Raw genomic sequence first — 57,369 nt, 5'->3', positions numbered from 1 at the left:
GTCGATCACGGTCTGATCGACCAGGTGTGCCGGGAGCCCGACCCGGCACGCGGCCCCTCCCCACCTCACCCCTCTCCACCTCGGTGGGGAGGGGCCGCACGACACCGCACAACTCCACCCGGCGAAGTCCCGCTGGAACGCGGGAGGGGATTGTCGCGGGTGGAGTGCGGTGGCACTGTGGGCCGGTGGAGACGGATTCGTTCGACCGGGTGTTGCGGGCAGCGATCGCGCGCAGCGGGTTGGGCCTCGAACGGATCAGGTGCCACCTCGCCCAACGCGGGTGCCGGGTCAGCATCGCCACGCTGAGCCAGTGGCAGTCCGGCAAGCGGCGACCGGAGCGCCAGGAGTCGTTGCGGGCGCTGGTCGTCCTGGAGGACGTCCTGTCGATCCCGGCGGGCACGCTGACCGGAGTCGTGGGACCGCCGAGATTGCGCGGGCCGCAACGGCAGCGGCGGGTGTCGCCGGAAGCGGTGTGGCCGGGGGAGCCCCAGGTGCCGCCGCTGCTGGGGGAGGTCGACGACGAGGACGAGTTCCTGATGCGGCTGAGCCACCACGACGTCCTGCGGTTGGGTGCGGACGGGGCTGAGGTGTCCCTGGCCGTGCGCCTGGTGCTGCGGGCCGCGCGGTCCGGGGTGTCGCGGTTGCCGGTCGTGTCCGTGCTCGACGAGCCGCACCCGACGGGGCAGTGGGTGCGGCCGGTGCGGCACTGCTCGGTCGGGGAGGTGGCGTACCTGCCGGAGTTCGGGTCCATGGTGGCCTCGCTGAGGCTGGACCGGGAGCTGGCGCGGGGCGACGTGGTCATGGTCGAGTACGAGATCGTCTACCCGCCGGGCGCGCCCAGGAGCGTTCGCACGGAACGCAAGCTGCGGTTCCCGGTCCGCGAGTACTTCGTCGAGGTCGAGTTCCACCCGCGTGCCGTGCCCGACCGGTGCCACTGGCTGGTGGCGGACGGGGGGAGGGCGGCCCGGGGCGGTGGGTTGCGCCTGGACGGGACCACCGCCCAGTTCGCGGTGTCCGGTGCCGACCCCGGCATCTACGCGGTGCGCTGGGACTGGTGAGGGCACCCGTGCGCCACGGGTGCCCCCACGCCGGTCAGCCCTGGATGGTGGTCTGAATCCACTGCCGGTAGGTGTACACGTTCACGTGCCCGGAGGTCCCGGCGGAGGTGTTGCCGTAGGAGTGCACGCCGATCAGGCGGCCGTTCTGGAACACCGGGCCCCCGGAGTCGCCGGGGCCGGTGTAGCCGTTGCCCTGGGTGGCGTCGATGAAACTGCTGCTCCTGCCGGTGATGCGCATGGTGGCGACCTTGAGGTAGCGGGAGTCGCGGGCGGACTCGGTGCGCCCGAACCCGTACACCTGCTCGCTGCTGCCGACCGCGGGCGCGGTGGTGGTCAGGGCCGCGTAGGTCGTGCTCACCGGGCTGTTGATCTGGTACAGGATGAGGTCGGCCGACGGGTGCGACACCGAGCGCACGGCGGTGCGGGACTGACCGGCGTTGCGGTCGGTGCTGCCGATGAGGAACCGGTTGGCGCTGTTGGCGCAGTGCTTGGCGGTGATCACCCAGCGGGCGGCGACGATCGAGCCGGAGCAGTTCTGCGCCCCGTTGACCATGATCGCGACGGCCCACGGGCCGGTCTGGGCGTAGCCGCCGCCGATGATCGCGGGTTGGGCCGGAGCCGCGGCCGCGGGAACCGCGGCTCCGGTCAACGCGGCCAGGCCGAGCAGGGCCACGGCGATTTTCTTGACGAGCACGGATTCTCCTGGGAGTCAGGGGGAAACGCAGGGTGTGACTCGGGAAATCGACGCCCGGGACGGGCGTGCCGCCGACTGTAGGCACGTGTTGATGAATCACTCAAGAGTGTGAATCGGCAGTGCGTCACCCGCTGTGGCGCTGACCAGCGCACACCGTGGTGAAACCGTGAAAAGTAAAAGGATCGCGCCACTGCCGGGCACACCGTTCTGCGCCGTGGGATCGACGATCGGTCGCCCTGTGCTGTTGGTGATGAAATGCCGGTCCACTTGGTCGTCCGGATGTGCGATGTTTGCCCGCGGGGTCGGTGGTCATATATGAATGACGCCCCTGCCAGCGGAAAGTGAGTCCTTCATGGACAAGCAGCGTTTTCGGCGTCGCGCGGTGCTCGCGCTGGGTGCGGCCCTGATGCTGAGCGGCGCGGTGGTGGTGTCCACCGGGTCGGTGTCGGCGACCGAGTCGGCCCAGGCGCCCGCGGCGCCCGCGCCCGTGGCGGTGACCAAGCGGATCGCGGTGGTGCTGGTCGACTTCACCGACGACCGGATCGACTCCTCTGCCGCGTTCCGCGCGAAGGTGCGCGACATGTACTTCGGCGCGGACACGTCGCTGGCGCGCTACTACCGCGAGGCGAGCAACGGCGCCCTGGACTTCGCGCCGCTCGCCGGGCAACCGGAGGTGATCGGTCCGCTGGCCATCGGCGTGGCCGCGGGCTGCGACTCCGGTGCGATGAACAGCAAGACCAGGCAGGCCCTGTCCGCCAAGGGGATCAGCGGCTTCGACTCGCTGGCCATCTGGTTCCCCAACCGGCTCGCCAAGTGCGGCTGGGGCGGGCTCGGGCAGCAGCCGGGCCCCACCACCTGGATGCCCGACAACGCGACCGGCACGCCGCCCAGCGGGGTGGTCCACGAACTCGGCCACAACCTCGGCTTCCGCCACCTGAGCGCCAAGACCTGCACCGCGGGCACGCTGTCGGACTGCGTCGACGCGGACTACCGCGGTTCCTCGCCGATGGGCGGCGGTGGGTACCGGAGCGGCCTGTCCGCACCCGAGTTGCTCCACATGGGCTGGTTGCCCGCGGCGCAGCTCATCACCGCGCCCGCCTCCGGCACCTACACCCTCGTGCCCCTGCACGCCCCCGACTCCACCCCCGGGACCCGCGTCCTGGAGATCCCGCGTTCCGGCACCGAGCGGATCACCGTGGCCTACCGCCGCAACGGCAACACCCTCGACACCGGTGTCGGCGAGGGCGTGCAACTGCACCTGACCACCCAGGGCGCCTACCACACCTCCACCCTCGTCGACCCGTCCGCGGCCACGACCGGCAAGGACGACACCGACCTCGATGTCGGCGCCCGCGTCACCGACGCCGCCAACGGCATCACCGTCGAGACCGTCTCGGCGAGCGCCACCAGCGCCACCGTCCGGATCACCACCAAGGGCGCCCCGCCCGCCGGGCGCACCCTCCTCGGCGCGGGCGGGCGCTGCCTCGACGTCAAGGACCAGGCCACCACCAACGGCACCCGGGCCGTCCTGTGGGACTGCCACGGCGGCGCCAACCAGCGGTGGACCACCGGCACCGACGGCACCCTGCGCTCGCTGGGCAAGTGCCTCGACGTCGAAGCCGGTGGCACCGCGGACGGCACCCGCGTCATCCTCTGGGACTGCCACGGCCGCGCGAACCAGCGGTGGACCGCCGACGCCGACGGCACCCTGCGTTCGCTGGGCAAGTGCCTCGACGCCAGGACCGCCGCGAACGGCGCGCTCCTGGTCGTCACGACCTGCGCGGGCAGCGCCACCCAGAAGTGGACCACCCGCTGAGCGGACACCGGCGACCCGACCGACCACCACGGCACGAAACGCCCTCGTCGGTCGGGCGTTGGCGCACACCTGGTCGTTCACCAGCGTTCACCGGCGGTGCCTGGACGCAACCTTTGGAAAGTCTCTAGCATCGCCTTGGCACGCTCGCGGATGTGTTGTGCGGCAAGGTTTTTGTCGAACTCGCGTTCCCGTGCACCGATCAGGCTGTGCGATTCGTGGAGGTCTCGTGGACCGGCGGGCTTTTCTGGGTGCGGCAATGGCGGCGGGAGCGTTGTCGGCGCTGCCGCCGAGCCTGGTCCGGGCGCTCGCCCGGGACGCGCCGACCGGTGGGCTGGACGTGGTCGAGCACGTCGTGGTCTTCATGCAGGAGAACCGGTCGTTCGACCACTACTTCGGCAGGCTCAGGGGTGTGCGCGGGTACTCCGACCGCAACGCGATCCAGCTCGGGGTCAACGGCCGGTCGGTGTACCACCAGCCGGACGGCTCAGGCGGTCACGTGTTGCCGTACGGGACGGACAACCACCACCTGCAAGGCACGCCGCACTCCTGGAGCGACGGGCACAGCGCCTGGAACCGGGGCAGGTACGACAACTGGGTGCCCGCGAAGGGCGTGCACACCATGTGCCACTACGACCGCGCCGACCTGCCCTTCTACTACCAGCTCGCCGACGCGTTCACCATCTGCGACGCCTACCACTGCTCGGCGATCAGCTCGACCAGCCCGAACCGCAGCTTCCACGTCACCGGCATGATCGGCGACGAGCCGGACGGGACCCGCGCGATCGGCAACGCCGCCTACGCCGAGGACACCCACGCGGGGTACTCCTGGACCACCTACGCGGAGCGGCTGGAGCGGGCCGGTGTCCCGTGGCAGGTGTTCCACGAGTGGGACAACTACCAGAACAACAACCTGGAGTTCTTCCGGACGTTCAAGGCCGTGGCGCGCAAGGCGCTGGCCAGGACGACCCACCGGAGCATGGACTCCTTCTACTCGGCGGTCCGGCAGGCGGGCAGCGGGGCCACGCGGAACGAACTGCTGGCCAACCTGGACCGGGGCGTGGCCACCCTCGGCGCGGCCGAGCGCAGCCTGTTCGACCGCGCCCTGCGGCGGGTGCGCGCGGGCGGCCTCACCGCGAGCTTCCGCGACGCGGTCGCCGCCGACCGCCTCCCCGCGGTGTCGTGGCTGATCGCCCCGGAGGACCAGTGCGAACACCCCTCCTCGGACGGGCCGAGCACCGGGTCGGAACTGGTGTGGCAGGTGCTGGACGCGCTGGCGTCGAACCGGCGGGTGTGGGACAAGACGGTGTTCCTGCTCAACTACGACGAGAACGACGGCTACTTCGACCACGTGCCACCCCCCGTCCCGCCCGCGTCGGCGACCGGCGAGCACGTCGACGGCGTGCCGATCGGGCTCGGACCACGCGTCCCCATGCTGGTGGTGTCCCCGTGGAGCCGCGGCGGCAACGTGTGCTCGGAACTGTTCGACCACACCTCGGTCCTGCGGTTCCTGGAGGTCGTCACCGGCGTCCGGGAGACCAACATCAGCCCGTGGCGGCGCGACCTGTGCGGGGACCTGACCTCCGCCCTGGACACGACGACGACGGCCCCGTACCCGGGCTTCACCCGCCCCGTGCCCACCGGCGGCACCGGCCCGGCGGTGCCCTCCCCGCCGGACCCGCAGGTGGCCCCGGTCCAGGAACCGGGGACGAAGCCCGCGCGGAAACTGCCCTACCAGCCCAACGCCAACCTCAGCCAGTCGAAGTCCACCGGTCGGGTCACCTTCAGCATGACCAACAGGGGCACCCGCACCACGCACTTCACCGTCTACGCCAACGCCCACCGGACAGACGGACCCTGGCACCACGACGTGACCCCGGGCGCGACGACCACCGACCCGTTCAACGCCGGGGCCTACGGCGGCGGCAAGTACGACCTGTCCTGCCACGGCCCCAACGGCTTCGCCCGGCGCGCCAAGGGCGACCTCAACACCGCGGGTGCCGCCACCGAGGTCACCGCCGACCTCAGCACCGCGAACGGCGGCACGATCACCCTGACCTTCGCCAACGGCGGCAGCACCCCGGTCACCTTCACCGTGCACGCCAACGCCTACCGCACCGACGGCCCCTGGACCTACACCGTCGCCCCGGGCGGGACGACCGCGGACACGTGGCGCGCGGGCCAGTACGGTCGGCGGTGGTACGACATGACCGTGCGGATCAACACCGACCCCGGCTTCGAGCGCACCTTCCGCGGCCACATCGAAAACGGTCAACACGGCGTGACCGGCTGAACCGGTCAGCCCGGGGGCCAGGGCAACCCGGGCCGGCCCGCCTGCGTCCACTCCAGACGTGAGCGACCGCCCTGGTCCACGACCCCGCGCTGCCGACGAGCTTCCCCCGATCTCCGGCCCCACCTTCTCCGCCCGCTACGTCCCCGGTGCCGGGAACGCGGTCGGCGGCGACTGGCACGCCGTCTTCCCCTGCCGGGGGATCGTGTCGGTGTGGTGATCGGCGACGTGGTGGGTCACGGGTTCGACGCCGCGGTGGTCGTGGGTCCGAGCAGGTGGCGGCGGTTGCCACCCCCACGGTGAGGTCGTTGGCCTCGCCGAACGGGTGGCCGTGGTGGTCGACAGTTCCTCCCACCGGCGGGCGACCTTCACTCGTCGTCGCCACGCCACACAATTTGGCCACCCGCCGCACCCGCGCGCAGCGAGGCGGCGATCTCCCTGGCGGCCTCGGCCAGCGCCGGGAAAGCGGCCACCACGTCACCCGGCCGCGCACCCACCCGCCCAGCCGCCCACGCGCTCGCGCAGCCCGGACCGCAGAAGTCCCCCGACGGGCTCCCGCCGAGCGGGCCGCCGCACTGCCCGCACCCGATGACCGAGTCGATCGCGGAGATGATGTCAGCCACGGCGGGTCCCCTGGGGTCGCCACCGCGCCGCGGCGGTCGCGAACAGGCGCGGTGGGCGCCACAGCCCTATCCCGGTCATGCCGCCTCCGTTCCGCAGGCTGCTGGTTGTCCACTCCATCATGAGCGCCCGGAGCGGTGTCCGCCGGTCGCCACCGGTGTGGCGGTGATCGCCACAGGCCGGTGTCAGGAGGGCTGTCGGCCCCACGGCGGTGGTTTCGCGCGGGTAAGCGGCACGTGGGTGCCGGGCGGTGATGGCACCCCGTGGTGTGATCGAACTGGTCGCGCTGCCGCGCCTGCCGCGTGGCGGTGCGGACGGCCGCTGCACCGCGGAGCTGTGGCCGCCGCACCGGCCGACACCCCGGGGCGGCGGCGTGGTGGTGGGTGGGCACGATCATGGTCAGGTCGGCGGGCGCGTAGCCGATCCGGTGGGTCGCGGCGAGGACGATCGCCTCGTTGCCCGCTGGGTCGTTGGCCGTGGTGGGCACCAGGGGGTGGAGGTGCGAGTGGTGTCGGGGTCGGCCACGACTGGTCAGCCCGCCTTGGCCGGGTGGGTGCCCCCGGGGAAGAAGTCGGGGAGTTCGATCTTGTCCGCGGGGGGTGCGGCGAAGCGGTCGAGCATCGCGAGCCGTCGACCCGGGGCGCTCGCGGCGGCTTTGACCGCGGTGTGCAGGACGCGAATCCCGGTTCGGGTGCGGGGGAAGGCGAGCCGAGGGGTCCCCGGGCCGAGGTCCTGGGCGCCCTCGACGTAGGGGCGCATGCGGTGTTCGTACCGCGCGAACGCCCGGGTGTGGTCGGGGGCGGTGGCGAGTTCGGCGGCCAGGACGTAGGCGCCGACCAGGGCGAGGCTGGTGCCCATCCCGCTCAGGGGGCTGGCGCAGTGGGCGGCGTCGCCGACGAGTCCGACCCGGCCCCGGCTCCAGGTGGGCAGGCGGACCTGGCCGATGGCGTCGAAGTGGTACGGGGCGTCGTCGAGGGCGTCGAGGATGCGCGGGGTGGCCCAGCCGACGTCGGCGAAGGTCCGGCGCAGCAGTTCGGTCTGCGCGCGCTGGTCCAGGTTCTCCAGGCCGCGCAGGTTGGTCATGAACGCCAGGAGGGCGCGGGTGGTGCCGAGGTTGTCCGGGCGGGTGATCACCTGGCGCTGCCCGGGGGCGTGGAACCACCGCCAGAAGTCGTTGTCCTCGTCGGTGCGGGGGATGGTCAGGAACGCCATGTAGAGGCCGAGGTGGCGGATGTCGGCCCGCGGCATGACCAGCGACCGGGTGCGCGAGGTCAGGCCCTCGGCGACCACCACGACGTCGAAGCTGCGCCGGGGCCCCTCCCGGAAGGTCACCTCGACCCGGTCGCCGCGGTCGTCGAGGTCGGTGATCGAGTCGCCGAACAGGTACTCGGTCCCGGGCGGGGTGGCCTCGTGGATCACCCGCGACAGCTCGCCGCGCAGGATCTCCAGTTCCGCGGTGGCCCCGCCGGTCTCGGAGGTGGCGCGCGGGAACACGGCGATGCTGCGACCGCCTGCGTCGAGGAACTCGGTGCCCTGCTCGCCGGTGGCCGAGGCGAACAGGGTGTCCTCGATCCCCATCCGGCGCACGACCTCGCGCGCCGCGCCGCGCACGTCGATGTTGTGCCCGGCCTCGCGCAGGCCGTCGAAGCGCTCCACCACGGTGGTGCGCCAGCCCGCGGCCCGGAGCCAGTAGGCCAGTGCGGGGCCTGCGATGCTCGCTCCGGAGATCAGGATGCTGGGTGCGGACATACGGGTGCGTCCTCCGATGGGGAAGGGTGGCTGGGCTGGTGCCGGGACCGGCACCCGGTGGCGGTGGCGACACGAAAACTGTACCATTTTATCTAGCTACTAGACGATATGAGGTATCCGGCTGATGAGCGACGTGGAGCTGCCCGAGCTGTCCGAGGTCACCCTGGCGATCCGCAACCTGATCAACACCGCGCGGGAGTTCTCCGCCCGCACCGCGCGCGAACTGGGTGTCAACGCCACCGACCTCGACGCGCTGGCCCTGTTGGAGCAGCACGGCCCGATGGGCCCCGCGCAGCTCGCGACCCGGCTGGGCCTGCGCACCGCCTCGGTCACCGTCGTCGTCGACCGCCTCGAACGGGCCGGGCACGTCCAGCGGGTGCCCGACCAGGCCGACCGCCGCCGCGTCACGGTCACCACCACGCCGTCGGCGCACCGGGCGAGCCTCGCCCTGCTGCGCCCCTCGATCCTCGCCGTCGACGAGGCCGGCCGAGCCCTGGACCCCGACGCGCAGCGGGTGGTCGTCGACTACCTCGACCGCGTCATCCAGACCATGCGGCCCGACACCCCCGACCAGCACCGGTGAGCGGCGGCCCGCCGTCTTTCGAAGGAGTGACCATGACACCGGACAACCACCTGGCCCACGACCTCGACGGCACGGGACCGCTGCTCGTCGCCGTCCACGGCATCACCGAGAACCGGGGCTCCTGGGACCCGGTCGACCTGCGGCGGCACTTCCGCGTGCTGCGCGTCGACCTGCGCGGTCACGGTGACTCACCGCGAATCCCGCCGTACGGGATCGACGAGTCGGTGGCGGACATCCACGGGTTGCTGGAATCGCTGGGGGAGGGGCAGACGCCGTTCGTCGTCGGCCACTCCCTCGGCGGGGTGATCGCGACCGCCTACGCGGCCCGCCACCCGACCCGCGGCGTGGTCAACGTCGACCAGTCGCTGCGGGTCGACCCGCTGCCCGCGGAGGTGGCCGCCACCGTGCGGGGGGAGGGCTTCGCGGACTTCGCCCGCACGCTGTTCGCCTCGCTGTACGGCGAGCTGGACCCCGCGCTGGTGGCCGACATCGAGCGCCGCCACACCCTCGACCGGGACGTGTTCACCGGGTTCTGGACCCCGCTGCTCGACTGGGACGCCGACGCGCTGGCGGCGTGGTCCCGACGCGTCACGACCCTGCCGCCCGACGTGCCGTACCTGTCGCTGCACGGGACAGACCCCGGTGCGGACTACGCCGACTGGCTCACCGACCGCATCCCCACGGCCGTGGTCGAGCAGGCACCCACCCGCACGCACTACCCGCACCTGGCGCGGCCCGACTGGTTCGTCTCCCGCGTCCACCGGTTCTTCGGCCTGCCCGACCACCTCCCGGCGGCGGAAGCCGACGCACCACGATGAACAGGCACCCCCGATCGTCGTCCTGGGCGGCCTGACCACCGCACGTGCACGGCATCGCCGCGCCCGTGTTCGACCTCGACCGGAACCGTCGCAGCGCGTGCCCGTCGCCGGGCTCGACCCGCTGGGCGGTCCGGCGGCTCCGGTCGAGGTCGAACACGACCGGTCTCCCGCTATTCGCCCGGTTCCGCCGGGCAGGCGAGGTCTCGCGCGGGGCGGTGCCCGGTGGTCAGGAACTCCGTCGCCGCGTCGTTGGCGCACCTGTTGCCGTCCCAGGGGTAGACCCCGTGCCCGCCCTGGTCGGCGGTGACCAGCGTGGCCCGCTGCCCGAACGCCCGCCGCAGTTCGCGGGCGCCGACCAGCGGCGTGCCCGGGTCGCGTTCGTTCTGCAGCAGCAGCACGTTCGACGGACCCCGGTCGCCGATGCGCACCGGCGGCTCGGTGCGCTCGTCCGGCCAGAAGGCGCACGGCCCGATGTTGGCCGTGGCCCCGCCCAGCATCGGGTACCTCACCCGGTCGACCGCGACGGCGCGCTGGTAGTCCCGGATCGAATCCGGCCAGCGGGAATCACCGCAGATCACGTACAGGCGGGCGGACATGAGGTTGTCGCGGTCGACCACCGGCGGCAGGGGCACCGGCCGGTCGGCCGCCAGCGCCTGCCAGGTCTTGGCCAGCGCGGGCAGGGCCGCGTCGCTGTAGAGGTATTCGAAGGTCAGCCCGCGGAACGCCAGTCCGTCGACGCCCTGGACCGGCTCCGCGTCCAGTCGCTCCGCCAGGTCGAAGAACTCGGCGGTCACCTGCTCCGGGGTGCTGCCCAGGCCGTGCTCGGGGTGCGCGGCGGCGTACGCGGCGAAGTCCGGGAACCGGTCCTGCAGGCCGCGGGCGAACCTCCGCATGGCCGTGGCGTCGTAGCCGCCCGCGCCCAGGTTGCTGTCGAGCACGATCCGGTCGCCGCGGTCCGGGAACATCGTCGCGTACGCGGCGCCGAGGTGGCTGCCGTAGGAGGCGCCGAGGAACGAGACCTTTCGCTCGCCCAGCGCCACCCGAATCCGCTCCATGTCGCGGGCGGTGTTCGCGGTGGTGGTGTGCGGCAGCATGTACGCGGTGGGGGAGGTGGCGCACTGCTCGGCGGTGGCGCGGGCGTACCCGGCCTCGCGGGTGACGTCGGCCGCGGTGTGCGCGTACCGCGCGAAAGCGCCTCTGGCCTGCTGCTCCGGGGTCAGCTCGCAGGTCACCGGCGTGCTGCGGCCCACGCCGCGCGGGTCGAACCCGATGATGTCGTAGGAGTCCAGCACCTCCTGGGGCAGCCCGGCCCCGGCCAGCGTGGCGGGGTAGCCGAGCCCTTCACCACCGGGGCCGCCCGGGTTGGTGAGCAGCACGCCGCGGCGCCGCGCCGGGTTCTCGCTCGCCAGCCGGGAGATCGCGATCTCGATCTTCCTGCCGCCGGGGTCGCGGTGGTCCAGCGGGACTTCGAGGGTCGAGCACCGGAGCCGGGGCGCGGCGACCCCCTCCGGGCACGCGCCCCACTCCAGGGTCCGCGCTGCCGCCGCTGACGCGGTCGGAACAGCGGTCGCCAGCACCGCGGTCGCGGCGAGGGCGACCGGCAGGGTCCTGCGCATTCCTGTCCTCCTGTCGACACTGTGCGAGGGCTGATCGGACGGGGCGGTGAGCACCGGTCCGGGAACGATCCTGTCCACTCGGCACCGGCGGCACATCGGTCCGGCGGCTCGGCCCACACTGGACCCGGGTCGAATGCCCGCATGCGACCACGGTCGGGGGTGCGCAGGCCCCAGGACCGGTGCACCGGTTGGGCGGTCTTGCGACAATGGCGGGGTGAGCACGGACATCGCACCCCGGCCGGGCAGGTGGTGGCGGGAGGCGTGGCGGCTGGCGGTGGCCGCGCTGCTGGGCATCGCCTTCTGGTTCTCCGTCGCCGCGCTGGTGCCGCCGGGGTGCGCGGCGGACACGTGTTCCTGGTTGGTCACCGGCGATCCGCTGCTCGCGCTCGCCTGCCTGGTGCTGCTGCCGTGGCGGCGGCGGTTCCCGATCGCCGTGGCCACGGCGGTCACGGTCGCCTCGGCCGCCTCGACGCTGGCCACCGGCGCCGCGCTGCTGGTCCTGTGCTCGCTCGCCACCCGCCGCCGCCCGGTCGAGATCGGCCCGGTGGTGCTCGCCTTCGTGGTCGCCTCGCAATTCGCCTCCGACCTCTACCCGATCGACGCCCCACCGGTTCCGACGTGGCTCGAACTCGTCTTCCCGGCGCTGACCGCGGGCACCGCGGTGGCCATCGGCGCGGCCATCGGCGCCCGGCGCGTGGAGGTGCGGTCCCTGCGCGACCGGGCCGAGGGCGCGGAACGGGAGCAGGCGGCGCGCGCCGCGCAGGCCCGGGCCCAGGAGCGCAACCGGATCGCCCGCGAGATGCACGACGTGCTCGCGCACCGGATCTCCCTGGTGGCCATGCAGGCCGGGGTGCTGGACCACCGCGACAACCTCACCGCCGAGGAGCACCGCATGCTGGTCCGCGGGATCGCGGACGGCTCCCGGCAGGCGTTGGAGGAACTGCGGGACGTGCTCGGCGTGCTCCGGGGCGACCCGGATCGCCCGGAAGCGCCGCAGCCCTCGTTCGACCGCGTTCCCGAACTGGTCGCCGCCGCCCGCGGCTCCGGGCTGGAGGTCACCCTCACCGACACCGTGACGGGCCAACCGCCCGAGGTCGTCGGGCGGACCTGCTACCGCGTCGTCCAAGAAGGACTGACCAACGCCGCCAAGCACGCCCCGGGGGCGCGGGTGCGCGTCACCCTGGGGGGAACGGCCGGGGGCGAACTGCGCGTCGACGTCCGCAACTCGGCCGCCACCGCGGCGGGCGCCCGGCCACCGTCCTCCGGCTTCGGCCAGCTCGGCCTCAGCGAACGCGTCGCCCTCGCGGGCGGCGCGCTGGAGCACCGGCCGACGCCCGGCGGCGGGTACCTGCTCACCGCGCGACTACCCTGGCCCGGGCAGGACCACCCCGGGGGAGGCTGAGTGGGCAGCGCGCGTGAGCCGACGCGGGTGGTCATCGTCGACGACGACCGGCTGGTGCGGATGGCGCTGCGCCTGGTCGTCGACGGCGAGCCGGACCTGACCGTGGTCGCGGAGGCGGCCGACGGGGAGTCCGCGCTCGCCGCGGTGGCCGAACAGCGACCGGACGTGGTGCTGATGGACGTGCGCATGCCCGGCCGCGACGGGCTCAGCACCACCCGGGAACTGCTCACCCGCCCGGGGCCGCCGAAGGTCCTCGTGCTGACCACCTTCGACTCCGACGACCTGGTCCTCGGCGCCCTGCGCGCCGGGGCGCTCGGGTTCGTGCTCAAGGACACCCCGCCCGCGCGGATCGTCGACGCGGTGCGCGCGGTCGCCGAGGGGAACCCCGTGCTGTCCCCGGCGGCCATGGCGCGGGTCATCGCCGCCGCGACCGGGTCGGGGTCCGCCGCCGCCCGCCGCTCGTCCCGCGAGGCCGCGCGGGCGAAGCTGTCCACCCTGACCGAACGGGAACTCGACACCGCGCGGGCCGTCGCCGACGGGCTGGGCAACCCGGAGATCGCCGAACGGCTGCACATCAGCGTCGCGACGGTGAAGGCGCACACCGGCAACCTGTTCGCCAAGCTGGCGGTCGAGAACCGGGTGCAGATCGCCCTCGTGGTGCGCGACGCGGAGGACTGAGCCGGGTGAGGTCCGGCGCGAGCGCGGCGGCGAGCATCGTCGCCGAGATCCAGGTGACGGCCACCGCCATCGAGGTGCGCCTGCCCCGGGCGTCGGCCGCCCACCCGGCGAGGACGGACCCGAACGGCATGCCCAGGGCGGTGGCGCTGCCGAGTCGAGGGTCCGCCGTCGAGGGCTGACGGTGACCGGGGCGGTCAGGCGTCGCGCAGCGCGAGTTCGCGGGAGACGGCTGCCGCGGCGTCGACCACCGCGGCCTCGACGGTCCTCAGCTCGCCCGGCGGGACCCGGGCGGCCAGCGCGGCGACGCTGATCGCCGCGCGCACCGAGCCCGAGGCGTCGCGGATGGGCGCCGCGACGCCGAGGATGTGGTCGTCGAGTTCACCCTGGGAGATCGCGACGCCGCGCTTGCGGATGTGGGCGAGCCGGGTGCGCAGGGCGGCGGGGTCGGTGAGGGTCTTCGCGGTGAACCGCTCCAGCGGGGCCTGGTCCAGGACCGCGGTGACCTCGCCGGGGTCGGCCCAGGCGAGCAGCACCTCGGCGGCGGCGCCCGCGTTGATCGGCAGCACGTGCCCGCGCTCGTAGGACAGCCGCACCGCGTGCCGGGCCTCGACCAGGTCGAGGCACACGACCGAGCGACCAGAACGCCTGGTCAGCAGCACGGTTTCGCCGACGCTCGCCGCCAGTGCCCGCATGGCCGGGAGGGCGACCTCGGACAACCCGATCCCGGTCCGGGCCAGCCGCGCCAGCTCGAAGATGCGCGGTCCCAGCCGGAACCCCCCGGCAGCCTCCTCCAGGAACCCGGTGCCGGTGAGGCTTTGCAGGTAGCGGTAGCCGGTGGAGCGCGCCACCCCCAGCCGCGCGGCGATCTCCGCGCCCGCCCAGACCGGCTTGTCCGCGCTGAACAGCAGCAGGATGTCCAGCGCCCGGTCGGCGGTGGAATTGCGCTCTCGGTAGCTGCCGCTCGCCGCGTCAGTGGGTCCGGCCATGGGCACACGGTAGCCAGTTCCGGTCTGTCCTGTAAATCAGGACGTGACTTACGAAAAACAGGACACCGCTCGTACTGTGGCGGCAGCGGACCGGACGAGCGGGAAGAGGTGGGGCCATGGCGCCGAACGCGACGGGCGACCGCGTCGACGTGGTGATCTGCGGTGCGGGCCCGGTGGGCCTGACCGCCGCCGCGCTGCTCGCGGCCCGCGGCGTCGGCGTGGTCGTGCTCGAACAGCGCGGCGGCACCAGCGACGAGCCGAAGGCCATCAGCATCGACGACGAGGCCCTGCGGGTGTACCAGCAGGCGGGGGTCGTCGACCGGGTCCTGCCGGTGATCGTGCCCGGCACCGGCACCCGCTACCACGGCCGCGACGGGCAGGTGCTGTTCCACGCCCGCGGGCCCCGGCCGTTCCGGCTCGCCTACCCGTTCAAGAACCCGTTCGCGCAACCGGACCTCGAACGCGCGCTGGCCGCCGCCGTGGCGGCGGCGCCGACGGCGGACCTGCGGTTCGACACCCGGGTCACCGGGTTCGACCAGCACCCCGACCGGGTGACCGTCCACGCGCGGACCGCGACCGCGCCGGTGGCGATCGACGCGGCGTACGTCCTCGGGTGCGACGGCGGGCGGTCGGTCACCCGGCTGTTGCAGGGCGTCGGCATGACCGGGCGCAGCCACGACGAGGTGTGGCTGGTCGTGGACACCCTCGACGACCCGCACACCGAGCGGTTCGCCATGCACCACGGCGACCCGGATCGCCCGCACGTGATCGTGCCCGGGCTCGGCGGGCGCTGCCGCTACGAGTTCCGGCTCTTCGACGGCGAGGGGACCCCGGACCGGGAGCCGCCGTTCGACCTCATCCGGCGACTGCTGTCCAGGTACCGGGTGATCACCGAGGACCAGGTCGAGCGGGCCGTCAACTACCGCTTCAACGCCGTGGTGGCCGACGAGTGGATGATCGGGCGCTCGTTCCTGCTCGGCGACGCCGCCCACATGATGCCGCCGTTCGCGGGCCAGGGCCTGAACTCCGGAATCCGGGACGCGGCCAACCTCACCTGGAAGATCGCCGACGTCCTGGCCGGGCGCCTCGACGCGGGGGTGCTGAGCAGCTACCACAGCGAACGCGGCCCGCACGCGCTGGCGACGGTGCGGCTGTCGGAACGGCTCGGCCGGGTCGTCATGACCACCTCGCGCCGGGTGGCGGCCCGGCGCGACGCCGTGGTCGCCCGCGCCGTGGCGACCGACGAGGGCCGCGCCCACCTGGAGGAGATGCGGTACCGGCCCGCGCTGCACTACACCGACGGGCTGGTGGTCCCGGGCGACCGGCCCGAGACCGTCGGCGTGCCGGTGGGGCAGCCGCTGGTGTTCGACACCGGCACCCACCGGGTACGCCGCCTCGACGACGCGCTCGGCACCGGGTGGGCCGTGCTCGGGGTCGGGACCGCCGAGGCGGACTGGGCCGCGGTCGAACCGGTCGTGCGCGGACTGGGCGCGGTGGCGGTGCGGGTGGTCCTCGGCGACGACATGCCCCGCACCGGTCACCGGGTGCTGATCGACGTCGACGGTGCCCTGGTGCGCGAACTCGCCGACCACGCGGGGCGCTTCGCGTTGCTGCGACCGGACCGCGTGGTGGCCGCCGCCTGGCCCGCGGGCAGCAGCGCCGAGACCTGCGCGCGCGTCCTGTCCTGGACGCCCGCCTCGAACCCCACCTCACCGGAAAGGGTGTTGAACCATGGATGAACCACAGCGGGTGGTGCTGGCCGAACGCGGCGCGGCCGGGAGCCTGACCCGGACCGCGGTGTCGCACGTCGGTTTCGCCGTCCCCGACGTGGCCGCGACCGCCGAGTTCTACCGGCGGGTGCTGGGCATGGTCGTGCACGACGAACTCCCGGCGGGCGGGCTGCGGCTGGGGTGGGGCAGCGGCCACCACGTCATCGAGCTGGTCGAGGGGGAGAAAGCCCTGCGGCACTACGGCTTCGAGGTGCGCGACCCCGACGGCGTCGACGGGATCGCCCGACGGCTGTCCGCCGCCGGGCACCCGACCACCGACCTCGACCCCGCTTACCTCGACGCCGGGATCGGTCCCGCGCGCGGCGTCGCGACGGTCGACCCGCACGGCACCGGGGTGCACTTCCACACCGCTGTCGAGCGCCAGGGCGAGGCCGCCGCGGACACCGGGCGGCGGCCGGTCAAGTACCAGCACATCACCCTGGCCACCGACGACGTCGAGGCCGTGGTGGCGTTCTTCGTCGACGTGGTCGGGTTCCGCATCTCCGACCAGCTCGACGACGGCCGCTTCGCCTGGCTGCGCAGCGACCGCGACCACCACACCCTGGCGGTGGTGAACACCGGGGCGGGCGGCGACATCGACCACTACTCCTACGACCTGGCCGAGTGGGAGGACTTCAAGACCTGGTGCGACCGGCTCACCGACGAGGGCGTGGACGTGACGTGGGGGCCCGGGCGGCACGGTCCGGGCAACAACCTGTTCGTGTTCTTCGACGACCCCGCGGGCAACCACATCGAGCTGTCGGCGGAGATGGAGAGGTTCCACGACGACCGCGCCACCTACGCGCCGCGGCGGTGGGAGCCGATCCCGCACACCGTGAACCTGTGGGGCGGTCAGCTCGCCTCGTGGCGCAAGACCAGTGGGAGCAGGTGACCGGTGGCGTACGCGAGCTACGAGCACCGCGGTGTCCGCCGCGTCGGTGAACTGCGGGGGTCGTCGCTGGTCCCCCTCGAAGGCGGCACCGAACTGGGCCTGGACACCGGTCCGGAGTGGTTGCGCGACGCGGTCCGCGACGAGCGCGCACAGGTGCCGGTCGACGAGGTGCGGCTGCTGCCGGTCGTGCCGAGGCCGTCGAAGGTCTTCTGCGTCGGCCTCAACTACCTCGGCCACGTGACCGAGACGAAGCGCGAACTGCCGACCTACCCCGTGCTGTTCCCGAAGTTCGACTCCAGCCTCATCGGCGCCCACGACGACATCGTGCTGCCGCCGGAATCGACCCAGGTGGACTACGAGGGCGAGCTGGCCGTGGTGATCGGGCGGGCGGGCAGGCGCATCACCGAGGCCGACGCCCCGCACCACGTGCTGGGCTACACCGTCGCCAACGACGTCACCATGCGCGACTTCCAGTACCGGGCGCACCAGTGGGTGCAGGGCAAGGCGTGGGACGCCTGCACCCCGATCGGCCCCTACCTGATCCCACCCGATGGGGTGAACCTCGCGGGGGCGGGCATCCGCACCGTCCTCAACGGCGAGAAGGTGCAGGAGTCCGACCTGTCGATGCTGATCTTCCCGGTGCCGCGGTTGATCGCCACGATCTCGACCTTCACCGCGCTGCGACCCGGTGACCTCATCCTCACCGGCACACCCGGCGGCGTCGGGTACCGCCGCGATCCGCAGGTCTTCCTCACCGCGGGCGACCGGATCAGCGTCGAGGTCGACGGCATCGGGACCCTGAACAACCTGGTTACCATGGAACAGACCGATCAGTCCACTCAGGAAGGTGGCGGCCAGTGACCGCGCGCCCGGCGGAACCACGCATCCGGCGGTCGCTGACCCTGCACCTGAAGGGTGACTGGGGGACGGCTAACCTGCACCGCGTCTGCGGTTGGATCTCCCAGGAACTCACCGACCGCTGCGGACCGCACACCCGCATCGCGATCTGGAACGGGCGCGGCTTCAGCGACTCGGTCCGCGCCGTCGGCCGGGGGGAGGTCGACATCGCGATGACCACCCCCGCGGCGTTCGCCACCGCGGCCCTGGACGCGCGCGGGGTCTACCGCGACGAATCCTTCCCCGAGCTGCGCGCGCTCGGCGTGGTGCCGCAGCGCGACCGGCTCGTCGTCGGCGTGCACAAGTCGATCGGCGCCACGACGTTCGCCGAGTTGCGGGAGCGCGAGCCGCGACTGACCGTCGCCACGTCGGTCGACGACGGCGTCAACCACGTCGGGCTGGCCGCGCACGCCCTGCTCGACCGCGCCGGGGTCGACGTGCGGGGGTGGGGCGGGGGGTTCCTGTCCGACGAGCGGCCGTTCGAGTCGTTCGAGCACGTGCTGGCCGGGCGCGCGAACGCCGTCGTGCACGAGGCGGTCATGCTGCCGCACTGGCAGCGGTTCGGACCGGACTTCGACTTCCTGGAGGTCGAACCCGAGGTGCTGGCGTCGCTGGAAGCCGACTTCGGCTGGCCCGCCGCCACCGTCGACGACGACTTCTTCCCCGGCCGCCGCGCGTTCCGCACCCTCGACTTCTCCGACTTCCTCGTGCTCACCCGCAGCGACCTCCCCGACGACGTGGCCCACGCCGTCGCCTGGGTCCTGGGCGAAACCCGCCACCTCATCGAACAGCAGTACCGGCACCTGCCGCCCGAGCGCAGCCCCATCACCTACCCGCTGCACCCGCCCACCATGGGCCGATCCCCGGTCCCGCTGCACCCCGGCGCCGCCCGCTACTACGACGCGCTGCCGGAAAACCGATGACCCCAACGATCCGCGAGACAAGGAGGTCGCCGTGAAGGTCGTCGAAGACGTCGTGGTCATGGAATCCGACCGGCCGCTGCGCAGCATCGACCGCGATGAGGAACTGCTGCTCGCCCCGCCGCACCCGGGCAAGGTGCCGATGAAGCTCGCGAGCGAGCACCCGCCGCTGACCGTGGTCCACCACCCGCAGCAGTACCGGGCGCAGCCGTTCGCCCCGCCGCGCGGCCTGTACGAGAACGACCAGATCCGCGTCGAGTGGCAGACCATGGACAACCGGCAACCGTTCTACCACCGCAACTGCGACGTCGACGAGATCTCCTACCAGATCGCGGGCGAGCGGACGCTGATGACCGAACTCGGCGTGGTCGAGCACCGGCCCGGCGACTTCTCCCGCATCCCGCGCGGCGTGGCGCACGACAACTACGGCCGCCAGGAGAGCCACCTGCTGTTCTACGTCCCCGCCCCGGTGGCGGAGAAGGCCACGGCCACGAGCAGCTCACAACCGGTGTCGCCACCGTTCCCCGGCTGGGAACCGGGGGAGGTCAACGAGGCCGTCACGCAGTGCATGGGCGCCCACGGGCACGACATCGCCGTGTTCCCCGTGGACGAACGGCGACTGCTCGACCGGGTCCACGACGAGGAAGACCGCCTTCGGGTGCTGCGCGTCGGCGACGGGACCGGAACGACCGTGCTGTACGAGGCGCCGCGGTTCCGCTTGGCGGTGGTCACCACGGCAACCGGTGGTGAGCGCCGCTACCGCCGCACCCTCGACGGCGACGAGGTCCAGTACCAGGTGCGCGGGCGGCGCACGCTGCTGACCCAGCGCGGGATCGTCGACCTCGAACCCGGCGACCTCGTCCGCATCCCCCTGGGCGTCGCCCACGCCGACGTGGACGACGAGGCGGGGCAGTACATCTCCCTGCTGTCGCACCGGGAACTGCCGCAGATCGCCGAGACCGCGCGCACCGCCGACCCCTGCACCCCCGAACGGCTCGCCGCCGCCCTGGCGAGGGGGGCTCGATGACCACCATGCTCGCCGCCCGCGCCCACCGCGACGCCGACACCATCGCGCTGGAACGGATTCCGGTGCCCGAACCCGGGCCGCTCGACGTCGTCGTCCGGGTCGCCGCCGCCGGACTGGCGCCCGGGATGATGCGGCTGCTGCGATCCGGTGCGTTCAAGCACCTGCCGACGACCCTCGGCCACGAAGCCGCCGGGACGGTCGCGGCCGTCGGCGCCGGGGTCACCGGGACCGCGGTCGGTGACCGGGTCCGCGTGCACCCCAACCTCAACTGCCGCGACTGCCCGTACTGCCGCACCGACCGCGACATGATGTGCGCCCAGCAGGCCATGATCGGCCACGCGGCGTTCGGCGACGCCCCGATGCCGCTGTACGACGAGTACCACGACGGGGGACTGGCCGAGTACCTGCGGGTCCCGCACTGGCTGGTCGACCCGCTGCCCGACCGCGTCAACTTCGACGTCGGCGCGAAGGTGCACGACCTGGCCAACGCGGTGCGGGCGCTGAAGTGCGCCGACCTGCCGCTGGGGTCGACCCTCGTCGTCACCGCGGCCACCGGCACCATGGGCACCGCCACCACCAAGCTCGCCGAGCACTTCGGCGTGTCCCGCCTCGTCCTGGTCGGGCGCGACGCCGAACGCCTGCACGCCGTCCGATCGCTGGCCGGTCGGGTGGCCACCGAGGTGATCGCGCTGGACGACCTCCCCGACTGGGCGGGCACCGGCGGGCTGACCCGGCGGCTGCGGGAGGTCACCCCCGCGGGCGCGCACGCGGTGCTCGACTTCATCCCCGACGGCCCGGCGACCGGTCAGGCCGTGGCCGCGCTCGCCACCGGCGGCACCCTGGTGCACATGGGCGCCAACCGCACCGCGCTGGCCCTGCCACCGGCCGCGCTGATGGTGAACTGCTGGCGGTTCGTGGGCACCCGCGCCTGCACCCGCACCGACGCCCGCGAGGTCCTGCGCCTGCTCGGCACCGGCGCCCTGGACGTCGACGAACTCATCACCCAGCGGTTCGCGCTGGCCGACGCGCCCACGGCGGTGGAGGCGATGCGGCGGCGCGAGCACCCCATGTGGATGACCGTCGTCCACCCCTGAGCGCCCCGACGAGCCCCGGAGGAACCATGCACATCACCCACTACGGGCACGCCTGCGTCCTGGTCGACGTCCCCGGTGCGACCGGGTCCGCGCGCGTGCTGATCGACCCGGGCACCTACTCCCGCGACTTCGAGGACCTGCGCGACCTCGACCTGGTCCTGATCACGCACGCCCACCCCGACCACCTCGACGCGGACCGGCTGCGGGTGCTGCTGGCCGACAACCCGGGCGCCCAGGTCGTCCACGGCCCCGGGGCCGCCACCGCCCTGGCCGAGCACGCCGGGCGCACCCACCTGGTGCACCCGGGTGAGTCCCGGACCCTGGCGGGGGTCGAGATCGTGGTGACCGGCGGGGAACACGCCCACGTCCACCCGGACCTCCCGGGCTCGGACAACAACGGCTACCTGCTCGCCGGTTCGCTGTTCCACCCCGGTGACGCCCTCGACCCGCCACCGGAGCCGGTGGACACCCTGCTGGTCCCGGCGGGCGGACCGTGGATGAAGCTCGGCGAGGGCGTCGACTACCTGCGCTCGGTCGCACCGCGCGTGGCCATCCCGATCCACCAGGCCGGTCTGGCCCCGGCGCACCAGCGGATGCACCACCACCTGCTGGGCAGCCTGGCCCCCGCGGGCACCGACGTCGTCGTGCTGGAACACGCCGTCCCGCACGCACCCTGACACGCGGAGGAACGACGTGGACGACATCAGGAACTCGGTGGTCCAGGCGAGTCGGGTCCTGGCCGCCGCCGGGCTCGGCGACATGGTGTGGGGCCACGCGTCGGTGCGCGACCCCGGGGGGCGGGGCGCGTGGATGAAGGCGTCCGGCTGGGGGTTCGAGGAGGTCGACGCCGAGAAGGTGGTCCTCGTGTCACCGGGGGGCGAGGTCCTGGACGGCACCGGGACCAGGCACCTCGAATCCCCCATCCACACCGAGGTCCTGGCGCGGCGCCCCGACGTGGGGAGCGTCGTCCACACGCACGCGCCCGCACTGGCGGCGTTCGCGTCCCTGGACTGCGAACTGCGCCCCATCTCCCACGACGCCGTTCCCTTCACCTGCCCGCAGTTGCCCCGGTTCACCGAGACCGGCGCCCTCATCGCCACCCCCGAGCTGGGCGGGTCGCTCGCCTCCCGGCTCGGCGGTGCCAACGCGATCCTGATCCCGAACCACGGCGCGGTCACCGTCGGCCCGGACGCCGCCACCGCCGTCATGCACGCCGTGCTGCTCGAACGCGCGTGCCGCACCCAGCTCCTCGCCGCCACCGCGGGCGGCCCGGCGACCTGGTCCGACGACGCCGAAACCCGCTTCAAGCGCGACCAGGTGTGGAACACCACCCAGCTCCACGCCGGGTGGGACTACCTGCTCAGGAAGGTCGACACCTGACCGGTCGCCCACCCCGGCCCGGGGCGCCGTGGCGAACGCCGCTCCGCCGGTGGGGGCGTCAGCCGGTCGGTTCCCCGGCGTCCTCGGTCGGCGGCGCGGGCGCCTGCTCGGCCGTCGCCGGGTCGGGCTCGACCGCCCCCGGGGCCGACTCGGCGGCCACCACCGGTGCCACCGCCGACCCGGTGTGGGCGTCGGCGGGGATGCCCAGCCGTTCGGACAGGTAGGCGGTGGTGAAGACGAGCGCGTCGCCGTCGAGCAGGTGCACCACCGGGCGGTGCCCGGCGGTGGCCGCGACGGTGGCCACCAGGGTGTCGGCACGGTCGCGGGCGGCGACGAGGCCGCCCTCGACCCGATCACCGGCCTGCTGGCCGTCGCAGGTCACCGTGACTGTCCATCCGTTCTCCGCGGTCGTGTAGTCGGCGTAGATGGGTTGCCGCACGTGACCTCCTCGATCTTCCTGGTCCGCTGCCCACCGGGGAGACAGGCCCGGCGGGCTCCGCTTACGGCGTTCCGACGCGGGTCACGCGGTGAAGACCCGATCGGAGCAACCCCGTGCCGGAGTCCGGGGACCGCTGCCTCATTCGGACGGTGGAACGGCACCGGAGTCGAAGGCGTCCCCGGCGGCCGTAGCCGTCCTGCTCGAGGAACGCGACCCCGACGGGGGATTCCGGTACGCCTCCGTTCTCCGAGGGTGGGCGGTCGGACCCTGGTCACTGTACCTAACGACTGTTAGGGTGAGCTGCCGTGCTGGCGCGGACGGACCTCCGCCTCTCACGGTGTGCGCACAACCGTGGCTGCGGACGCCGCAGCAACGCTCGGGATGTGCGTGATGAAGGTATGACGGCCTCCATCACCCTGGGCGGGGGCCCTGTTCGTCCTGTGCTGTGCAGAAATCGAGGAGTTCCCATGCAACGACGCATCTTCGCCAAGGCGGGCATCGCCGCCGCCGCGGTCGCGGTCGCGACCGCGGCCCTGGCAGGCCCCCAGGCCTTCGCGGGCGAGGGCCCCGGCGCCGCCGTGGTCGCCTTCGCCGGGCACGCCAAGGGGCCCGCCCCCACCGAGCAGTCCGTGGGCGCGCAGCGGGGTCCGTTCGCGACGGGCAAGCTGGTCGTCCCGGCGCAGGCGGGCCGCGGGTTCAACAAGGGCACGATCTACTACCCGGACGACACCTCGCAGGGCACCTTCGGCGCGGTCGCGGTCATCCCCGGCTTCCTCGAGGGCGAGTCGGCCATCTCCTGGCTCGGCCCGACGCTGGCCTCGCACGGGTTCGTCGTGCTGACCCTCGCGCCCAACGCCACCACCGACTACCCCGAGCCGCGCAGCGACCAGTTGCTCGCCGCCGTGGACTGGCTCGCCAACCAATCCCCGGTCAAGGACCGCGTCGACCCCGCCCGCCTCGCCGTCGCGGGCCACTCGATGGGTGGCGGCGGAACCCTCATCGCCGCCTCCAAGAACCCGGCCCTGAAAGCGGCCGTGCCGCTGGCGCCCTGGAACCTGTACTCGGACTTCTCCGACGTCACCGTGCCCACGCTGATCGTCGGTGCGGGCCGGGACTTCATCGCCCCCGCCGTCATGCACGCCACCCCCATGTACAACTCGCTCAAGGCCAAGCAGGACCAGGGCTACCTCAAGCTCAAGAACGCCGACCACTTCACCACCAACCGCTACGACGCCACCGTCACCGCGTACACCGTCTCCTGGCTCAAGCGCTACGTCGACGAGGACACCCGCTACTCGCAGTTCCTCTGCCCCGTCAAGTCCGGTTTCCAACTGACCTGCCCCGTCTGAGCGAACACCCGCGCCGCACGGACCCCACCGGGGTCCGTGCGGCGCTTTCCACCGGCCGACACGATCTCCACGGGCCTGGATCAGCCGAAGGGGCAGTTGCTGCGGTACTGGGTCACCTTGTCGCCCTTGGGGCCGGGGCAGAGGAAGCGGGTGTAGCGGGTGTCGCCGTCGACGAACCTCTTCACCCAGGACACGGCCAGGGTGCTGACGAGGGGCGTCGACCTGGTGAAGGTGAGGTGGTCGGCCTCGGTGAGTTCGGCGAAGGCCTTGCGGGTCGAATCCGGCAGGCCCTCGTACATGGGGATGGAGAAGTTGTCGACGGGGGCGGTCTTGTCCTTGCCGCCGCCCACGAGCGCGGTCGGGACCCCGACGCCGGACCAGTTGCTCACCACCGACCAAGGGGCCATGGCGAACGCCGCCTTGAGCGAGGGGTTGGAGCGGGCGGCGAAGAGCGCGCCACCACCGCCGAGCGAGTGACCCGCCACGGCGAGCCGGTTGGTGTCGATGCGGCGCCGGACCTCGGCGGGTGCCTGGCGGGTGAGGTGGTCCAGCGCGGCTTGGAGTTGCCTGCCCCGTTCCGGGGCGTTGTCGTCGTTGGCGATGTTGGACATGGCGATGGTCACGAACCCGTGCGTGGCCAGACCCCTTGCGAGCCACCCGATCGACGCCTGGACCGAGCCGCCGCCGGGGCTGACCGCCACGACGCCGAACGTGCCCTGGCTGGTGTCCCTGGGGTAGAAGATCCGCCCGCCACCGAATCCCGGGCCGTCCTCGGCGGAGACATCGCTGTAGGAGACCGAGAACGGCCCGTTTCCGCCCACGCTGTCCGCGGTGGGCGCCGGTCCCCGCTCGTACGGGTTCGCCGCCGCTGCCGTCGTCGGAAGCCCCTCGGTCGCGGAAGCGGTCGAGACGACGCCCGCCACCGAGGTGACGGACAAGATCGCGGCGATCAGGAGAATGCGGATTCTGCTCGTGGTCATGGGATTTCCTCCACCTCGTGGGAGTCCAACCGGGACGGTGAGAGTCTTGGTCGCCGGGCAGTGGAAAAACAAGTGGGTCGGCCCACAATCGAAGACAACTTCCCGAGAACGACCGGTGAAGGCCAATTGTGGATCAAGAATCCCGCGGGCCTGTTTGTTTTCGCGGACGTAGTTCAAATTAGTGCGTAATTATACGTACCAATCGCACGTCAGGCCATGATCCCCGACCGAGCCACGAGCCTGGTGTCCGATCAGGATGGACGCACGGTAGGCGAACAATGATCCACATCCATGTCAATCCGGGACATGGCTGCAACGAAAGAGTGAATTCCGGCCCGTTGCGCCCAGCGCGTACGCGACCGGCGAGCATTGCGGGACGAATGGCGAACGCCGTGGCGCCCGCGCTCGCGCATCCCGACCACCCCGTACCCGCCCGGCCCGGCTGGTGCCTGCCCGCCCCACCGTCGTCCACGACGTCGATCCGCAACCGGTCGCCGGACCAGCGCACCGAGACCTCGGCGCGGGCAGCGGGGCCCGCGTGCTCGACCACGTTCGTCAGTCCCTCCTGGACGATCCGGTACGCGACCAGCGAGAGCCCCGGCTCGACCGGGCCCGGCGGTGGTCGCACGGCGAGCCGGACCTCGAGCCCGCCCGCCCGCACCCGCTCGACGAGCGCGGGCACGTCCGCCAGGCCGGGTTGCGGCGGCGCCAGATCAGCGGGGACCCCCGGCCCGTCCCGCAGCACCCCGAGCACCCGCCGGATGTCGCCCAGCGCCTGCCGGGCGCAGTCCCCGATCGTGGCCAGCGCGGCCCGCCCGGCTTCGGGCGACGCCACGGCCGCGTACCGCCCCCCGTCCGCCTGCGCGATCACCACCGCGAGCGAGTGGGCGATGGTGTCGTGCATCTCCCTGGCCCGAACGGGGCAGCCGGGACTACGCGGGGCAGGTGGTGTCGGTCGCCGGCCGCACACCGTCGAGCAGGTACCGGTGCACCGCGTCGTCCACGCACGCGCTGCGGTTCTGGTACGCCTGGTGTCGGAACGCGCCCGGTTGGGTGACCATGCGGGACCCGGTCAACGCCCGGTGCATCACCAACTGGCCGGAGTGCGGCGTGATCGGGTCGCCCGCGTTGCCCACCATGAGCACCGGGACGTCGCTGTGGATCGTCGTGGTCGGCTCGGCGGGGCGGGTCGGCCAGAACGCGCAGGGCGTGATGTTGTGGGCGAGCGGCCCGAACAGCGGGTCGTCCGCCCGGTGAGCCCGGATGTCCCGCAAGTACGTTCCCGGCTCGCGCGACACCTCGCGGTCCCCGCACAGGATCGGCAGGCCGACGCGGTCGGCCGCGGGCCCGGAGCCCGTGAACAGCCCGGTGAGGAGTTCGGCGAACGCGGGCGAGGGCGTGACCGCGGCACCGTCGGCCGCGTCGCGCAGCGTCCGCACCACGCCGGCGGCGGGGGCGTGGAACTCGTCGCCGTCCTCGGCGACCTGGATCAGCATGATGTACGGAACGGTGTGGGCATCCACCCGGAAACCGCCGACCCGCAGCGGGCGCCGCCCGGAGACCCGGGCGATGCGGTCGACGGTGGTCAGGACCTCGTCGGCGGTGGCACCGAGCCCGTACGTCGCGTCGTGGTCGGCGGCCCAGGCGGCGAAGTGCTCGAGCGCCGCGGTGGCGGCGGGTCCGTTGTGGATGAACGGGTTCGGCCCGAACACGGTCGGGTCGGGCGAGCTGTCCAGGACGAACCGGTCGACCCGGTCCGGGAACATCTGGAGGTAGACCGCGCCGAGGTAGGCGCCGTAGGACCCGCTCTCGTAGGAGATCCTCGGCTCACCGAGGACGGCCCTGACCAGGTCCATGTCCCGGGGCGGTGTTGCGAGTGGTGGCGTGGGGGAACAGGTTCCGCTGGTCGCCCCGGTCGCAACCGGCCGCCTGCACCCTGGCGAGCTCGATGCTCCGCTCGAACGAGCGCCGGTCCGGGCCCGCGCCGCGGATGAACGTGTCGGATCGCCAGTCGCAGCGCAATGGCGTGCTGCGCCACGTGAACCGCGGGTCGATGCCTATCACGTCGTAGCGCGCTCGGATGCCGGTGTTGTCGGCGAAGGCCACCGGCTGCCCGATGCCCGAGCCGCCCGGTCCGCCGCCGTTGGTGAACAGCGCGCCGCGCCGGTGAACCGGGTCGGTGGCCGGGATGCGGGACACCGCCACCCTGATCGTCCGCCCACCCGGCCGGCTGTAGTCCAACGGGACCGCGACGTCACCGCAACGCCCACCCGCGGCGTCCACCAGCGCACCGACCCGGTCGTCCGACCCGTTCTGACAACCGTGCCAGTCGATGACCTGGCGGTCGAACCGAGCCAGCCCTTCAGCGGCAACCGATGCCGTGCCCGCCTGCACGGCGCAGGCCAGAATGCCGACGGCCGCGCCGAACGCGACCAGCGAACCCGGCCTGTGCTTGGAAGTGGTCAACATGCTCGGAGCTTCCCGCATCACCGTGCGGTGGCGCCTCCGCCGCCGGACCGATCCTGCCCCTGCCCCAGGGCAGACCGGCCCGCCCCGGTCGTCCGCCCCGCACCAGCGGCCCTGCACGGCGAGGAAGACGCCGACCTGCATGCGGGTGCCAGGCTGTCCGGCGCGCCGTTGGTGACGACCCGGCCCAAGGGCGCGGTGAGCAGACCCGCGAACAACGCCGCCGCCGAGAGCCCCACCGCCTCCTGCGAACGCGAGACGTTCCGCTGTTCGTGGCGGGAGCCGGACTCGTGCGGATGGGCACCGGCGGCGGCAGTTCGACCCACAAGCGCTCGAAGTCCCTCTCCGAGCCTGCCTCCAAGTCGCCCCAGGCGTCGTCAGAGTTGCTGGTCCCCGAGTGGGCTGGGTGCGGGATGCCGCAGGGCTTCCTCGATGCTGCTCACCGCGGGCAGCGAGGTGCCGAGCACGCCGGTCAGGTCCAAAGCGCGGCGCACGGCCTGGCCCTCGTCCAGGCAGAGCAGCAGTTCGACGCCGCGCAGGCTGCAACTGGCACTGAGCAGCATCAGCGCTGAGATGCCGACCGAGGACAAGAACGCCACGGCCCGCAGGTCCACAACGAGCAATGCCGCCCCGGCGCGCACCGCCGCCACCGCTGCGCGCTCCCACTGCGTCCGGACCCCGTCGGCAGTGCTCATGTCCACATCGCAGGTGGTGGTCACCACCACCGCTCTGCCATCGGCCACCACCTCGAAGGTGTTCTCGCCCGACTCCCGCGCCTCATCCATGGCACCAAGTCAAACACCCGGAAAGCCTACGCGCTGGGTGACCAGAGGGCGCGTCGTGCGCGTTCGATGGTGGCCGGGGTCGACCTGCTTGTCGAAGCGGTCCAGTGCGGCTTGTTGGCTGGTGCGGTGCGGGCTGCGCGGTCTTCGGTGTTCTGCCGTGAGGTGTGCGCGGCGATCTGGGATTGCAGGGTGCATTGCGCTGGTGTCATTGAATCCACGGTCCCAGCACACTGCCTTCGTGGCAACGGTTCGCGAAGCCGCGTGTCAGCAGACCCGGGCGTGCGGTCGAACTCGGCGACCGGTGAGGGCGTCTTGCACCCAGCGAAGGTCAAGTGCAGGGCCATCGCCTCGGCGGGGTAATGCGGGTGGGGCCAGTCCCCGGCTGTGAGGTCGGCGGCGAGGTCGCCGTAGGCATGTCGCCTTGGTGTTCGAGGGCGGTGTGCAGGGCGGTGGCGGTGCGCGGGTTGACTTGCAATCCGGAGCAACGGTCTCGCGATCGGTGCCACCGGTCGCGGATGCCGAGTCGTTGTGACTCGTGTCGCATCCGCGATCGTTGGCTCGAGATGGCAGAAGACTGACTTCCCGACCCGAGATATCGAAAGTAGGACCATGGAGACCGTTCACCTGCTGGCCGTGCGGTCGGATTCCTCGACAGTTCCGATTTTGTTCGAGGTCTTCGACGGCAACGAGACGGAGTTGAGGATGAGGCTGCCGAGCGGAAGTTGGCAGTCCTTTTCCGAGCCCAACCTGCCCGTGCCCGATGCGGGCGACATGGCGTAGAGGAGCAGGATTGCGGGCGCGGGTGGACCGGGCGGTGTCGGCGTTCGACACCGGCTCGACGCGCCCGGGGACCCGGGGTGGGGTGTGGGCGGGGTGGTGCGGCCCGGTGTGGCGGGCGGTGCTCCGATCCGTTGACGGCGACCGTGGTCGCCGCGTTGGCCGACGATCGGCGGGTCAGCGGTTTTGCGATCGCGTGTCGAACCGCGGTCGATCCGAGGACGGGCGCTCACTGGTAGGAGATCATGAGAGGGGTGGGTTCGTACGCCATCGTCTGCTCGGGGGAGAGCATCGGCTGGTCCTCGTCGTAGAAGTTCTTCCAGCCCATGGCCACTCCCTCGGGGCGGGCTCGCACGACCGAGCGCCAGGTGGCGCTCTTCTGCCCGGTGCTGCCCTGGCCGTCCATGTGGATCAGCATGGCCAGTTCGTCGTGCGCGGTGTCCAGGTCGGCCTCGTCGCGGATCATCGACAGGCGGAACTGGTGCAGCACGAACAGCTTCTGGGGCAGGTGGTGCGCGGCTGTGAGGTCGGCGAGCCACGTGGTGGTCCGGTTGACCTCCTCGGCGTCCACGCCGCCGATCTGCTCCAGCGGGAGCTGGTTCGGGCCGAGCTTCCACTCCGGGTCCACCGCGAGGCCGACGTGCGGCAGGCGAAGCAGCGGTTCGTAGCGCCGGGCCTGCGCCACCAGGTCCGCGCGCCCGGGTTGCAGGTCGAGCAGGACGTAGAGCCCCGCTTCGCCCGCCCGCTCGACCCAGGGGCGCAGCTTCTCGACACCTGATTCCCCCGAGTAGTCGCCGTCGGCTCCGGGGGAGCCGTGGGCCACGGTGGCGATGATCTCGAACGCGGGCACCACGGGCACGTCGCTGAGCGGTGCGTAGTCTGCGGCCAGCTCCTTGACCCGGTCGATGGCGCGTTCGACGCCCTGTTCGCCGAGCGCGCCCAGCGCGGGGGAGCCGGGGTGGCCGTAGAGGCAGACGAGTCGGCGGCCGGGGAGCAGCACCTGGCCGCCACCGGGGAGTTGGTCGGCGCGGGTGGCGGTGTCGAGCCGGGCGCGCAGCTTCGACGCGGGCCCGAAACCGCCGCCGAGGGCCAGCACGGTTGTCGGCGGGTGGGCTCGCAGGGCCGCGATGGTGTCCGGGTCGGCGCGCGGATCGGTGCCCCGCACGGTGACGACGCGGGCTCCCGCCGCGCGGGCGGTGGTGGCCGCGGCGGTGTCGGTGCGGGTGGTGTCGGTGTGGGTGGTGTCGACGAGCACGGTGAGGTCGACCGGTTGCGGGCGCTTCGTCACCGGGAGGTCGTCGGGCAGGTCGGTGGGCTGTTCCGCCCCGCCTGCGCCCGGGGCCACGGTCAGGACCGGGGCGGGCCCGACGCGTTCGAGTGCCGCGCGCAGCCCGTCGGTCCCGACGGCGAGCACGGTGTCCGGTGCGAGCCTGGCCAGTTCACGCCCGAGGGGGGCGTCGGGTGGATTCGCGGCGGCGCGCGGGAAGACCAGCATCGGCACGCCGAGCCGTTCAGCGACCGCGCTCGCGGTCATCGCCCCCGCGGCGTCGCCCTCGGTGGACACGACGACGACCGGGGAACGGCGGAAGAGCGCGGCGCTGACCGCGATCGCCGCACCCGGACCCGCGGCGACGTCGAGCACGGTGGTCGGCGCCGCGGGCACGACCACCGTGGCCGCGGTCCCCGCCCCGACGTCACCGGGGTGCGTGGTGCAGCCCGCGAGGAGCACGATCGGTGCCGCGACGGCAACGCACAACCTGAACCCGGCTGATCGCACAGCACTTCCTCTTCCGCAGGTGGCCCGGACGCGCGGTGCCGGTTCCTCGGCACCGGGGGAGTGCAGGCCGGTCCGCGGCCCCGGCCCGCACTCCGCGCTCACGGCCGGGGTGCGACCGCCTGGTCGCCGGTCGACTCGGGGCTCCCCTCCGCGGCGGGCGTCCGGGCCGGTTCGGTGTGCTGGAGCCTGCGCTCGGCGCGGAGCGCGGACGCGTGCTCGCGGGTGAACTGCCGGTGGATCGCCACGCACATCGCGATCATCACGGCGCTGAACGGCAGCGCGATGGCGATCGACACACCCTGCAGGGCGCCCAACCCACCCGCGAACAGCAGGGCGATGGCCACGACCCCCTCGGCGGCACCCCAGAAGACCCGGCTCCAGGTGGGCGGCTCGACGTTGCCGCCCGAGGCGAGCATGTCCACCACGAGGGAGCCGGAGTCCGACGAGGTGACGAAGAACAGCACCACCAGGACGATGGCGAAGCCGACCACGACGGCACCACCGGGCAGGGAGCCCAGCAGGCCGAACAGGGCGCCGTTCGTGTCCACGGTGGACGCCCCGGTCGCGTCCGCGCCCACCAGGTCGCCGCCGCCGAAGAGCTGCCTGAACAGGCCCGCGCCGCCGAACACCGAGAACCAGAAGAAGCTCAGCAGCGTGGGGACGAGCAGCACACCCGCGACGAACTCCCGCACAGTGCGGCCCCGGGAGATCCGGGCGATGAAAACGCCGACGAACGGCGCCCAGGACATCCACCAACCCCAGTAGAACGCCGTCCAGTAGCCCTGCCACTCCTGGCCCTCGGCCCCTTGGTAGGCCGTGGTGTTGAAGCTCATGCGCACGAAGTTCTGCACGTACAGCCCCGAGGACTGGATGAACTCGCGCAGGATGAACAGGGTCGGCCCGGTGACCAGGACGAAGACCAGCAGCGCCGCGGCGAGCCCCATGTTGGCGTTCGACAGCCACTTGATGCCCCGCTTCACCCCGGTCACCACCGAGGTGATGGCGATCAGCGTGATCGCCCCGATGAGCACGACCTTGGTCAGGTTCCCCGGGTCGCGCACGACGCCGATGAAGTCCAGCCCGGCCGCGATCTGCGCCACGCCCAGCCCGAGCGAGGTCGCCACGCCGAACAGCGTCCCGACGACCGCGACCACGTCGACCGCGTCGCCGATCCAGCCGTTGACCCGGCGGCCGAGCAGCGGTTCGAGCGCCCAGCGGATCGACACCGGCCGCTTCCCGCGGTGCACCGCGTAGGCGATGGCCAGGCCGACGACCACGTAGATCGCCCACGGGTGCAGCCCCCAGTGCAGGAAGGTCTGCACCAGGGCGCCCTGCGCGCCCACCTCGTCGGCCGCGGCGATGCCCGAGGCCCGGTTGGGGATGCCCGCGAAGTGGTTCAGCGGCTCGGCGACACCCCAGAACACCAGGCCGATGCCCATGCCCGCGGCGAACAGCATGGCGAACCAGGACCACCGGCTGAACTCCGGCTCGTCACCGTCGTCACCGAGCCGGATGCCGCCGAAGCGCCCGACCCCCAGCCACACGGCGAACACCACGAACGCGCTGACCAGGAGCGTGTAGTACCAGCCGAAGGTGCCGACGATCCACGAGGAGACACCGCCCACCGCGGACTCGACCGCCGCGGGCGAGGCGACGGTCACCACGACGAAAGCGAGGACGATGCCCGCGGCGGGCCAGAACACCCTGCCGTGGACGCCCTTCCCGGGCACCTCGACTCCCGGTTGCGGTGACCGGCCTGCTGTGCTGTCCGGCACTGTGGCTCCTCCCGTGGGGCCTCGATCGGGCGTCCGGGTGACGCACCGGAGTCGCGGACCGCCTGCCCGGGCGGATCGGCCCGGGCCATCCCCAGCGGCGGTGGAGCAGCCTGCTCCACGCCTCCGCGGAGCGCTCGGGTCGCACGTGCCACCGGGCGCGGAGCGCGCCGCGGTCCGTGACCACGCGGATTCTCCACTTCCGACATGAGGATCGCCCGACTGTCTCTTTGCGATCCCATGACGACCTCCGAGTCCCGCGGCGCCGCCGCCGCGTGTGGGCGCACCGGCAGACCCGCGGATCGACATCCGATCGCAAAGAACCCGTCCGGCCATCGTCAGGCGCGGCGGGCGATCATCCCCGGGTGACCGTCACCGTGGGTTCGACACCGGCCGGTGGGGTGCCGAAAGTGGTCCTCGTCCGCCGAATCCTGCTCGGGTTCCGGGCGGACCACCCCGTCCTGGTGGTCGCTCCCGGCGCTCTCGACGACGTCGTGGAGAGCGATCGGGGTGCGGCCGGGCACTGGCTCGTGCTCTCCCCGGACGAGCCGGTGCTCGGTCTGCTGGCCGCCCACCACGGCCGGATGCTGGTCCTGCGCGCCGAACCGCTGCGCCACCGCTTGGCGGCGTTGGCCCGGGGCGGTCCGGTGGACGTCGTGGCGGCGGCCGACAACGCGTTCGCCCGGATGCGGCAGCGGGTGGCGGGCCACGTCCTGCGCCTGCACACCGCGCACGACCCGCACTTGGCGGCGGTGGCCCGGCGGTGGCAGCAGGCGGCGCCACCGGCGTGACGGCGGGTCCACGCACCCGGGACCGACCCGCGACGACTTTGCGATCCCTTGTCCGTCGTGCGACTTCGGCGGTGGCGACCCGCCGGGTGGGCGATCCTGTGGTCGCCGCGATCGACAGGAGGACTCGTGCCCCGCCACACCGACAGCCGCCACACCGACAGCCGCCACACCGGCAGCACAGCACCGTTCGGCGCACCGGACCCGTGGAGCCTGTTCGCCGTCATCCCGCTCGTGGCGGGAGCGGTGCTCGCCGAGGCGATGTCCGCGCCGCGCGGTGCCGCGGTCCTGGGCTGTGCGGCCGTCGTGCTGGTCGCGGTCGACTGCCGGGCGAACCGGCCCGCCCGATCGCGCGCGGCTCACCAGCTCCGCAGTCGCCCGCCCACGCCGCTCGCGGCCACGATCGTCCCGAGGGCGACGTCGAGGCAGGTGGCGAGGGTCGACTCCGTGCCGAACCCGAAGTCGAGCAGCAGCGGCGCGAGCAGCAGCCACAGCCCCACCAGCGCCCGCCCGGCGTCGCAGGTGGACCTGGCCACCCACCCCGCGCCACCGGCGGCCCCCAGCGCGAGCAGGGCGGCGCCCGCGACGGCGTCGCCCACCGCGGCGTCCAGCCCGCGGCGGACCCCGTAGTCGGCCACGGTGGTGAAGACGAGGAGCCAGCAGCCGACGACGACCGTGGCGCCGTCCACCGCGGGCGCCGCCCGGCGGCGGCGCCCGGGTGGGCGCCTCGACACCGGGGCCTTGGGGGTAGCCATGGCCACCAGCGTGCCGCCTGTCTGTTGAGACGGGGACGACGGGCTCTTTGCGGTTGGGTGACGACCTCACCCCGGGACGGACGGTCGGGTTCCCCGTGGGGCAGCATGGGCCGCGTGGGCACGCGAATGTTGATCGTCGAGGACGACGACCGGGTCAGGACCTCGCTGCGGCTGGCCCTGGAGGACGAGGGCTACGCGGTGGACGAGGCCGCCAGCGGCGAGGCCGCGGTGGAGGCGCTGGCGCGGCACGGCGAACCGGACCTGATGATGGTCGACCTGATGCTCGGCGGGATGGACGGCTTCACCTGCATCCGCACCGTGCGGTTGCACAGCAACGTGCCGATCATCGTGGTCAGCGCCAAGGTCGACACCCACGACGTGGTGGCCGCGCTGGAGGCGGGGGCGGACGACTACGTCACCAAGCCGTTCGAGATCAAGGAGATCACCGCCCGGCTGCGGGCCCTGCGCCGCCGGGCCACCGTGGCCGCGCCCGCCGACACCGCACCGCAGGAGCAGGTGCTGCAATCCGGTGAGCGGCCCCTGGTGCTCTCGGCGGGGGCGGGCACCGTGCGGCGCGGCGACGAGGAGATCCACCTGACCCTCACCGAGTTCCGGCTGCTGTGCGAGCTGGCCGAGAACCCCGGGCGGGTGCTGAGCCGGACCGCGCTGCTGGACCGGGTCTGGGACCGGGGCTACTTCGGCGACGAGCGCATCGTCGACGTCCACGTGCGGCGGTTGCGCACCAAGATCGAGCGGGACCCGTCCGCGCCCGCCGTCGTCATCACCGTCCGGGGTCTGGGCTACCGGCTCGATGTCGCCTGACGCGCGGGTCGGGCGCGGCAGCCGGGCACCCGGCCTGCGCGGTCGGGTGATGCTGTCCTTCGCGGCGGGCGCGGCCATCGTGTCGCTGGTGCTGACCGTGTCGGTGTTCACCATCTCCCGCGGGTACCTGCTGGGGCAGCGGGAGCGGTCGGCCCAGCGGCTGGCCGACGCCGACGCCGACTTCGTCGCCAGCAGGCTCGCCGTCCCCGGGATGACCCCCGCCGCCGCGCTGTCCGCCGTGGACCCGCCCGCGGACACGATCCTGCTGCTGGACTGGCGCGGCGGGTGGACCAGCAGCGACCCCGAGGTGCCCGCACGGGCACCGTCCGAGCACCTCGCCGAGCCGCCGCGCGACGGTGCCCCGACCCAGCCCACGACGATCCGGAACCAGCCCTACCTGGTCACCACGATGCCGCTCGACGGCGGCACCCTCTACGAGTTCGCCCCGATCGTGGAGTTGCGGGACACGCTCCGGGTGCTGCGCACCGTCCTGGTCGTCAGCGGACTGGCGGCCACCCTGGGCGGCGCGCTACTGGGCCTGTGGGCGAGCGGGCGGGTGCTGAGGCCGCTGCGCTCGCTGGCGGGCACCGCGGCGAGCATCGCGGGCGGCAACCTCGACAGCAGGCTCCCCGAGCAGGGCGACCGCGACCTGCGCCCGATCCTGTCCTCGTTCAACACCATGGTCGACTCGCTGCAACGCCGCATCGAACGGGAGCGGCGGTTCGTCGGGGACGTCACCCACGAACTGCGCACCCCGCTCACCACCCTGGTCACCAGCGTCGGGTTGCTCGGCAAGCACGCCGAGGAGATGCCCGAGCGCCCCCGCACCGCGCTGCGACTGGTGGAGGGTGAACTGGCCCACCTGCGCGGCATGGTCGAGGACCTGCTCACCCTCGCCCGCACCGAGGCGGGGCTGCACCACGACGACGAGGCACCGGTGTCCACCCGCGACCTGCTCACCCACGTCCTCGGCGAACGCGCGGCACCCGTCCTCGACGCCGACGGCGACGGCCGGGTGCGCGGGCACAAGCTGGCGCTGATCCGCGCGTTCACCAACCTCGTCGACAACGCCGAGCAGCACGGCGGCGGGGTCACCGGGGTCGAACTGCGCACCTCGGCGGACTCGGTGGCCGTGGCGGTGGACGACGCGGGGCCCGGGGTGCCCGAGGGCGAGCGGGAGCGGATCTTCGAGCGGTTCGCCACCGGCAGGGCGGCCCGCGGTTCCACGTCGGGCAACGGGCTGGGCCTGGCACTGGTCGCCGAGGCGGTCCGCGCCAACGGCGGCACCGTCGAGTGCGTGACCGCCCCCGGCGGCGGGGCCCGGTTCGTCGTGCGCCTCCCCCGCGACCACGGGGAGGGCGACGGGGCGGTCGCGGCAAGCGCGGCGGAGCCTCAGACCTGAGGGTGCGGGGCGAACCGGACCTCGCCTCCGGAGTCCTGCCCGGCGGTGAGGACCTCGTCGGCCGCGTAGCCCGCCGCGCCGCGTTCGAGGTAGACCTCGGTGCCGTCGTCCGCGGACACGACGTCGGCGGTAGGAGCGTCGGACGGCGGCGTGACCGGGCGGTACAAGACCCACTGGACACCGCAACCCGTTGGTGAACAACGTCATGCGGTCGTACCGCCGCGCCACCGGGACCGACACCCGGTCTCAACGCGATCGTCGGGCAGCGGTCATGCCACGCCGCCCGCGGGCGGCGCAGAATGGCACTTCGCGACCGGCGAGGAGAACGGTGACCCGTTACCGACAGCACTGCCCCGTGGCCGCCGCGGCGGAGGTGCTCAACGATTCCTGGACCCTGCTCATCCTGCGGGACCTGGCCGAGGGCCGGGCAAGCCGATCGGACCTCGCGGCGGGCCTGCCGGGAATCACCCCGGCCCTGCTGACCAAGCGTCTCGGCGAGCTGACCAAAGCGGGGCTGGTGGTGAAGGCCGCGGCGCGCGGCGGCAGCCGCTTCGCGCTCACCGAGGCCGGTCGGGACCTGGTGCCGGTGATCGACCGGCTGGGCCGCTGGGCCAACCGACACCTGCCCCCGCCCCGGGTGTCCGACCTCGACCCCGGGCTGCTCGCGCGCGACCTGTGCCGCGGGGTGGACACCGCCGCGCTGCCCGCGCTGCCCCTGGTCGTGCACATCCGCTTCGCCGAGAGCGCCGCGCCGCCGCGGTGGTGGCTGATGCTCTCGCGTGACGGAGCCGCCGCGACCCAGGTCGCCCCCGGGCTGCCCGCCGCGGTGCGCATCGACTGCGCCATCGGCGCCCTGGCCGGTGTGTGGCTCGGGCACAGGACCTGGGGCGAGGCCGTGCGCGACCAGGCGATCCGGCTCACCGGCACCCGGGAGGCGGTGCGCGCGGTGATCGGCTGCCTGGGCGTCAGCAGGTACGCCTCCCGGGACGCGCCCCCGGTTCGCACCGGCTGAGCGGACCCGGCCGCGTCATCCGATCGACATGCCGCCGACCGGGGGGCCTCAACGTCGCACGACCACCCTGGTGGACATGCTCAGGGCCAAGACCGGTGCACACACCCCCGCAGTGTTCGCCACGGAGGCCGTCGTGCTGTCTCCCAGCGCGGGCAGCACACCGCCCGCGGTCGCCGTGTGGCCGCTGTTCGTCTTCATCGTTCCCGACCACCAGCTCCGCGCCGCGCGGGGCGGACCTGAGCTGCTCTCGCTGCTGCGCAGCACCGACCCCGTCCGGCTGCTGGACAAGCCCGCCCGCTGGTCGGTGCTGTCGGAATCGGGCCCACTGCTGCGCCTGGAGCTGGAGGCCACCGCCCCGGCACCAATGGAGCTGGGCGTCGGGGTGGCCGCGGCGGCGTTGGGCGCCAAGACCAGCCTGCTCGCCACCGGGGCGACCATCGGCGTCACCACGTCGAGCCGAGCCGCCCGCCTCGGTTCCATCGTGGGCGTGGGCGACGCGCTGCGGTTGCTCGTGCTCGCCCAGTGCGAACCGGCGCCCGAGCTGCACGCGACCGCGCAGGCGAGCCCGATCCGGGTGGGTCACCGGGGCCCAGCCGCCACGGGATCGCGAAGCGGCCGCCGGTACCACCCCCGGTGGTGATCACCCGGCACGAGCGGCACCGCGCTCGACGGCCTCATCCTCGTCGTGCTCACCGAGGCGGTCAGCACTGGGTTCCGGCACTGAGTGCTGTCTCGCAACCCGGCGGATGGCCGTGACGGCAGGTGGATGATCACGTGCGTGTGCAGGTGATCTCGGCGTTGAACCCGGAGTGGATTCTCCCGTTCACCGGGTTGCAGCCCGCTCAGTTCCGCAAGCTCGTGAGGGTGGTGGCGGTGTGGGGTGGCGATGCCATCGCCGACGGCCGCCCCGGCAGGCAGTGGGCATTGTGCCTGTCGGACCGGGTGCTGCTCGTAGCCACCTACTGGCGCACGAACCTGCGGATGCGCCAGATCGGCCCGCTGTTCGGGGTGTCGCACTCCGCAGTGCATCGGGGGAAGCGACACCATCGGCCCGCTGCCGGCACTGGCCCCGGTCAGCCGCCGACGGGTTGATCAGATCGCGATCGTCGACGGCACCCTCGTCCCGACCCGCGACCACCGACTGGTGGCACCGTCGAAGAACCACCGGTACTCCACCAACCTGCAGGTGGCCATCGACGCCGACACCCGCCTGGTCATCGCCACCAGGAACCCGCAACCGGGCAACCGCAACGACTGCACCGCCCACCGCGACTCCGGCATCGAGCATAAGCTCGCCAGACGCCCGGTCATGGCCGACGGCGGCTACCAAGGCAATCCGTCCGCGATCATGCCCTACCGCAAATGACGCGACGGGCAACCACTCAAAGCATGGCAAGAAGACCTCAATGCCACTCACCGCACGATCCGCGCCCGCATCGGACATGCCCTCGCCCGCATGAAACTGTTCACCATCCTGCGCGACTACCGCCGCGCCTCCGACACACTCGGCAACACCGCGTCCGGCATCGCCAACCTGCACAACATCATCCTCACCGGCTGACCACAGCATCCCCGGCAAGAACTCCAAGATCAGTTACGAGACATCCCTGAGGTGAGCTTGGTGAGTAGGGAAAACTCGATCTCGTCGTCCTCCAAGAACCGGAAGAACTGCTTGGTGACCTTGAACTTGTTCACCGCGGTCGAGTCCGACCGGGTGGATATCCATCCAGTAGTTGTACTCCTGGAGGTGTTCCTTAGTCACCGCACACAGGTCCTCCGCTGCTGCTTCGATGTCGATGCCGGTGAACCGCGATTCCCAGTCCTCGGCCCATTCCCGATGCGCCTCACCCGCGTGCTCATCCAGCGGGGCTCCCTCGGCCAGTCAGTGGTAGAAGTTCGCCAGTCGGACCACGCAACCGATCCCAGGCGATCACATAGTGTGACCATGTCGGGAGACGGGCAGTGGGGGTTCGGGCTCATACGACATGTGCTCTCCCTCAAGGTAAAGGTGGCACTGAGCGCTGTGCTCGGTGTGGAAGCCATCCCAAGATCAAAAAAAGAGGAGTCTTCACAGGCTCTCACCTGCGAAGACTCCTCTGACCGTCGGGCTGACAGGATTCGAACCTGCGACCCCTTGACCCCAGGCGCGGCCCGATCATGGCTTGACCTGCGGAAACGCGGAAAGCGATCTCCGGTTCGGGCTTCTTGCGGTACGTTCGGCGCACTTGACGGGAGGTCAGATGCCTTCTGTTCTTCAGGTGCGGCCGAAGGTGGCACCGCGCTGTCTCGCCGCGGCTGGCGGCTTCGGTGATGTGCTGCGTGCTGGCGGCGCGGTCGTCGGTGATACTGGGGGAATGATTGAACTGGTCCTCGGCGACATCACTGACCAGGACGTCGACGTCATCGTGAATGCCGCCAACTCCTCCCTCCTGGGTGGCAGCGGCGTCGACGGAGCGATCCACCGCAAGGGCGGCCCGGAGATCCTCGCCGCCTGCCGTGAGCTCCGGGCGGGCCACTACGGCGGTGGCCTCAAAACCGGTCACGCCGTGGCCACCACGGCAGGCCGCCTGCTCGCCAAGTGGGTCGTCCACACGGTAGGCCCGGTCTGGTCGGACATCGAGGACCATTCGTCCCTCTTGGACGCCTGCCACCGCAATTCCGTGAAGGTCGCCTCCGGTCTCGGTGCCCGCACCATTGCTTTTCCCGCGATCTCCACCGGCATCTACGGCTGGCCACTCGACTCCGCCGCCTCCATTGCCCTCGCCGCCACCACCGAGCAAATCGCGGAGTTGTCGCACATCACAACCGTTCGGTTCGTGCTGTTCGACCAGACCGCCTACAAAGCCTTCGAAAGGGCTCTCAAGAGGCGCTGAACGCGAACGACCTGTTCTGCGGCTCACCGCTCGCAGGAGCGCGCTGCCACGAGGTGCCGGCTCCACCGCAAGCTGGATGCGGGCCCGATTCCCCACGATCCGGCCCATCACCGGGAACTCGACGTTGCCTTCACCGAACCTGCGACGCTGCCGGACCGCCGGAGAGCTTGCACGCCTCCGATACGGTCACCGGGCACCGGCTTCGTCTCCGACACCAGTGCTCTTCCGCCATTGGCCGAGCAGGCTGTCGTGCGCGTGAACTCCGGTGAGCGGCGACCGCGTGAGCGCCCGACCACCACGACCCGAGACCGCGCGCCGGCCTGTGCCCGGCGTGTCGGCAGTGCGCGATCTGGGACTCACCGGTCAGCATGCACGTCGGTGTCACCACGACACCGGCGGCGTTCAGCCGAAGGTGAGCGCGGTTGCCCGGTTTTCGTCGGCGGCCGGGCGTTGACTCCGGTCGGCGGCACGGGAGTTGGCCCATCCGGTCCAGTCAACGGATTGCGACTCCCGTGAGCGATTGACTGCCCGTAACGGGACTGGTAGTTGTTCTTACTGTCACAACGTTCTTGCGGTGCGCTCGGGGGGCGTTCTCGCTACTGGGGGAACTTCATATGCGTGCGCTGAGTCGTGCGCTGCTGTGCGCAGCGCTGTCCACGATGTCATTGTCCGCCGTTCCGCCTTCCGCTTCCGCGGAAGGCGGAACGGCGGTGTCCTCACCCGCCGAGGCGGCGGCCGTCGCCTCGGCGAAGGAGTCCGGGCGGGCGGTGACCGTGCCGGAGGAGACCACCGAGTACGCCGAGGTGATCGCCAACCCCGACGGGACGCTCACGCGGCTGGAGAGCTTCCAGCCGCAGCGGGTCCGGCGCGGTGCCCAGTGGGCGCCGGTCGACCTCACCCTGGAGCGGAGAGCGGATGGGTCGGTAGGGCCCAAGGTCGCCCCCGTTGACGTCCGGCTCTCCGGCGGTGGGGGCGGGGAGCGGTTGGCCGTCGCCGCGCGGGACGGGGTGGAGATCGGCATCGGGTGGGCGGGTTCCCTGCCCGCACCGGTGCTCGATGGTCCTCTTGCGACATACCCAGACGTGCTGCCCGGGGTCGACCTCACGGTCCGGGTGACGGCGAAGGGGTTCAGCCAGCTCCTCGTGGTCAAGACTCGTGATGCGGCGGCTGATCCGCGGTTGCGGGAGATCGCGTTCCCGCACCACGCAAGGGGCGTCACGCCGCGCAAGACCGCGGCCGGGACGATCGAGGTCGTCGACGCGGCGGGTCGGGTCGTCTTCGGTGGCGACGCTTCCCGGATGTGGGATTCCGCCGGACAGCCCGCTTCCGCTTCGCGGGGTGCCGCGCCGCGGGGTGGTGTGGAGGCGCAGGAGTCGCCCGCCACCTCGACGATGGACTTCCAGGTGACCGCGACCGCCACCGTCGTCAAGCCGGACCCCGGCTTCCTCACCGACCCTCAGCGGGTCTTCCCCGTGCACATCGACCCCGAATACTGGTGGGCGGGCGGCAAGCAGAACCACGCGGTGGTGCAGAGCGCGTGGCCCAACGAGCACAACTTCAACCGCACCGACGGTGACCTCGCGGACTTGAAGGCGGGGTACCAGGGCGGTTACACCTCCCGCTCCTACTTCAGCTTCGACGTCGTCCCGGTGCACGGCAAGGTGATCCACCGCGCCGCGGTGCGCTCCCGGGTGGTCCACTCCTGGGGCTGCGCGGGTGGCCCGACCGAGCTGTGGCACGCGCACGGCCTCGACTGGGGCACCACCTGGAACAGCCAGCCAGGGTGGGGCGGCAAGCTCGGCGACATCACCAAGGCGAACAACGCCAGGTACTGCCCGTCCGATGGCGCGGCGTGGGTGGGGGTGGACGGTCTGGTGCGCTTGGCCGCCCAAGACCGCTGGGCGAACGTGGTGTTTCTCATCAAGGCGCAGAACGAGGGCAGGCAGGACGACTGGCGCAGGTTCGCGCTCGACCCGGTGCTGGAGGTGGTCTACAACAGCGTGCCCGGCCTGCCCGGTGAGCTCGGGATGGAGGGCGGCTTGATCCCGTGCGCCTCCGGGATTGCCCGCCCGTTCGTCTTCACCCCGACCCCCCGCCTGCGCGGCAGGCTGCACGACCCCGACGCGGGGATGCTCAGCGCCCGGTTCGCGCTGCACCGCGGCCCGCTCGGCAACAGCCACGAGATCTGGTCCGCGTGGGTGCACAACGTCCCGGCGGGGTCCTTCGCCGAGGTGACCGTGCCACCGCAACTGACCGAGGGTGAGGGCGTCTACAACTGGTCGATGCACGCCAGCGACGGTGGGAGCGCGTCGGCGTGGGTGGGCAACTGCGAGTTCGAGGTGGACAAGACCGCGCCCGCCGCGCCTGCGGTCGGCTCGGAGGACTACCCGGGCGGCGGCCAGACTCCCGCGGGCGGCGTCGGCCAGACCGGCGCGTTCACCGTGACCGCGGCGTCCCCCGACACCCAGTACTTCCTGTGGTCGGCCACCGACCAGCAGAACGACGACCCCAAGACCAGGGTCGACGCCAAGACCCTCGGCGGTTCCGCGGTGTTCCGCTGGACACCGACGACCGAGGGGCCGCTCAACATCTTCGTGCGGGGGGTCGACCGGGCGGGCAACCGCTCGCCGATCGTGCGCCACGCCGTGTTCGTCGCACCTGGTGACCCGTTGGCGGGCAACCTGCTCGGGCACTGGAAGCTCGACGGCGACCTGGCCGACAGCTCCGGCGCCGGGCGCACCCTGGTCGCCGAGGGCGGCGCCACTCCTGTCGCGGGGGGTTACAACGCCCAGGCTGTCGACCTCGGTACGGGCAAGCGGTTGCACACCAGCGGCCGCGTGCTCGACACCGCGCGGAGTTTCTCGGTCTCGGCGTGGGCCCGGCTCGACCAGATCGGCGCCTGGCCCGCTGCGGTGTCCCAGGACGGCGCGACGACCAGCGGCTTCCAGCTCCAGGGAACGCCGGACGGCAAGTGGTCGATGTCGATGTTCAAGAGCGACGTGAACGGCGGTGGCGACCTGCACAGCCGGGCGATCTCCACCGCGCCTGCCCAGACCGGGGTGTGGACCCACTTGGTCGGCGTGTACGACCAGGTGGGTCAGATCCGGCTCTACGTCAACGGCGCCCTCGCCGCCGAGGTCCCGCACACCAGCCTCTGGTCAGCCGCGGGCGACCTGCAGGTGGGCGCGGGCTGGTGGAACGCAGGCAGGGTGGACTTCTTCCCCGGCTCCATCGATGACGTCCGCGTCTACCAGCGCGTCCTCATCGACCGGGAAGTGGCGGCGCTCGCCAACGAGGCTGTGCTGCGCGCCCACTACCCGCTCGCCGAGGGTTCCGGGATCACCAGTCGGGACGCGGTGACCGGGCGGGACGCGTCCCTGGTCGGCACGGCTGCTTGGACCACCGCGGACGGAAAGACCGGGGTCGGCTTCACCGGCCAGTCCTCACCCGCGGGGTACGGCGCTGTCGACGCGCCCCGCCCGGACCTGCGCACCGACCGCTCCTACACGGTCTCCGCCTTCGTCAGGCTGAACGCGACGGGCGTCTCCGCCCGCACCGCGGTCAGCTTGCGGGACACGGCTTTCTCGCCGTTCCTGCTCCAGTACCGGCCTGAGCTCGGCCAGTGGTGCCTCACCATGTCGCTGTCGCCCACTCAGGAGGGCGGTTGGTGGATTCCGGCGGTCGGGGCGGTCGAGGCACAGCGCTGGGTCCACCTGACCGGCGTCTACGACCACGTGCGGAAAGAAGGTCGCATCTACGTCAACGGCGTTTTCTCCGGTCAGGAGAGCGCCGTCGTCGGCTGGAACGGCGGGGGCGGGATGAAGCTGGGCGGCGCGGTGTGGACCGGCAAGGAGGCCGACGCCTTCGACGGCTCGGTCCGCGGCGTCCGCGTCTACGCGGGTGTCCTGCCGGACGAACGCATCGGGCAACTGCCCATCCAGAGCTGAGCCAGAACTCCCACTACAGAAGAATCTGGGGTCAGGCATGTCCAGAAGGCGCCTGGTGCCCGGGCTGGCCTTCTGCATGGGTGTGGTCATGGTGACCACGCTCGTGCAGGCGACCCCCGCGGCGGGCGATCCGCTCCACGTCACCCTGCCCGAACTGCAAACGGAGAAGTCCGTTTCCGGCGGGCCGGTGCCGGTGCGCCCGCTCCCGCCGAACGAGGTCGACCTCGCGGCGGGCGCACCGCGCCCGGAACCGCGCTGGCCCGGGCACGCCGCCGCCGAGGTGGCGCTCGCGGGCAGGCCCGCGGCCACGTTCGGGAGGGCCGGGGCGCTGCCGGTGTCGGTGGCCGTCGGGAAGCAGGCCGCCGCGAAGGCGGGCCCCGCGGCCAAGGTGCGGGTCACCACGTTCGACCAGGCGCACGCGAGCAGGGCGGGCGTGGCGGGCCTGGTGTTCGCGGTGGACGACGCGGGCGGTTCCTCGGGCACCGCGCTGTCGGTCAAGGTCGACTACCGCGACTTCGCCACGGCCTTCGGCGGCGACTACGGCTCGCGCCTGCGACTGGTGGTGCTGCCCGCGTGCGCGGCGACCACGCCGGACAAGGCCGAGTGCCGCACCGGCGAGCCGGTGCGGTCGGACAACGACGCCGGGGACCGCTCCGTCACCGCCGAGGTCGCGCTGCCGGGAACCGGCAAGCAGTCCCTGGTCATGGCGGCGACCGCGGCACCGTCCGGCGCGGGCGGTTCGTTCGAGGCCACCAACCTGACCCCGGCGGGCCAGTGGTCGGCGGGTGGCTCCAGCGGCGACTTCACCTACTCGATCCCGCTGCGGGTCCCGCCGCCGACCGCGGGCACTGCCCCCAAGCTGGGCCTGGGGTACTCGTCGGGCACGATCGACGGCCGCACCAGCGCCACCAACAACCAGGCGGGCCTGCCCGGTGACGGCTGGGAGCTCAGCGCGGGCGGCGGCTTCATCGAGCGCCGGTACAAGCCGTGCGCCGACGACCTCGGCGGCAGCCAGGGCCAGCGCAAGACCGGCGACCTGTGCTGGTCGACCGACAACGCGCTCATGCACCTCAACGGTGTGTCCGCGGAGCTGGTGCGGGTCGCGGGCACGAACACCTGGCGGCCCAAGAACGACGACGGGTCGCGCATCGAGCGCCTGACGGGCGCGGCCAACGGCGACGAGGGCGGCGACGGCGACCGGGGCGAGCACTGGAAGATCACCAGCACCAACGGGACCCGGTACTTCCTCGGCCTCAACCGGCTGCCCGGCTGGACGCAGGGGAAGCCGGAGACCCGGTCCGCGTTCACCGTGCCGGTGTTCGGCAACAACGCGGGCGAACCGTGCGCCAAGCCCGCGTTCGGCGAATCCTGGTGCCAGCAGGCCTGGCGCTGGAACCTCGACTACGTCGTGGATCCCAACGGCAACGCCACGACCTACCACTACGACGTGGAGAAGAACTTCTACGGCCGCGACCAGGACGCCGGGAAGCAGACCGAGTACATGGCCGCGGGCACCGTCCGCCGCATCGAGTATGGGCTGCGCGAGGACAACCTGTTCGCGCCCGCGCCCTCCCGGGTCTGGTTCGACACCGCCGAGCGGTGCCTGCCCACGCAGACCCTCGCGTGCAACCCCGACCAGCTCAACGCGAGCACGGCGCGGTCCTGGCCGGACGTGCCGTTCGACCGGATCTGCGCCGCCGGGCAGCGCTGCGAGAACCGGCACTCGCCGTCGTTCTTCACCCGCAAGCGGCTGGTGAAGGTCCTCACCCAAATCCGCCGCGACGACGTCACCGGTGACCCGCGGTGGGGCGACGTCGACTCCTGGGCGCTGCGCCACCAGTTCCCCGACACCGGCGACGGGCTTTCCCCGGCGCTGTGGTTGGCGGGCATCACCCACACCGGTCACGTCGGCGGCACGGCGTCGCTGCCGGAGATCGTCTTCCACGGCCGCTCCATGCCCAACCGGGTCGAGTCGACCGACGGCCTGCCACCGATCACCCGGTACCGCATCGAACGCGTGCAGAACGAGGCGGGCGGCATCACCGAGGTCAAGTACTCCGACCGCGAGTGCACCGCCGCGGCCCCGCCGGTCGTCGATGCCAACACCAAGCGGTGCTTCCCGAGCTGGTGGCTGCCCGAGCACGGCTACGACCAAGTGCTGGGGTGGTTCCACAAGTACGTCGTCACCGCCGTCACCGAAGACGACCGCACCGGCGGTTCGGCGCTCAAGAAGACCCGGTACGACTACGTCGGCGACCCCGCGTGGCACTTCGACGACAACGACTTCTCCGACGTGGCGCACCGCACCTGGTCGCAGTGGCGGGGCTACGGCGAGGTCCGCACGACCACGGGCGAACCCGGCACGACCCAGTCGGTCACGGCCGAGCGGTACCTGCGCGGCATGAACGGCGACCGGAAGGCCGACGGGGGCAAGCGCCGGGTCGAGGTGACCGACTCGGACGGGCGCGTGCACGTCGACGAGGAGTGGCTGGCCGGGTTCACCGTCGAGTCCCTGTCCTACGACGGACCCGCCGTGGTGTCGGTGTCGATGAAGGTCCCCTGGGTGCGCGGCCCGACCGCCACCGAGGGCGACAACTCGGCGTACATGACCAACATCGGCCAGGTGCACGGCCGCACCCTGGTGGCGGGCGGGTCGTGGCGGCGGACCTCGCTGGTCAACCACTACGACGACCGCGGCAACGTCGTGAAGGTCGACGACTCCGGCGACACCGCCGTCTCGGGTGACGAGACCTGCGCCGCGACCACCTACGCCGCCAGCGAGGCGGCGCACATCTTCACCAGGCCCGCGACGGTCACCACCGTCGCCAAGCCGTGTTCCGCCGACCAGGACGCACCCGCCGACCTCATCGGCAAGATGCGGTCGAGCTATGACGGCCAGGCCTTCGGCGTCGCGCCCACCAAGGGCAACCTGACCGCGACCGAGCGCTGGACCGGCTCGGCGTGGCAGCTCACGCAGAAGACCGCCCACGACGGGTTCGGCAGGCCCACCGAGGCGCAGAACGCCGAGGGCCACAAGGTCACGACCGCCTACACCCCCGCAGGCGGCGAGTTCGGGGTGCGCAAGGTGGTCAAGACCGACCCCAAGGGGTTCACCTCGGTGACCGAGCTGGACCCGGCCCGGTCGCTGACCCTGGTCGACGTCGACATCAGCGGCAGGCGCGCAGACCTGGAGTACGACCCGTTGGGCAGACTGCTGCGGGTGTGGGCGCCAGGCAACCCCAAGGCGAACCAAGCCCTGCCCACCTCGGTGTACGAGTACGAGTACCGGGTGGACGGGCCGACCGTGGTCACCACCAAGGCGTTGCGCGAAGACGGCGCGTACACCGCCTCCTACACCCTCTACGACGGTTTGCTGCGCGAGCGGCAGACCCAGTTGCCCGCCGTCGCGGGCGGGCGCATCGTCAACGACTGGGTGTACGACTCCCGTGGCCTGCAGAGCAAGGTCAACGGGGCGTACTACAACGAGGCCGAGCCGACCAAGGCGCTGTTCGGGGCGTTGGACAACGCGATCCCCAACCAGACCCTCACCGATTTCGACGCCCTCGGCCGCGAGACGGCGGTGGTCTACCGCAAGCTCGGCGTCGAGCAGTGGCGGACCACGTCCGTCCACGAAGGTGACCGCACCACGGTCATCCCGCCCGAGGGCGGCACCACCACCACCGTCATCCGGGACGTGCACGGCCGGGCCGTGGAGAAGCGCCAGTACCACGGGCGCGAGCCCACCGGGCCCTACGACTCGACCCGGTACGCCTTCAACGCCAAGGGCCTCCAGGAGTCGATCACCGGGCCCGACGGGGCGCGGTGGGGCTACGAGTACGACGCCCTCGGGCGCCGCGCCGTGGACAACGACCCGGACAAGGGCGCGACCCGCTACACCTACACCGCCCTCGACCAGGTCGAGACCACCACCGACTCGCGCGGGGCGACCGTCCGCTCGGAGTACGACCTGCTCGGCCGCAAGGTCGCCGAGCACGAGCGGCGCGGCCCCGGCCAGCCCGAGACCAAGACGGCGAGCTGGACCTTCGACGCGCTCAAGCCGGGCGTGGCCGACAACTCGACCCGCCACGTCGGGACCAAGGAGTACACCAGCAAGGTCCTCGCCGTCGACGCGGCGAACCGACCGACCCGCACCCAGGTCATTGTCCCGGCGGGGGAGGGTGGGCTTTCGGGCACCTACGAGTTCGAGGCCACCCACGACCCGCGCACCGGTCGCCCGACGTCGGTCACCCACCCCGCGGCGGGCGGGCTCGACGCCGAGCGCGTCTACTACAAGTACAACGCGCAGGGGTTGCCGACCGAGACCTACGGCTCCCGCAAGTACGTGCCCGAGACGCTGTACTCCAAGTACGGCGAGGCGCTGCGCCTCACCATGGGGACGGGGAGCAAGCCCGTCTACACCTCGATGTCCTACGAGGAGGGCACCCGGCGCCTGGCCGGGGTGGACGTCCAGCGCAACCTCGAGGGTGGCACGTACCTGGCCAAGCGGCAGTACGCCTACGACGACGCGGGCAACGTCACCCGGTTGACCGACTCCCCGCCGGGGACCCTCGGCGACACCCAGTGCTTCGAGTACGACCACCTCCGGCGCATGACCAGCGCCTTCACCCCGGGCAACGGCGACTGCGAGCAGCAGCCCACCGTCGGCGCGCTGGGCGGAGCCGCCCCGTACTGGCAGGACTACGAGTACGACAAGGCGGGCAACCGCACGAAGGAGGTCGAGCACAAGGCGACCGGGGACGTCGTCCGCACCTACGCCTACGGCGGCCCGGGCGGCACCCAGCCGCACACGCTGCGGTCGGTCACCCAGACCGGGCCGCAGGGCCAGTCGCTGGACGAGTTCGGCTACGACGCCGCGGGCAACATGACCGCCCGCAAGGTCTCCGGCGACAACCAGCGGATCGACTGGGACGCGGCGGGACGCACCGAGAAGGCGGTCCACCAGGACGGGCGGACCTCGGACTACCTCTACGACGCGAACGGCTCCCGCCTGATCAAGCGGGAACCCAACGCCACCACGCTGTACCTGGGCGGCATGGAGTTGGTGCTGCAGAAGGGCACCAACTCCGTCGCCGGGCGGCGGTACTACGAGCACGGCAGCACGGTCGTGGCGGTCCGCACCTCCAACCTCGACAAGGGGTTGTCCTGGCTGCTCGGTGACCACCAGGGCACCACGGCCATGACGGTCAACGCCGACACCCTCGCGGTCGGGCAGCGCAGGCAAGACCCGTTCGGCAAGCCGCGCGGCGGCGAACCCGCCTCGTGGCCGGACGACAAGGGGTTCGTCGGCGGGACCGAGGACGACACCGGGTTGACCAACCTCGGCGCGCGGGAGTACGACCCGGCGACCGGCCGGTTCGTGTCGCTGGACCCGGTGCTCGACACCGACGACCCGCAGCAGATGAACGGGTACGCCTACGCCAACAACTCCCCGGTCACCAACTCCGACCCCAGCGGCCTGTACTGGAAGACGATCTCGGTGGCCAAGCGGGTCGCGATCACGACCTTCATCTGGATCACCTTCCTCATCGGGTTGTTCATCCCCGGCTTCATGCTGATCGCGGTCACCTACTGGATCATCCAGGTCTACGTGTACCGGGTGTGGATCGAGCCGCCGTGGCGCGGCACGGGCGGGGTGAGCAAGCAGGACGCCGCCAAGGAGGCGGGCCTCAGCGAGCAGGAGTACGAGGAGGCCAAGAAGCTCGCCGCCGACAAGCGCGGCTGGGTCGACGTCGCCATCCAGATCGCGGGCGACACCCTGCAGGAGATCATCGGCGTCAAGGGCATCGTCGACCACTGCATCAGGGACTTCAACCTGCTCCAGTGCGGCTTCGAGGTCTTTTCCGCCCTGCCCTGGGGGAAGATCCTCAAGGGCGGCAAGATCGTCGACAAGATCATCGACGCCTTCAACAATGCCAAGGACTGGGCCCGCCGCCGCGACAAGGCGATGGCCGACCTCAGACGCGTCGAGGATGCCGAACGCCGCCTGTCCTCACGCAACGGCTGCAACAGCTTCATCCCGGGCACCCTGGTCCTGCTCGCGGACGGCGGCAGCAAGCCCATCGAGCAACTCCGCATCGGCGACCACGTCCTGGCCACCGATCCGGAGACGGGCCAGACCTCCTCGCGTGCAGTGGTCGCGACCATCGTCGGTGAGGGCGACAAGCACCTGGTTGACATCACCGTGGTGGGCGGGGCCACGCTGACGGCGACCGCGGGGCACCCGTTCTGGTCTGGTGATGAGAACCGCTGGATCGCCGCCGCGGACCTGCGCCCGGGCTCACAGGTCCGCGATGCCGCCGACCGGCCCGTCATGATCACCGGTATCGGTTTCCGCACCGAGGACTCGCGGGTCCACAACCTGACCGTCGACGTCGACCACACCTATTACGTGGTTGCGGGAACGACATCAGTACTCGTGCACAACTGCGATGGTGCTGCTCCTGAAGACCCGCAGAGCCTGTACCACTACACGAACGAAGCGGGACATGACGGGATCATCTCAAGCGGCGAGCTCAGACCGTCCTTGAAGGCGAACAACCCGAAGGACGCCCGGTACGGGGACGGGCAATACCTGACGGACATCAAGCCGGGGACCAAGACGCCCGGACAGTTGTCGGCGGCGTTCCTGCGAGTTCCGTGGGCCGGAAAGAAGTTCTCCCACTACGTCGAGATCGACGTCGGAGGCCTTGACGTGCGTCAAGGCAGACCGGGTGTGTACGTGATCCCCAACAGCGGTCCACTCGTCCTGACGGGTCGTATACTGGGTTCCGGGAGGAACTAGGCATGAGGTACGTCAAAGTTCACTGGCACCACGACGATGAAGACGACCCCGTTCTCTACCTGAGCGAACTCGACGAAGACGGTTACGAGACCCGCAAGGTCCAGTTCTACGGCAACGGACGATCGGAGTACGCGGACGCGGACATCGACACCGCCTCGGTTGGCTTGTCGGAGGTCCCGTTCCCCTCCATCGCGGAGATTTCCAGTCAGCCGGACTGCGCCGCGGAGTCGATGGACCCGGAGGAATTCGAGCGAGCGTGGGCCAGGGCGCGTTCGACGTCTTGAGGGGTGGCGGAGGCACCTGAGAACGCCACGCGTCGGCGAGTCAGCGGCCTGCCCGGCGGTCACGAGCGTGACCGGGGGCAGGCCATGACCGCCGACGAGGTGGAGGCCCTTGGTCGGAAGCCGTTCGCGGGATCGGCCGTTGCCCGTCGTCAAGCGGCTCGATGAACGGATCCGCGCAGTTCGACCCGGTCCCCTGTGACCCAGGTGGTGTCCGTGGCGTGCTGTACTTGGCCAGGAGATTGGTGACACGCCGGTGGTGGGCGCTTGAAATGGGGGAGATCTCCGGGTGCGGCGACCGGCTCACCGTCGACGTCGTCGCCTACCCGGCCGCCCTCAAGCAGGTCGACGTCGACCCCGCGCGGTTCCTGGGCCGGTCGTCGGTGGACGCGGAGGCGGTGGTCGTGCTGCGGGTGGAGACCCGGGTCGACCCGCAGGTGTTCGCGCGGGCCGACCCGGGCGTGGCGGTGTTCGCGCTCGAACCCGGCCAGACGCTCGACGACGTGCTCGCCTGCGACGAGTCGTGGCCGATCGTCATCGCGCCCCCGTTGAAGCGCTGAACCGGGCGGAGCGCTGAACGGAGCGCAGCGCTGCAACTGGGTGGAGCGCTGCGACTTGGCGGAGCTTCGGATCGGGGCCGCGCCGGGGGACACCGGTGCGACCGCGAAACCCGCACGGAAGTCAATGGACAACGAACAGGGAGCCACTGGGATCAGACGGTTCCCGTTCGTGGGCAGGGTTGTGCCGAAATTGGTGGAATCGTTGCTGTCGAGTGCTTGATGTGGTGTCCGGGGGAATGACCCGGTGGCTTCTGCGAACCGAAAGGTCGAGTGTTCGCCGTGGTAGAATAGGCGGTGGTCGGCAACTAGCCTGGGGGCAGGGTGTCGGAGGGTGGGGTCAGCGGCGGTCCGGTCTCCCTGCCGCGAAAACGCGCTGTGGTCCTGGTCGTTCTCGGGGCATTGTTTCGAGCGGCCACACGTCGTGTCCAGCCCCGAGGGGGTGCGTCCATACCGCACTCCGCGGGGCCGCAGCGCACGATGTTCGTGTTCGCGGGGGTGGAGGTCGCGACTGCGGCGCTGGTCGCCAGGGTGGTTCCGCCCGCGTGGTCGGTTCCGCACCTCGTCTTGGAGGTCGTCGCCGTGGGGGTGTACCTCGGTCTCGGTTTCACCTGGCGGAGCGCGCCCCACGAGTTGCGCGAGGACGTCCTGCTGATCCGCACCGCTGTCCTGGGTGACCTCGCCGTCCCGTTGTCCGCGGTGGCCGCGGTTCGGGTCGACGACCGGACCAGCCCCGGTTTCGGCACCCGCCACGTCGACGACAACGCCATCGCCTGTTCGGTGACCTCTCACACCAATGTCACCATCACCCTCGATCGCCCCCGCGAATTCACCCCTCGAAAAGGGGGAAAGCGGGAGATCGCGCACATCCGATTCAACGCCGACGAACCCGCCGACGCCGCCAGGGAAATCTCGAAGATCCTCGCGCATCCCCTGTGAAGCACCCGGTGTGTGACCTGGGCGGTCTCAAACGGTGAGTGCATCACGTGAGGTAAAATCATGTGATGAATGGAGTGGGGCATGCGGGGCGACGCGTTGACGGTCGAGGACCGAGACGGGATTCTTCGGTGTATTCGCGAGAAGTTGTCGGGTCGCGCGATCGCGGCTCGACTGGGCAGGGACGCGTCGGTGATCTCACGGGAGATCGCCCGGAATGGTGGCCGCGCGAATTATCGGGTCCACGCGGCTCAGGAGCGCTTCGAGGCTCTGAAGTCGTGGCCGAAACAGCGGAAGTTGGAGTCCGATCGTCGTTTGCACGATCTTTTTGCGGAGAAGTTGCTCGATGATCTTTCGCCGCAGCAGGTTTCGGGCAGGTTGTTGGCTGAGTTCCCGATGACGGGGGACTGCGTGTGAGTCACGAGACCATTTACCAGGCATTGTTCCTGCAGGCCCGGGGCGAGCTGCGCACGCAGCTCAAGCTGGCTCTGCGGACCGGTCGTGCTCGGCGTGTGCCGCGTGGGTCCGCGCAGCCGAAGCAGGCCAGGATCGCCGGGATGGTGAACATCAGCGAGCGTCCGTCCGAGGTTGAGGACCGTGCCGTTCCCGGCCATCGGGAAGGGGACATGATCGTCGGAAAAGGCGGGAAGTCGCAGATCGCCACATTGGTGGAGCGCAGCACCAGATTCGTGATGCTCGCGCGGATACCTTACGACCGGCGCGCCGATCGGGTCTCGCTGATCCTGGCACGGCACATCGGTCGACTTCCTGAGGCATTGCGGCAATCGGTGACGTGGGACCAGGGCGTGGAGATGGCGGCCCACGCGAAATTCACAGTCGCCACGAATGTGCCGGTGTTCTTCTGCGATCCGCACCCGCCGTGGCAGCGAGGAGCAACGAGAACACCAACGGCCTGTTGCGGCAATACCTTCCGAAGGGGACGGACCTGTCGGGGTATACTCAGAACGAGCTGAACGGAATCGCCGCGAAACTGAACAGGCGACCTCGACAGACGCTCGGCTTCAAGACTCCCGCAGAAGTGTTGGAGCAGATGCTAAACGGTGGTGATGCACTCACCGTTTGAGACTGCTACCCCCTCGGATAAAATAGCCCTCCTCATTTCTTCGTGGATCAGGCCTTGACGTCATGGTGCGGATGGACGACGTAGGCCCTGCCGAACGAACTCACCATTTTTTGGTACGCCATGCATCATGAACCAGATCGCCGTAACACCCGACGATTGCTCCCATCACGCCCATCGACTTGTACCCCATTGACCCAAACACCCCGTAGCGTAGCAACGCCCGACCGGGGTTGGCTCTGATGCAGCGGCAGGGGTTGATGACAAAGGTTCTGCCGAGCCACTTCGTCCCCTGCCAGACGGGCTGCACGATGTTTCGGTTGAGCCACGGCCCAGCTGTCCCCCTGAACCACTTCCCGGTGGCGCGGCCGGCTTTTCCCACGCCCCTTACGATGACCCCGAGCAGACACCTCAGGCAGTTGCCGTCGAGGTCAGTGGCGTTCACAGGATTGCCCGCGACGTAGTCGTAGTCGTTGGCGCTGCCGTCCTCGACGGGGTCGACGGAGAGGAAGCGTCCGAGTGCGGGGGGCGCCTTCAGTTGGTGGAAGCATTCGCGCTGGTGAGGAGGTCGGCGAAGACTTCTGCTGGGGTTCTGAATCCCAGGATACGGCGTGGTCGCCTGTTGATCTCGGTGGCGATGGTTGCGAGGTAGCCGCGGTCGGTGGTGATCTCGGTGCCCTTGGGCAGGTACTCGCGGACCAGGCGGTTGGTGTTCTCGTTGGTGTCCCGTTCCCATGGGCAGTGGGGGTGGGCGAAGAACACGGGCAGGTCAGCGGCGAGGGTGAGGTCGGCGTGGCGGGCCATTTCCTTGCCGCAGTACCAGGTCAGGGACTTGCGTAGCAGGAACGGCAGTCCGACGACGTGCTCGCCGATGGTGGCGGTGACCGACACGGAGTCCTGCCGGATGACCGAGAGCATGATCAGGAACCGCGAGGTCCGTTCCACCAGGGTGATGCACGCGGTTTTCCCTTGTGCCCCAATGACAATGTCTCCTTCCCAGTGGCCGGGGACGGCGCGGTCGGCGGCCTCGGCGGGGCGTTCGTCGATCCAGCGGATGCCGCTGATCCGGGGAGCCCGGTTGACCTGCTGCGACCGACCCCGGCGACGCGTGCGCCCCGATCGCAGCGCGATACCGGCGCGTTCGAGCTCGCGCACAGGCCGTGCGTGGATCCAGGAGTAGATCGCCTCGTGGGACACCCGGCAAGCCTGCTCGTCCGGGTGCCACAGGCGCAATCTGCCGGCCACCTGCTCCGGGGAGAAACTCTGACGCAGCAACGACACCACGCTCTCCCGCAACACCGGCTTCCTGTCCAGACGCAACCGCTTCGGACGCTGTCGCGACACCCGGGCGGCCCGCTCGGCCCGCCCGGCGCGACAGGCCGCCCGCCCCCCATGACGACCCACCTCACGCGAGATGACCGACGGATCACGGCCGATCACCACCGCGATCTCGGTGAACTCCAACCCCTGGGCCACACCACGGGAGATCTCCTCCCGATCGGCCACGGTCAACATCTCACGCATCGGAACATCCTCCCGGAACGCCGACCACCTATCACACCAAGATCAAATGCTTTGACCGGTCAAAGGCAAGCCCGCCTGCAGCGCACATCTGTTGCCCGAGCGACCCCACAGCAGTTTGCGGCTCTTCTCGCTGATCCCCACAACACCATCATCCACCGACCCAGAGGCCGATCACCGCGACGGTGCGCATGTCACCACTTGCTGCGAAGCCGGTGACTTCCTGGCTGACGGCAGTCGGCAGACCACATGGTGGTTGATCGTCCGCCGACCGCTTCCGTGCACCAGTCCACGTAGGCACGAGGAGCCTCTACGGCGCGCATGCGCCGAAGCGCCGCGTTCTGGTATTGAGTCGAAAGTGTTCGGTTGCCTACATGACGGCATGACGGACGTGCGGGGCCCGGAAGTAGCTGCGGACGGTGTGCGGCTGGCGCTGGCGGCGGCGCAGGAAGCAGCGGGTCTCGTGGGCGAGCTGGCCGACGTTGCGGGCTCGTGAGGCGTTGACGTTGCGTTTGAGGTCGGCATTGAGCAGTTCGTCGGGGTTGAGCTCGGGGCTGTAGCCGGGCATGGTGAGACTCGACCCGCTCGGCGTTGGCCTGCAGCCAGGCTCGGACAGCCTTGCTGCAGTGCACCGGGTGCCGGTCGGCGACGACGTGGACCTTCCGACCCGCCTGACGGGCCACGCGGTCGAGGAACGTGGTAAACACGGGCGCGGTGAACCGGTCGGTGAACATGGTGAACCACAACGCGCTCCGGGAGGCGACCGCGGACATGACATCGACGCGCAGGCGTTTACCGCTCACCCGCACGATCGGCGTGCGGCCCTTCGGTGCCCAGGAGCGTCCGGGCGGTGCGGCATCCGAGCGCAGCTCGCACTGATCTACCCACGCGATCACGGCACCCTTGGCCTTCGCCCGCGCCTCGATCGCCGGATGGTCCTCATCCAGCCAAGCTCGCACCGCGGCGGGCTGCTGCTCGCGGGCGCGGCGGGCCGGGCGCTGCGAGGTGAGACCGTGACGGCGCAGCCACAACCCCACGCCCTGCTCGGTCATGCTTACGCCGACAACCAGTCGAATCAACTCGACCACCGCCTGACGGGTCCACAACGGGCCGCCGATCAGCAACTCCTCCGGGGTGTAGTCGGCCATGGCCGCGAACAGCGTGCCGCGATCCTCGGGGTACAGGTCCCGGTCGACGCCCAGGGCGCACCACCAGGCCGTCCTGACCCTGCTGTTGGTAGGCGCGCCACCAGGTGCCCACCGACCGTACGGAGACCCCGAACGTCTCTGCCGCCTGCTTGTATCCCTCGGCCTGCCCGGACTCCAGCGCCGCGACCACCCGCAGCCGCAGCACCTTCTGCTCCGCAGGCGACAACCGATGCGCACCCTCAATCTCAACCACGAGCGTCAAACTACAGGCAACCAATCACTTTCGCTTCAATATGTCGCTCACGGCGTGCAGGAAATGCCGCTGCCTGCGCACCGAACGGCACGCCGACGTTCACTAGGCCATTCTCCCCTGGCCTGAGTTCACCTACTCAGGAAAACGTGCGCCCTGAACGTAGATCTCGTCCGGTGCGAGATCGTTCTCGCCCACCACGAGCGGATATCCGTTCACCCGTAGGATCTCCGTCAAGGCCCTCGACATGGCGGATTGGACGGTCTGCCAGTGGGCAACGAGCCCAGGGTCCGCGGCGGTGCCACGAGCCGCGGTCCTGAATCGGTTGTTGAGCTCAGCTGGCAATCTCCACATGACTGAGATACCCACGCCGGGGTCGGTCGACAGGCGGACACCCGACTGATCCTCACGGCTCTTGGCGTCTTCATGGTGAATCGGAAAGCCCGCCTCGAGCAACAACGTCTTGATCTCCTCGACGACCGGGACGAACACGGCGACCCTGGCTTGCGCGTCCGCCACCGAGGTCGGGTCGTAGTTGAGGAAATCTGCTGGACCGCCTCAT

Annotated in this window: 52 protein-coding genes and 3 pseudogenes (1 of these 55 cut by a window edge); 34 read left to right on the top strand and 21 right to left on the bottom strand. The window is 71.4% G+C overall.

The annotated features are described in order from the left end of the window. Window positions 1-16: the end of a proprotein convertase P-domain-containing protein gene (locus DFQ13_RS19985; protein WP_110080890.1), read on the top strand. 1,787 nt of this gene lie to the left of the window's left edge; only the last 16 of its 1,803 coding nucleotides appear in the window; its start codon lies beyond the left edge, outside the window; its stop codon occupies window positions 14-16. Between the two features lie 169 nt (window positions 17-185). After that, window positions 186-1,058: a transcriptional regulator gene (locus tag DFQ13_RS19980; RefSeq protein WP_110080889.1), complete on the top strand. Its 873-nt coding sequence runs from the start codon at window positions 186-188 to the stop codon at window positions 1,056-1,058. Window positions 1,059-1,092: 34 nt separating this feature from the next. Here DFQ13_RS19980 and DFQ13_RS19975 read toward each other — a convergent pair whose 3' ends face one another. After that, window positions 1,093-1,752, bottom strand: a complete 660-nt coding sequence (locus tag DFQ13_RS19975) for a S1 family peptidase (protein ID WP_110080888.1) — start codon at window positions 1,750-1,752, stop codon at window positions 1,093-1,095. Window positions 1,753-2,104: 352 nt separating this feature from the next. On the opposite strand from DFQ13_RS19975, the gene DFQ13_RS19970 reads away from it, so the two are divergent. The 3 genes from DFQ13_RS19970 to DFQ13_RS19960 all read left to right on the top strand — a co-directional run bounded on the left by DFQ13_RS19970 (window position 2,105) and on the right by DFQ13_RS19960 (window position 6,075). After that, window positions 2,105-3,568, top strand: coding sequence for a ricin-type beta-trefoil lectin domain protein (locus tag DFQ13_RS19970; RefSeq protein ID WP_219994532.1), 1,464 nt, complete (start codon window positions 2,105-2,107; stop codon window positions 3,566-3,568). Between the two features lie 157 nt (window positions 3,569-3,725). Further along, on the top strand, window positions 3,726-5,858 hold the full coding sequence (locus tag DFQ13_RS19965; RefSeq protein WP_267897664.1) for a phosphocholine-specific phospholipase C: 2,133 nt from the start codon (window positions 3,726-3,728) through the stop codon (window positions 5,856-5,858). A 58-nt stretch (window positions 5,859-5,916) separates the two neighbouring features. Beyond that, window positions 5,917-6,075: a hypothetical protein gene (locus DFQ13_RS19960; protein ID WP_325050943.1), complete on the top strand. Its 159-nt coding sequence runs from the start codon at window positions 5,917-5,919 to the stop codon at window positions 6,073-6,075. Window positions 6,076-6,223: 148 nt separating this feature from the next. On the opposite strand, the gene DFQ13_RS19955 is transcribed toward DFQ13_RS19960, so the two are convergent. Next, on the bottom strand, window positions 6,224-6,478 hold the full coding sequence (locus DFQ13_RS19955) for a hypothetical protein (RefSeq protein WP_110080886.1): 255 nt from the start codon (window positions 6,476-6,478) through the stop codon (window positions 6,224-6,226). A gap of 529 nt (window positions 6,479-7,007) precedes the next feature. Further along, on the bottom strand, window positions 7,008-8,225 hold the full coding sequence (locus DFQ13_RS19950) for an FAD-dependent monooxygenase (protein WP_110080885.1): 1,218 nt from the start codon (window positions 8,223-8,225) through the stop codon (window positions 7,008-7,010). A 124-nt stretch (window positions 8,226-8,349) separates the two neighbouring features. Between DFQ13_RS19950 and DFQ13_RS19945 the strand changes: the two genes are divergently transcribed. Together DFQ13_RS19945 and DFQ13_RS19940 are read left to right on the top strand one after the other, a co-directional pair. Next, the gene (locus DFQ13_RS19945; RefSeq protein ID WP_110080884.1) at window positions 8,350-8,808 is read left to right on the top strand and encodes a MarR family winged helix-turn-helix transcriptional regulator; all 459 of its coding nucleotides are present in this window, start codon (window positions 8,350-8,352) and stop codon (window positions 8,806-8,808) included. Between the two features lie 32 nt (window positions 8,809-8,840). After that, window positions 8,841-9,626, top strand: a complete 786-nt coding sequence (locus DFQ13_RS19940; RefSeq protein ID WP_110080883.1) for an alpha/beta fold hydrolase — start codon at window positions 8,841-8,843, stop codon at window positions 9,624-9,626. A gap of 170 nt (window positions 9,627-9,796) precedes the next feature. Here DFQ13_RS19940 and DFQ13_RS19935 read toward each other — a convergent pair whose 3' ends face one another. Then, window positions 9,797-11,242: an alpha/beta hydrolase gene (locus DFQ13_RS19935; protein WP_110080882.1), complete on the bottom strand. Its 1,446-nt coding sequence runs from the start codon at window positions 11,240-11,242 to the stop codon at window positions 9,797-9,799. A gap of 214 nt (window positions 11,243-11,456) precedes the next feature. On the opposite strand from DFQ13_RS19935, the gene DFQ13_RS19930 reads away from it, so the two are divergent. The 3 genes from DFQ13_RS19930 to DFQ13_RS33980 are packed head-to-tail and all read left to right on the top strand — an operon-like array spanning window position 11,457 to window position 13,501. Next, entirely contained in the window at window positions 11,457-12,644 is a 1,188-nt protein-coding gene (locus tag DFQ13_RS19930; RefSeq protein ID WP_110080881.1) for a sensor histidine kinase, read from the top strand. Next, a complete protein-coding gene (locus DFQ13_RS19925) occupies window positions 12,645-13,322 on the top strand; it encodes a response regulator transcription factor (protein ID WP_035286597.1) in 678 nt (225 codons plus the stop codon). 5 nt (window positions 13,323-13,327) lie between these two features. Beyond that, entirely contained in the window at window positions 13,328-13,501 is a 174-nt protein-coding gene (locus DFQ13_RS33980) for a hypothetical protein (protein ID WP_181400070.1), read from the top strand. A 15-nt stretch (window positions 13,502-13,516) separates the two neighbouring features. On the opposite strand, the gene DFQ13_RS19920 is transcribed toward DFQ13_RS33980, so the two are convergent. After that, window positions 13,517-14,308 (bottom strand): IclR family transcriptional regulator, encoded by a 792-nt coding sequence (locus DFQ13_RS19920; protein WP_110080880.1) that lies wholly within the window; start codon window positions 14,306-14,308, stop codon window positions 13,517-13,519. 116 nt (window positions 14,309-14,424) lie between these two features. Between DFQ13_RS19920 and DFQ13_RS19915 the strand changes: the two genes are divergently transcribed. From DFQ13_RS19915 to DFQ13_RS19880, 8 genes are read left to right on the top strand one after another with little or no spacing between them, the layout of a single operon-like run. Beyond that, window positions 14,425-16,047, top strand: coding sequence for an FAD-dependent monooxygenase (locus tag DFQ13_RS19915; protein WP_181400069.1), 1,623 nt, complete (start codon window positions 14,425-14,427; stop codon window positions 16,045-16,047). Next, on the top strand, window positions 16,040-16,969 hold the full coding sequence (locus DFQ13_RS19910; RefSeq protein WP_181400068.1) for a VOC family protein: 930 nt from the start codon (window positions 16,040-16,042) through the stop codon (window positions 16,967-16,969). The genes DFQ13_RS19915 and DFQ13_RS19910 overlap by 8 nt, the downstream gene beginning before the upstream one ends. 3 nt (window positions 16,970-16,972) lie before the next feature. Next, window positions 16,973-17,830, top strand: coding sequence for a fumarylacetoacetate hydrolase family protein (locus DFQ13_RS19905; protein WP_110080878.1), 858 nt, complete (start codon window positions 16,973-16,975; stop codon window positions 17,828-17,830). Continuing rightward, on the top strand, window positions 17,827-18,789 hold the full coding sequence (locus tag DFQ13_RS19900) for a TAXI family TRAP transporter solute-binding subunit (RefSeq protein ID WP_110080877.1): 963 nt from the start codon (window positions 17,827-17,829) through the stop codon (window positions 18,787-18,789). The genes DFQ13_RS19905 and DFQ13_RS19900 overlap by 4 nt, the downstream gene beginning before the upstream one ends. A 31-nt stretch (window positions 18,790-18,820) precedes the next feature. After that, window positions 18,821-19,813, top strand: coding sequence for a hypothetical protein (locus tag DFQ13_RS19895; RefSeq protein WP_110080876.1), 993 nt, complete (start codon window positions 18,821-18,823; stop codon window positions 19,811-19,813). Beyond that, a complete protein-coding gene (locus DFQ13_RS19890) occupies window positions 19,810-20,907 on the top strand; it encodes an alcohol dehydrogenase catalytic domain-containing protein (protein ID WP_110080875.1) in 1,098 nt (365 codons plus the stop codon). The genes DFQ13_RS19895 and DFQ13_RS19890 overlap by 4 nt, the downstream gene beginning before the upstream one ends. A gap of 26 nt (window positions 20,908-20,933) precedes the next feature. Continuing rightward, entirely contained in the window at window positions 20,934-21,584 is a 651-nt protein-coding gene (locus DFQ13_RS19885) for an MBL fold metallo-hydrolase (protein ID WP_110080874.1), read from the top strand. A 16-nt stretch (window positions 21,585-21,600) separates the two neighbouring features. Next, a complete protein-coding gene (locus DFQ13_RS19880) occupies window positions 21,601-22,287 on the top strand; it encodes a class II aldolase/adducin family protein (RefSeq protein WP_233438495.1) in 687 nt (228 codons plus the stop codon). A gap of 58 nt (window positions 22,288-22,345) precedes the next feature. Here the strand turns inward: DFQ13_RS19880 and DFQ13_RS19875 are convergent, their stop codons facing one another. Then, on the bottom strand, window positions 22,346-22,726 hold the full coding sequence (locus DFQ13_RS19875; protein WP_110080873.1) for a hypothetical protein: 381 nt from the start codon (window positions 22,724-22,726) through the stop codon (window positions 22,346-22,348). 467 nt (window positions 22,727-23,193) lie between these two features. Between DFQ13_RS19875 and DFQ13_RS19870 the strand changes: the two genes are divergently transcribed. Continuing rightward, window positions 23,194-24,075 (top strand): alpha/beta hydrolase family protein, encoded by an 882-nt coding sequence (locus tag DFQ13_RS19870; protein ID WP_219994528.1) that lies wholly within the window; start codon window positions 23,194-23,196, stop codon window positions 24,073-24,075. An 80-nt stretch (window positions 24,076-24,155) separates the two neighbouring features. Here DFQ13_RS19870 and DFQ13_RS19865 read toward each other — a convergent pair whose 3' ends face one another. From DFQ13_RS19865 to DFQ13_RS19850, 5 genes are all read right to left on the bottom strand, one after another. Then, the gene (locus DFQ13_RS19865; protein WP_110080871.1) at window positions 24,156-25,055 is read right to left on the bottom strand and encodes an alpha/beta hydrolase family protein; all 900 of its coding nucleotides are present in this window, start codon (window positions 25,053-25,055) and stop codon (window positions 24,156-24,158) included. 178 nt (window positions 25,056-25,233) lie between these two features. Further along, complete coding sequence (locus DFQ13_RS19860; protein ID WP_110080870.1) at window positions 25,234-25,959, bottom strand: sensor histidine kinase; 726 nt, start codon at window positions 25,957-25,959, stop codon at window positions 25,234-25,236. 28 nt (window positions 25,960-25,987) lie between these two features. Continuing rightward, entirely contained in the window at window positions 25,988-26,911 is a 924-nt protein-coding gene (locus tag DFQ13_RS35810; RefSeq protein ID WP_325050942.1) for an alpha/beta hydrolase, read from the bottom strand. Next, window positions 26,883-27,524 carry a hypothetical protein gene (locus DFQ13_RS34470; protein ID WP_219994526.1) on the bottom strand — a complete coding sequence of 214 codons (642 nt, stop codon included), beginning with the start codon at window positions 27,522-27,524 and terminating at the stop codon, window positions 26,883-26,885. Before DFQ13_RS34470 ends, DFQ13_RS35810 begins: the two co-directional genes overlap by 29 nt. A gap of 374 nt (window positions 27,525-27,898) precedes the next feature. Then, window positions 27,899-28,306 (bottom strand): STAS domain-containing protein, encoded by a 408-nt coding sequence (locus tag DFQ13_RS19850; protein WP_110080869.1) that lies wholly within the window; start codon window positions 28,304-28,306, stop codon window positions 27,899-27,901. A gap of 609 nt (window positions 28,307-28,915) precedes the next feature. Here DFQ13_RS19850 and DFQ13_RS33975 point away from each other — a divergent pair. Further along, window positions 28,916-29,086 carry a hypothetical protein gene (locus DFQ13_RS33975; RefSeq protein ID WP_181400067.1) on the top strand — a complete coding sequence of 57 codons (171 nt, stop codon included), beginning with the start codon at window positions 28,916-28,918 and terminating at the stop codon, window positions 29,084-29,086. 226 nt (window positions 29,087-29,312) lie between these two features. Here the strand turns inward: DFQ13_RS33975 and DFQ13_RS19845 are convergent, their stop codons facing one another. Further along, window positions 29,313-30,860, bottom strand: a complete 1,548-nt coding sequence (locus tag DFQ13_RS19845) for a hypothetical protein (RefSeq protein ID WP_146241291.1) — start codon at window positions 30,858-30,860, stop codon at window positions 29,313-29,315. A gap of 98 nt (window positions 30,861-30,958) precedes the next feature. Then, entirely contained in the window at window positions 30,959-32,590 is a 1,632-nt protein-coding gene (locus DFQ13_RS19840) for a BCCT family transporter (protein ID WP_233427818.1), read from the bottom strand. Window positions 32,591-32,997: 407 nt separating this feature from the next. Here DFQ13_RS19840 and DFQ13_RS19835 point away from each other — a divergent pair, with 407 nt between their 5' ends. After that, window positions 32,998-33,423: a hypothetical protein gene (locus tag DFQ13_RS19835; protein ID WP_035286622.1), complete on the top strand. Its 426-nt coding sequence runs from the start codon at window positions 32,998-33,000 to the stop codon at window positions 33,421-33,423. A 356-nt stretch (window positions 33,424-33,779) separates the two neighbouring features. On the opposite strand, the gene DFQ13_RS19830 is transcribed toward DFQ13_RS19835, so the two are convergent. Further along, window positions 33,780-34,175 carry a hypothetical protein gene (locus DFQ13_RS19830; protein WP_146241290.1) on the bottom strand — a complete coding sequence of 132 codons (396 nt, stop codon included), beginning with the start codon at window positions 34,173-34,175 and terminating at the stop codon, window positions 33,780-33,782. A 105-nt stretch (window positions 34,176-34,280) separates the two neighbouring features. On the opposite strand from DFQ13_RS19830, the gene DFQ13_RS19825 reads away from it, so the two are divergent. Together DFQ13_RS19825 and DFQ13_RS19820 are read left to right on the top strand one after the other, a co-directional pair. Continuing rightward, window positions 34,281-34,997 carry a response regulator transcription factor gene (locus DFQ13_RS19825; protein ID WP_035286626.1) on the top strand — a complete coding sequence of 239 codons (717 nt, stop codon included), beginning with the start codon at window positions 34,281-34,283 and terminating at the stop codon, window positions 34,995-34,997. Continuing rightward, a complete protein-coding gene (locus DFQ13_RS19820; protein WP_110080865.1) occupies window positions 34,987-36,399 on the top strand; it encodes a sensor histidine kinase in 1,413 nt (470 codons plus the stop codon). The genes DFQ13_RS19825 and DFQ13_RS19820 overlap by 11 nt, the downstream gene beginning before the upstream one ends. Here the strand turns inward: DFQ13_RS19820 and DFQ13_RS35645 are convergent. Further along, the gene (locus tag DFQ13_RS35645; RefSeq protein ID WP_267880612.1) at window positions 36,390-36,518 is read right to left on the bottom strand and encodes a hypothetical protein; all 129 of its coding nucleotides are present in this window, start codon (window positions 36,516-36,518) and stop codon (window positions 36,390-36,392) included. The two genes, DFQ13_RS19820 and DFQ13_RS35645, sit on opposite strands and share 10 nt — an antisense overlap. Before the next feature lie 209 nt (window positions 36,519-36,727). Here DFQ13_RS35645 and DFQ13_RS19815 point away from each other — a divergent pair, with 209 nt between their 5' ends. The 11 genes and pseudogenes from DFQ13_RS19815 to DFQ13_RS34460 all read left to right on the top strand — a co-directional run bounded on the left by DFQ13_RS19815 (window position 36,728) and on the right by DFQ13_RS34460 (window position 53,781). Continuing rightward, window positions 36,728-37,411, top strand: coding sequence for a winged helix-turn-helix transcriptional regulator (locus DFQ13_RS19815; protein WP_110080864.1), 684 nt, complete (start codon window positions 36,728-36,730; stop codon window positions 37,409-37,411). A 76-nt stretch (window positions 37,412-37,487) separates the two neighbouring features. After that, entirely contained in the window at window positions 37,488-38,051 is a 564-nt protein-coding gene (locus tag DFQ13_RS19810; protein ID WP_110080863.1) for a hypothetical protein, read from the top strand. 140 nt (window positions 38,052-38,191) lie between these two features. After that, window positions 38,192-38,972, top strand: a pseudogene (locus DFQ13_RS19805) (transposase family protein). 793 nt (window positions 38,973-39,765) lie between these two features. Further along, window positions 39,766-40,284, top strand: coding sequence for an O-acetyl-ADP-ribose deacetylase (locus DFQ13_RS19800; RefSeq protein WP_110080862.1), 519 nt, complete (start codon window positions 39,766-39,768; stop codon window positions 40,282-40,284). A 710-nt stretch (window positions 40,285-40,994) separates the two neighbouring features. Then, entirely contained in the window at window positions 40,995-44,231 is a 3,237-nt protein-coding gene (locus DFQ13_RS19795) for a LamG-like jellyroll fold domain-containing protein (RefSeq protein WP_233438494.1), read from the top strand. Between the two features lie 37 nt (window positions 44,232-44,268). After that, the gene (locus DFQ13_RS19790; RefSeq protein WP_146241289.1) at window positions 44,269-51,033 is read left to right on the top strand and encodes an HYD1 signature containing ADP-ribosyltransferase family protein; all 6,765 of its coding nucleotides are present in this window, start codon (window positions 44,269-44,271) and stop codon (window positions 51,031-51,033) included. A gap of 2 nt (window positions 51,034-51,035) precedes the next feature. Next, window positions 51,036-51,317 (top strand): DUF6881 domain-containing protein, encoded by a 282-nt coding sequence (locus DFQ13_RS19785; RefSeq protein ID WP_110080860.1) that lies wholly within the window; start codon window positions 51,036-51,038, stop codon window positions 51,315-51,317. Between the two features lie 269 nt (window positions 51,318-51,586). After that, complete coding sequence (locus tag DFQ13_RS19780) at window positions 51,587-51,874, top strand: hypothetical protein (RefSeq protein ID WP_181400066.1); 288 nt, start codon at window positions 51,587-51,589, stop codon at window positions 51,872-51,874. A 630-nt stretch (window positions 51,875-52,504) separates the two neighbouring features. Next, on the top strand, window positions 52,505-52,810 hold the full coding sequence (locus tag DFQ13_RS19775; protein ID WP_146241288.1) for a hypothetical protein: 306 nt from the start codon (window positions 52,505-52,507) through the stop codon (window positions 52,808-52,810). Between the two features lie 81 nt (window positions 52,811-52,891). Then, window positions 52,892-53,224, top strand: a complete 333-nt coding sequence (locus DFQ13_RS34465) for a helix-turn-helix domain-containing protein (RefSeq protein WP_219994524.1) — start codon at window positions 52,892-52,894, stop codon at window positions 53,222-53,224. Continuing rightward, window positions 53,221-53,781 (top strand): IS30 family transposase, encoded by a 561-nt coding sequence (locus DFQ13_RS34460; protein ID WP_219994522.1) that lies wholly within the window; start codon window positions 53,221-53,223, stop codon window positions 53,779-53,781. Before DFQ13_RS34465 ends, DFQ13_RS34460 begins: the two co-directional genes overlap by 4 nt. A 210-nt stretch (window positions 53,782-53,991) precedes the next feature. On the opposite strand, the gene DFQ13_RS35115 is transcribed toward DFQ13_RS34460, so the two are convergent. The 6 genes and pseudogenes from DFQ13_RS35115 to DFQ13_RS19745 all read right to left on the bottom strand — a co-directional run bounded on the left by DFQ13_RS35115 (window position 53,992) and on the right by DFQ13_RS19745 (window position 57,326). Further along, window positions 53,992-54,426 (bottom strand): RHS repeat-associated core domain-containing protein, encoded by a 435-nt coding sequence (locus DFQ13_RS35115; RefSeq protein ID WP_233438506.1) that lies wholly within the window; start codon window positions 54,424-54,426, stop codon window positions 53,992-53,994. Further along, window positions 54,423-55,412, bottom strand: coding sequence for an IS30 family transposase (locus DFQ13_RS19760; protein WP_110080858.1), 990 nt, complete (start codon window positions 55,410-55,412; stop codon window positions 54,423-54,425). Before DFQ13_RS19760 ends, DFQ13_RS35115 begins: the two co-directional genes overlap by 4 nt. A gap of 367 nt (window positions 55,413-55,779) precedes the next feature. Beyond that, window positions 55,780-55,977, bottom strand: a complete 198-nt coding sequence (locus DFQ13_RS33970; RefSeq protein WP_181400087.1) for a hypothetical protein — start codon at window positions 55,975-55,977, stop codon at window positions 55,780-55,782. A gap of 13 nt (window positions 55,978-55,990) precedes the next feature. Further along, window positions 55,991-56,593: pseudogene (locus DFQ13_RS35995) on the bottom strand (IS630 family transposase); the annotation flags it as partial. Between the two features lie 19 nt (window positions 56,594-56,612). Then, a pseudogene (locus DFQ13_RS35990) lies at window positions 56,613-56,747 on the bottom strand (helix-turn-helix domain-containing protein); the annotation flags it as partial. Window positions 56,748-56,942: 195 nt separating this feature from the next. Further along, a complete protein-coding gene (locus DFQ13_RS19745) occupies window positions 56,943-57,326 on the bottom strand; it encodes a hypothetical protein (protein WP_110080855.1) in 384 nt (127 codons plus the stop codon). Window positions 57,327-57,369: the final 43 nt, after the last annotated feature.

It is taken from the genome of Actinokineospora spheciospongiae (assembly GCF_003182415.1).
GTDB lineage: Bacteria > Actinomycetota > Actinomycetes > Mycobacteriales > Pseudonocardiaceae > Actinokineospora > Actinokineospora spheciospongiae.
Note: the sequence above shows the minus strand (reverse complement) of the source record. Positions and strands in the feature narration are given on the sequence as shown.

Coding starts and splice junctions, on each gene's coding strand:
- DFQ13_RS19970 (WP_219994532.1), top strand. CDS start 2,105: ATGGACAAGCAGCGTTTTCGGCGTCGCGCGGTGCTCGCGCTGGGTGCG.
- DFQ13_RS19950 (WP_110080885.1), bottom strand. CDS start 8,225: ATGTCCGCACCCAGCATCCTGATCTCCGGAGCGAGCATCGCAGGCCCC.
- DFQ13_RS19945 (WP_110080884.1), top strand. CDS start 8,350: ATGAGCGACGTGGAGCTGCCCGAGCTGTCCGAGGTCACCCTGGCGATC.
- DFQ13_RS19940 (WP_110080883.1), top strand. CDS start 8,841: ATGACACCGGACAACCACCTGGCCCACGACCTCGACGGCACGGGACCG.
- DFQ13_RS19935 (WP_110080882.1), bottom strand. CDS start 11,242: ATGCGCAGGACCCTGCCGGTCGCCCTCGCCGCGACCGCGGTGCTGGCG.
- DFQ13_RS19920 (WP_110080880.1), bottom strand. CDS start 14,308: ATGGCCGGACCCACTGACGCGGCGAGCGGCAGCTACCGAGAGCGCAAT.
- DFQ13_RS19915 (WP_181400069.1), top strand. CDS start 14,425: ATGGCGCCGAACGCGACGGGCGACCGCGTCGACGTGGTGATCTGCGGT.
- DFQ13_RS19910 (WP_181400068.1), top strand. CDS start 16,040: ATGGATGAACCACAGCGGGTGGTGCTGGCCGAACGCGGCGCGGCCGGG.
- DFQ13_RS19890 (WP_110080875.1), top strand. CDS start 19,810: ATGACCACCATGCTCGCCGCCCGCGCCCACCGCGACGCCGACACCATC.
- DFQ13_RS19885 (WP_110080874.1), top strand. CDS start 20,934: ATGCACATCACCCACTACGGGCACGCCTGCGTCCTGGTCGACGTCCCC.
- DFQ13_RS19870 (WP_219994528.1), top strand. CDS start 23,194: ATGCAACGACGCATCTTCGCCAAGGCGGGCATCGCCGCCGCCGCGGTC.
- DFQ13_RS19865 (WP_110080871.1), bottom strand. CDS start 25,055: ATGACCACGAGCAGAATCCGCATTCTCCTGATCGCCGCGATCTTGTCC.
- DFQ13_RS19860 (WP_110080870.1), bottom strand. CDS start 25,959: ATGCACGACACCATCGCCCACTCGCTCGCGGTGGTGATCGCGCAGGCG.
- DFQ13_RS35810 (WP_325050942.1), bottom strand. CDS start 26,911: ATGGACCTGGTCAGGGCCGTCCTCGGTGAGCCGAGGATCTCCTACGAG.
- DFQ13_RS34470 (WP_219994526.1), bottom strand. CDS start 27,524: ATGTTGACCACTTCCAAGCACAGGCCGGGTTCGCTGGTCGCGTTCGGC.
- DFQ13_RS19850 (WP_110080869.1), bottom strand. CDS start 28,306: ATGGATGAGGCGCGGGAGTCGGGCGAGAACACCTTCGAGGTGGTGGCC.
- DFQ13_RS33975 (WP_181400067.1), top strand. CDS start 28,916: ATGGAGACCGTTCACCTGCTGGCCGTGCGGTCGGATTCCTCGACAGTT.
- DFQ13_RS19830 (WP_146241290.1), bottom strand. CDS start 34,175: ATGGCTACCCCCAAGGCCCCGGTGTCGAGGCGCCCACCCGGGCGCCGC.
- DFQ13_RS19825 (WP_035286626.1), top strand. CDS start 34,281: ATGGGCCGCGTGGGCACGCGAATGTTGATCGTCGAGGACGACGACCGG.
- DFQ13_RS19820 (WP_110080865.1), top strand. CDS start 34,987: ATGTCGCCTGACGCGCGGGTCGGGCGCGGCAGCCGGGCACCCGGCCTG.
- DFQ13_RS19810 (WP_110080863.1), top strand. CDS start 37,488: ATGCTCAGGGCCAAGACCGGTGCACACACCCCCGCAGTGTTCGCCACG.
- DFQ13_RS19800 (WP_110080862.1), top strand. CDS start 39,766: ATGATTGAACTGGTCCTCGGCGACATCACTGACCAGGACGTCGACGTC.
- DFQ13_RS19790 (WP_146241289.1), top strand. CDS start 44,269: ATGTCCAGAAGGCGCCTGGTGCCCGGGCTGGCCTTCTGCATGGGTGTG.
- DFQ13_RS19785 (WP_110080860.1), top strand. CDS start 51,036: ATGAGGTACGTCAAAGTTCACTGGCACCACGACGATGAAGACGACCCC.
- DFQ13_RS19780 (WP_181400066.1), top strand. CDS start 51,587: ATGGGGGAGATCTCCGGGTGCGGCGACCGGCTCACCGTCGACGTCGTC.
- DFQ13_RS34465 (WP_219994524.1), top strand. CDS start 52,892: ATGCGGGGCGACGCGTTGACGGTCGAGGACCGAGACGGGATTCTTCGG.
- DFQ13_RS19760 (WP_110080858.1), bottom strand. CDS start 55,412: ATGCGTGAGATGTTGACCGTGGCCGATCGGGAGGAGATCTCCCGTGGT.
- DFQ13_RS33970 (WP_181400087.1), bottom strand. CDS start 55,977: ATGCCCGGCTACAGCCCCGAGCTCAACCCCGACGAACTGCTCAATGCC.